This is a genomic window from Frischella japonica (assembly GCF_014489845.1).
In the GTDB taxonomy this organism is placed as follows: domain Bacteria; phylum Pseudomonadota; class Gammaproteobacteria; order Enterobacterales; family Orbaceae; genus Frischella; species Frischella japonica.
On record NZ_JABURY010000017.1, the window covers coordinates 1 to 57,671 of the forward strand.

Sequence of the window (57,671 nt, forward strand, 5' to 3'; positions counted from 1 at the left end):
GCTCCGATTTTAACGGAGATTTTTAATAACTATGTAAATCTTACATCTGAATAAAATATCGTAACATTCTATTATCAACATAAGATGGAGTGATGAATTATTGTTATTTTCTATAAAATTGGACTGGTTTGATGGTAATAATCGTTTGTGATAATAATAATCACGAATTAAATATACCTTAATATTAACACCGTTATGTTATAGTATGCATTTTATTAGATACAGTAATACGATGATGACAAATAACGATTTTTCAAATCTTGAGCTTGATGAGCTTTTAATAAAGAGCCTGAATCAGCAAAATTTCACTACTCCAACCACAATCCAATTACAAACCATCCCGCATGCACTTGATAATCGGGATATCCTAGGCTCTGCGCCAACTGGTACTGGAAAGACCTTAGCCTATTTAATTCCTGCTGTGCAACATTTATTAGATTTTCCACGAAGAAAACCAGGACCACCAAGAATATTAATTCTTACCCCAACGCGTGAGCTAGCCATGCAGGTTGCTGAACAAGCTAAATTACTCACACAATTTACCACTTTAAGTATTGCAACGATTACCGGTGGTGTGGCGTATATGAATCATGCCGAAATTTTCAGTAAAAATCAGGATATTGTTATTGCCACTACCGGACGCCTTCTCCAATACATCAAAGAAGAAAATTTTGATTGTCGAGCTGTAGAAATGTTAATTCTTGATGAAGCTGATCGCATGTTAGACATGGGGTTTGCGCAAGATGTGGAAACGATTTCCGCTGAAACACGTTGGCGCACACAAACCTTATTATTTTCAGCCACACTTGAAGGGCAAGGTTTATATGATTTTGCTAAGCGAATTCTTAATGATCCCGTAGAAATTCATGCTGAACCTTCACGCAAAGAACGTAAAAAAATCTTTCAATACTATTACCGAGCTGATGATCTTAAACATAAGACAGCAATTTTGGTTCATTTACTCAATCAGCCTGAAGTCACTAAAAGTGTTATTTTTGTCCGTAAACGTGAACGGGTGCATGAACTGGTTAGTTGGTTAAATGCAGAGAATATTCGTTGTTGTTATCTTGAAGGGGAAATGGTACAAGCAAAACGTAATGAAGCGATTAAACGTATGATGAACAACACCGTTAATGTTTTGGTAGCTACTGACGTTGCTTCGCGCGGATTAGATTTTGATGATATCACTCACGTGATTAATTTCGATATGCCAAAAACAGCCGATGTTTATTTACATCGTATTGGTCGTACCGCACGAGCAGGTAAAAAAGGAACTGCCATTTCGTTAGTTGAAGCTCACGATTATGAATTAATGAAAAAGATTGAAAGATATACACATGAATCATTAATTTTAAGGGTAATTGATGAATTAAGACCAAAAACCAAACCCCCTAAGATCGCTAGGAAGAAAAAACCGTCAGAAAAGGCTAAAGCTAAGAAAGAAGCACAAAAAAAAGAGGTAAAAAAGAAAAAACAGCGTCATCGTGATACTAAAAACATCGGCAAACCTAAGAAAAAATTATCAATCTAACAAAATTGATAGACTTAACTTATGAAATTGATTGTTTTAACCGTGTTGGCTATCACATTTTGAACGTTATAATGTAGCTACATTATGGATATTGTTACAGCATTTTTGACTTTATCCTTACATAATAAAAAAACTTAGGAGCTCAATATTATGACATTAGTTACTCGCAAAGCCCCCGACTTTACCTCTTCTGCTGTATTAGGTAATGGTGAAATCGTTAATAATTTTAACTTTGCTAATTTCACTAAAGATAAATATGCTGTTGTTTTCTTTTGGCCAATGGATTTCACATTTGTTTGTCCTTCTGAAATTATTGCGTTTGACCACCGCTTAGAAGAATTTAAAAAACGTGGCGTTGAAGTAATTGGTATTTCAATGGATTCTGAATTTGTCCACAATGCATGGCGTAAAACACCACAAAGTGAAGGTGGTATCGGTGAAGTTAAATTCCCAATTATCGCTGATGTTAAACACTCTATCATGCAAGCTTATGGGATAGAACATCCTGAAGCCGGTGTTGCATTACGTGCCTCATTCTTTATCGACAAATCTGGTATTGTACGTCATGAAACCGTTAATGATTTACCAATTGGTCGTAATATTGATGAAATGTTACGTATAGTTGATGCTTTCCAATTCCATGAGGAACATGGCGAAGTATGCCCGGCACAATGGTCTAAAGGTAAGCAAGGTATGAAAGGCAGCCCAGATGGTGTAGCCAGTTACTTAAAACAGCATGCTGGAGAACTTTAATTATTTCACCCTAATTTAAAGTTTTTATTTTTTAGTAAAACCGGAATCTGTATTCCGGTTTTTTTATTTCACTATACCCTCACGTCTCTTATTTTAATAACCTTCTAAGCTTAATGAGATAAAATACTAGTTAGGTAAAATGAGTTATTAAAATTTGTAAAGATTTTAAATAGTGAAGCGATTTTTTTATGTTAGAATAGCCACGTTTCCAATCCATTATAACATTTCGATTTTTAATGATTTTATTATAAATAGTTTACTTATGAGCAATTTATCTCCTACAATTGGGTTTGTCAGTCTTGGCTGCCCTAAAAATCTCGTTGATTCTGAAAGAATTTTAACTGAATTAAGAACACAAGGTTATCAGGTGGTTCCTTCTTATGATAATGCCGACTTAGTGATCGTAAATACATGTGGTTTTATTGATAGTGCTGTTCAAGAATCCTTGGAAGCTATTGGCGAGGCATTAAATGAAAATGGCAAGGTCATCGTGACTGGTTGCCTTGGTGCGAAAGAAGATCAAATAAGAACGGTTCACCCAAAAGTGTTAGAAATTTCTGGACCACATAGTTATGAGTCGGTACTAAATCATGTCAATAAATATGTGCCAAAACCAGAATTTAATCCATACACCAGTTTAATTCCGCAACAAGGTGTAAAACTAACCCCTAAACACTATGCTTATTTAAAGATTTCAGAAGGTTGTAATCATCGTTGTACATTCTGCATAATTCCTTCTTTACGTGGTGATATGGTAAGTCGTAACATCGGTAATGTACTCGATGAAGCAAAGCGTTTGGCGGATAGTGGGGTGCGTGAACTTTTAGTCATTGCTCAAGACACTTCGGCCTATGGCGTAGATACTAAAAATCGGCTAGGATTTTGGAATGGTATGCCAGTGAAAACCGATATCCAACATTTATGTGAACAACTAGCAAAACTGGGAATCTGGGTAAGATTGCATTATGTTTATCCCTATCCAAGTGTCGATAATCTCATTCCATTAATGGCGGAAGGAAAAATCTTACCTTATTTGGATGTCCCCTTACAACACGCGAGTCCAACAGTATTAAAATCTATGAAGCGCCCAGGAACCATTGAAAAAACACTGGAACGAATTCATAAATGGCGTGAAATTTGTCCGGATATCACGTTACGTTCCACCTTTATCGTTGGTTACCCAGGCGAAACAGATCATGATTTTCAACTATTGTTAGACTTTTTGTCTGCCGCACAACTTGATCGGGTCGGATGTTTTACCTATAGTCCTATTGATGGTGCAATGGCAAATCAATTACCAGATCAAATATCTGAAGATATTAAACAAGAACGTTATCATCAGTTTATGCAACTGCAACAAACCATCTCAACGACAAAACTCGCCAATAAGATCGGTAAAATTATGCCGGTTATTATTGATGAAGTCGATGATGAAGGTGCTATTGGACGAACCATGGCAGATGCACCAGAAATTGATGGTGTTGTTTATTTAAATGATGAACAGTCTGTTAAAGTGGGAGATATTGTAAATGTCAAAATTGAACATTCTGACGAATACGATCTATGGGGGACGTTTGTTCCAAACAATTAAGTAACCAACTTATGAAATATTCTTATAAAAACGAGACGAAAACTCTTATTAAATTATCAATTCCAGTCATCTTTGCGCAAATTGCGCAAACTGGAATTACTTTTGTCGATACGATTTTAGCAGGGCATTACACTGACAATAATGGTGATAGTGATGTAGCGTTATCGGGTGTTGCTCTTGGTGTATCAATTTGGTTACCGACCATCTTATTTGGTCAGGGTCTATTATCGGTATTAACACCGATCATTGCCAATTTAAATGGAGCGGGTAAACGTCAACAAATTGCCGATCATACGCGACAAGGTTTAGTTATAGCCACTTTGCTATCAATAATACTAATGACACTTTTATATCACTCAGATAAAATTATCGCATTGCGCAATGGCGCAGATAATGAGATTAATCCCGAAATGATGCATGTGGCAGTTTATTTTCTGCGTTCGATTATGTGGGGTGTACCTGGGTTTCTCTATTTCTTAGTCTATCGTTTTCAATGCGAAGGGCTATCTAATACTAATCCAACCATGTATGTGATGTTTATCGCACTCTTGGCCAATATTCCAATCAATTATGTATTAATTTATGGAAAATTAGGCTTACCTGCATTTGGTGGAATCGGTTGTGGTATTACTGGCGCAATCGTATTTTGGTTAATGTTTATTTTGATTAAGTGTTATACTGCAACGACCCCCACTCAAAAAGATATTCGCCAAACGCCTTTTACACAACTCTTTGAGTTCCAGATCTTAAAACGCATCATCGTATTGGGTATCCCTCTCGCTCTTGCTTATTTTTTCGAGGTCAGCCTATTTGCCATCATCGCACTTATGATCGCACCTTTAGGTAAAGATATCGTCGCAAGTCACCAAATCGTGTTCGCTTTAAGTAGCATGACCTTTACACTTCCATTAGCATTGGGTGTTGCTACCAGTATTCGAGTTGGTTATTTATTAGGGAAACAACAACCATTATTAGCCAAACGGACGGCCTATGTCAGTTTAACGATTGCACTTTTGCTATCATTAACAGTTGCCATTTTGTTAGTGGTGTTTAAACGCTTTTTTATTATCTGTTTTACCAATGATCTGAATATCATTGAATTAAGCCTACCATTAATTATTTTATTGGCTATTTATCAAGTCTTTGATTATCTGCAAGTAACGGCCAGTAACGTTTTACGTGGTTATAAAGACACCAAGAGCATCTTTTATATCACTTTCATATCTTACTGGGGCATTGGTTTACCACTAGGCTACATCTTAGGATTAACCAATTGGATTACCGAACCAATGGGAGCTGCCGGCTTTTGGATGAGTATTATCTTTGGCTTATTATTTGCAGCGGTATTACTAATTGGTCGTATGATAATGATTCAACGACAACCTAGCGACAAAATCTTGATGCAAGCAAATCAATAAAATCTCATTCAGGCTTGTTTGTATTATAAACAAACAAGCTTGTTTGATGATAAAAACAGCAATTTTTAATTTTTTTACTTGCCAGTTGGACTTAATATCGTTAATATTTGCGCCTATAGTTACTGATTAACAAATTATTTATACGCCCGTAGCTCAGTTGGTTAGAGCATCACCTTGACATGGTGGGGGTCAGTGGTTCGAGTCCACCCGGGCGTACCATCCTAAAGCCTTATATCAAAAAATTTTGAATAAAATCTTATATGATCTAGATTTTATATTTTGGCTAGACGGTTACACCATAAAATAACCATTACCGCTATTTAAAGCCTTCCAACCTTATCATTTAGAAAATTATGCTCAATGTTTGTTAACACATCCATTGCGTTAATATTGCTATTTCCTAGTTCTAATGTCCTAAATTTGACACAGGCGCTGCCCAAATCATTTTATTTTATCGATTCTATCGTTAGCTATTTATTAATGTTGTTATCAATGCAAATAGAATTACTTGGTATTGCTGTTTTTGGTCGAGCCTTGGAAAATCACTTCATCAATATTAGAATAAAAAAGACACTGATACAAATAATGACCAATAAAAACCTTTTAAGAGAGTTTTAATTTGCTTTGGTAGTCAATAGTTATTTTATTCTTGTGCAATGCGTTAATATTTTAATTTTTTCATTATCTTCTGACTTATTATACGTTCTCGTAGATTCAATTATTAATTGATACTCATTGTCTGATATATATTCGAGCTTTCTAGATCCGACTATTTTCATATTACCTATAAAAGATTCAAAACGTCCATTCATTTCGTTGAAATCCTGTTTTATTTCACCATCGCCATCAGTATATTCTACAAAAAGATTATCATCTTTTTTTAGATATTTAACGAATAATTCTGCATAACCATCTTGGGGAGCATAATCTTGGAATACACCATTCTTCCATTTGGCAACTTGGTAATTAATATCACATATCCACTCCCCAACAAGCATATCTTCGGTTACTTTCTTCTCCTCACAGCCGGAAAAAACAAACCCAATTAATCCTAGCAATAAAATTCTTCTCATACCATCCCCATAATATTTAGGTAATGTTAAGAAATCTATCCTTTAATATCAATTACAATTTAGATTGAACATCTGAATCATTGAATAAATACTTGAGTTGCACTCCATGTATCATTTTTAACATTATATTTTAAATCAACTGTATATTTATTATTCACCATGACACCAAAGCTATTTTTCGATTCTACATATCCATGAACACTATATTCACATATTTCTAATCCTTCTTTATCAATATCTCCGTAAACATAAACAGCACTATCATCTATGTAAGGAAATACCGCGCTTGACGGATATTTCAATTTTTTCTTTACAAAGTTTTGAGACATTACGAAAGCCCCAACATCAGAATCACACTTATCACCACAGCCAGTTAAAAACAAACCAATCAGTCCAACTAAAAATATTCTTTTCATACCATCTCCTTAAATTTTAAGTAATGATATGAAATTTCAGCCATTAAATCAATTATGCTAATATTAAATTCAATTTGTTTATACTATAATCAAATCACATATAAAAACATTTTAATTCAAGCCTCGAAAGTGAATAATGAAAAAAAACGAACTTATAATTAAAAATACGCCAGACTACTACATTGCTAGAGAAAAAGTTAATGGTGAAATAATATCTAAACCAATCAGAAAAAAATAAGAGAGATCGTTTATGAAGTTATAGAATACGTAAAAGACGATGAAACTCAACAAGCAAGCAAGGTAAAACTAAATGATGCAAATGATGTCGTTTTTGACTTTTTTAAAAACGAATCAGATGATGTTATTGCATATATTCTAGATATGTATACAGAAGAATACACTGCGGTTGTTGAGGATGAGGCGAATAAAATAATTCATAAAACGGAAAAAATATTGGAGCAAGAAGAAGAGCAACAACAATCAGCTATGTTTATTACTTCCATTGCTGCAATGATTTTTCTTGCTGTTATTTTAATTTTAATAGTCAAATAAAAACAACTACTAAATCAATGACGATTTGGTAGTCCTTTCTGGTTGTCGTTTCTTTTTAATTTACAATTTAGATTGAATATTAGTCGAATTTGACATAGCTTGCCAGACATCCCCCTGATGACTACTAATATCATTAGCGATTTCTTGCTTTACTGCTGTTTTGATAATTTTATTTTCGTTGCGCTGTGATACTCTAACTTTCACTTTTCCCGCTACGCCATAATCAAGCAAACATCTGGCTATCATGATAATATTCTGAATTTTTATTAACCCTTTTTTTGTTTTACTTGCAATTAGATGGGTAACATCATTTGAGCAACAACAGGTCAGCACTTTTCTTGCAACTTCAAGTTGAAGTGTTATTTTTTCATTGATGTAATTAATTACGTATTGATTTGGCTCTTTAAAGCGAGTTATTGCGTTATATGCATCATTAGAAAGCAGAACAGCATAGGCGTTAACTATCTCATGTGGTTCACCAAGTTTTGATAAGTTTTCAAATGAAGGAGTGAATACATAATCAATTTTTGTGTGCTCAATGTCCTATTTTTTTATTGAGATAACAATTTTGCCTATATCTAATCTAATCACATTTAACCCTGTTTTTTGTTTGGTTGAGTTGAAGGAACTTCACCAGTAATTTTTATAGATTTAGATGAAGCACCTTAAATTCAAATGAGACCGACACAATATCACGAGCTATTGTGTAGTTGTGTGCGTGTCTAGCATTGCTAGCGATTCGATATTAAGTCTATACTCAAAATTTGACCATAAAAAAACCATGGCAAAGAAACCATGGCATTTAACTAGCTTGAAAATTTTTTACTATGGATTATTTTTACCATACTCTTCTATGATTTCTTTTGCTGTTTTACCGTTTAGTTTTTCTTTCAATATTTGCTGAATTTTGTCTTCATCGTTTCCTACTTGAAAACTAGCCGCAACAACAACTCCTATTATTGCTCTATTGAAATTATCCTTATCTTGTTCCTCTAATGTTGCAGATATTTCTTTCATTGATTCTTGAAATGCTGACTTAGATGAAGCATCAATTTTTGGTAAGCCTTCACCACATCCAACTAAAATAAAACTAACGACTAATACAGTTAATAGCTTCCTAAACATATATAATTTCCTTTTTATAGTAGATTGTTAGTAATTATACATAATTAATCGATTAATAAACAAGGCAAGCTGATGGTTTTTAAACGCAACTTTATGCCACCTATATTCTGCGGCGCAGGTCTATGAATATAGACTATCAAGGGCTCGCTACCCGTTGAATCTGCTATAGAATAACTATTGTATTTTCGCTATTAATGCCAGAAACAGCTATCATTGTTGAGAAAATTAAATAACATTTACCAACTTCCCGAAGCTCCACCGCCACCACTGCGACCGCCTCCGCCACCGCCGAAACCACCACCAAATCCTCCGCCAAATCCTCTACCAGAACGTCCACCACCATAGGGACCACTGCCACCACCGGATCCGCTTATACCAAAAATGCCATAAAATATCGTACTAACAACAAATACTAAAAATAAAATCGGTAATGCTATTGAAAAAGGTAAACCAGAATACAGTGAAAAACCACCGGTTGATATGCCATTTAAAGCACCAACAAAGAGCCCTCGTATCCCTTGCGACTTTTTAAAGAGCCGTGATGGTAATAAACCTCCCATTGTCGCACAGATAAAGAAGGAAATCGCTGCATAACTAAATAGATGTGGAGCAAAATCACTATTTAACACATCTTTTAGTTGTAAATCTTTATTGGTTGCTTGTGGGGTTTGATTATCAATATTGCCGGTTAAGATCTGAATCATATCATTTAAACCATTATTGATACCTTGATAATAATTATTTTGTTTAAATTGGGGTGTAATGGAACGATTAATAATCCATTTGGCTTTTATATCCGGTAAATCGCCTTCTAAACCATAACCAACTTCAATACGTACCCGATGATCATTTTTAGCAATCAGAATTAATATGCCATTATCATGATCTTTTTTACCAATTTTCCAACTATCAAACACGCGAATAGCATAATCTTCAATTGATTCTCCTTCTAAAGTTGGGATCATCAAAACGGCTATTTGCGCGCCATCTTGCTTAGCAGTTTCATATTGAATAATCTGTTGTTCCAGATGATTTAATTGTACTTGAGTTAGCGTACCTGTTGTATCTACAACGCGTTGCGTAAATGCCGGTACGCTAACATCAGCAAACGCTAAATGGTTAAAGTATAGAAAACAAACTAAAATAATTTTGATTAAATGATTCATCATTATTCAAAGCTTACTTGTGGTGCAGAAGAAATTTGTTTTTCATTTTCGACACTAAATTGAGCTTTAGGTGTTAAACCTGAAAACATGGCAATAAATTTACCAGGAAAGCGGCGAATATAGCTATTGTAGGTTTGAATTGTAGCAATATAACGATTACGAGCGACAGTAATACGATTTTCCGTTCCTTCTAGTTGCGCCATAAGATTTTGATATAGACTGCTTGCTTTTAATTCAGGATAATTTTCACTTACTGCAATTAAACGACTTAAAGCAGAACTTAATTGCTGTTGTGCTTGTTGGAATCGGGCTATAGCCTGAGGATCAGATAATTGATCGGTATTGATTTGAACCGATGAAACCTTTGCTCGAGCTTCAGTAACTTGAGTTAGTACCTCTTTTTCATGATTGGTATAACCTTTCACAGTATTTACCAAATTAGGCACTAAATCTGCACGACGTTGATATTGATTAAGAACTTCTGACCAAGCAGCCGAAACTTTTTCATCATTGGTTTGTACTGAGTTATAACTATTGAATAAATATACGGCAAATATAACGACTAACGCAATAATGACCAATATAAATTTAGATTTCATAAATTCCTCTACCCTATTAAATAATGGATTAATATCAGCTGATATAATCAGAATCAAAACCTAAGTATAACTCATTGATTTATAAATATAAAATAAATTTAACGTCTTGTTTTCGGCAATTAAAAATAAATGAAATTTGCCAATTTTGAAATCGTCATTAAAAGAAACATTTTTTGGTTAACTAGATTTACAGAGATTGAAAAATTAACTCAATCTTTTTTAATGACTGGCAGTTATTATTAGCTATTGTGTACAGATCACGCTCTGGATTATCGAGCTATTTGCTGTGTCTTTAAAGCAAAGGTGAAATATGCGGTTATCGATGCTCAGCTGAGCCGAAAGTTTTTAACCGCAAATCTTCGGGATGCTACGTTCTGCGACGCAGTACTGAGCGAGTGGAGCACATGGACTCACCAGCTTGCAGATCGAATATAGGTAGGCGATTAAATATTGTGTTTTAGCCATTAAAGCTCTAACCAACTAAGAATGTTTAAGAAATTATTTTCCTATTACAATTGCGACTCAATCGGTAAATAACTTATTACTGTCGCCAGAGCTCTTTGCCACCACTTACTTTCAGGATCATGTTGCCACTTTATCTCTTCATGGTGATCGCTTTGATCAAGCCAACACAGTTTGTCATCCTGCAATATAACGTGATAGCTATAATCGTTGCTAATTCTTAGATTAAATTCATTTTGTAATGCTTGAATAATCGTTGGTTCTGCAAAGATAATACCCATTTCGGTATTGAGATTTGCCGAACGAGGGTCGAAATTAAATGAGCCAACAAAACCCAACTTATCATCAACCAAAAATGCTTTAGTATGTAAACTGGCCCCACTTGAACCAAGTAATGTATGACCGACCTTGCCAAAAGGCTTTAATTCATATAATTTGATCCCTTTTTCTAACAAGGGTTTACGATAAGTCATATAACCACCATGGGCAAAAATGACATCATTTGCCGCCAACGAATTAGTTAAAATGCGCAATGCAACTCCCTGTTGATGTAAGTGTATAAATTCATGTACACCACTTTTACCAGGAACAAAGTAAGGTGAAATAATATCTAAACGTCGGGTTGATTGCGTGATAATTGGTTGTATACGATTTTTTAACCATTGCGCTTCACCTTTATTAAATGCCTTAATGGCGGGGTCAGAATACACATGAATATCTTTGCTCCAATGGACTTGCCATACCCCTTGATTCCACTCTTTCTTAAAAAGTGATTGAACACTGGGTGTGTCAGCTAATTGATTTAAGTAGGGTTGTGCTAATAAATTTGCTCTTTTGCTTTCAATCGTAAGTCTCAAGTGTTCTAATGATTGTTTATGATTTTTGACCAGCGCCTCAATCGGAATAACGGCATCACTATTCCAAAAATCATCAAATATCGCTTCTGTGTCATGAACGGCTTGACCACCGATTAATAAATCGACATCAAAAAAATTACGATTCTCAGCTGCGCCGAAATATTCATCACCTATATTACGCCCACCAACAATTGCCATTCGCCCATCGGCAATCCAAGCCTTATTATGCATTCGTCTATCTAGACTTAAACCACGCAGTAACATTTCAATGCCACGCATCAGATTATTACCTCGTGCACGAGTTGGATTAAACATGCGAATGTGGATGTTTGGATGTTGATTTAGCGTAGCAAGTAAATCACTATTATCTTTAACATTCATATCATCGAGAATGATACGAACGCGGACCCCACGTTCAGCTGCCTCTAATACTTCTAATCCTAATAATTGTCCAGTCAAATCGTTATGCCACATATAATATTGCAAATCCAAGCTGCGCCCAGCTTCCCGGGCACTTTTTGCCCGAATTGCAAACGCATCTTTATCACTTGGAACTAATAAAAGACTACTTTCATTGGGGTGTAATGCAAATTCAATACCTAGGGCTTTATCAAGGTTTGTTTGCCCGTCTTGTATCGTTAATGCATAGCTCGATTCTCCTTTCACCTGTTTGGCGAAACGACCAAAACTATAGATAGCTAGTATCGAGAATAAAATAAATACCCCCATAACAATAAGCAACATACGTAACCGCCCTTTTTGCTTCATACTAATCTCAACTAAAAATTCATCAACTTGATTTTGAAGTTACTTAATCATTATAAAATTAAGTATAATAATTATTAATAGACAATATCACTAATCGGTAAAATATTTATTAAAGCACTTCGTTTTTATGACATTAAAAATTCTGTGATTAAAATTAGTATAATATTTTTTTAAGTGTTATTAAGTTAATGCAATATTCGATTCCTTAAAGCATGATTGCAATATGCTTAAAAATGAATAGTGAAACGCCTTCTTATAGCTTAATCATAATCGATAATTTAAAAATTAATTAACAATTTTCGATAAAAAGGCTTATAAGTTGATATATTTTAGTGACTATTCACCTTGTTAATTGGTTTTATTTAAATAAAATACTTATCATTAAATTGACATGCAATAAAAGAATATGTTTAAGAACTACCGAATTGATGTAATGGGTAAGAAAAAATTTGGTAACAATAATCGAAATCCTTATCAACGCTATAACATGAAGGTCTGCAAATTTAATCATTTCATATGGGGTTGCGCATCGGTCATCGCTTGTTTGGGATTTATGTTTTCTAGCTATTTTGACTATGAAACCGAAACAATTATTTCTAATAATTGGATGGTGATAACAGGGATGATATCGCTAATTCTTAGTATAATCTTTTGTTGGCTGATAAATTCGAAATCAGCCAGAAAATATCATCAAAAAACAGGCATATTGCAAATTATAAATCATATTGGACAATTTGCTTTTATCCTCTTTTTTATTTTATTTATTTCAATAATGTTATTAAAAATGTTGATTAGCTTCTATCCTGGTGAGACTAAACAATATATTACCAGTCAGTATAAAATTACCACACCGGGTCCATTCAGATTGATGACCAAGACTAAACGGGCAAAAAATGGTATCAAAATTCATGAGCCACACAGCTCGGAGTGGTTTTTCGTTCCTTTTACGAAAGATCCTGATAAACAATATCCTTCTAAAATTTTGGTAAAAATTAAAAGTAATTTATTTGGATCAACGCTGGTTAGTTATCATATGAATGTTGTCTTCATCAATCAATCATAAATCATTAATTTTCTCCTCAGTGGTGAAGCGATTTTTACATAAAATGGGTAACATTTAAGGCATTTTTAATCAGGAGATTATGCAGGGGATTTTCAAGCCAGAAGAGAATATTTAACATATTAGCCATATTAGATTTAAGAGCTAGTGAGTCCACAATGCGCCATACATTAACGCTGCGCAGTAGCATGCAGGAGCTAGATAATTTGATCAAGAAACTGTCAACTTACCAGAACACCATTCGCGGTGTATTGCGCCTGCTTTTAAGGCAACGCCATCACAGAGGAATCGAGAGCGTAATCCTTACCCAAGGGCAACAATGATCAAACGCGATTAAGAAATATAAGAAACTCATTACTTAATATTTAATAGGAAACTCAACCAGATTAACCGCTTTAATCTATCCAACACTATCAATCTGTTCCGTTTGTAACCACGTATATTGACCAATTAACGGCAATCTCAATAGATGGCGACGCAATATATCATGGGCGACTGCGGCTAAAATTGTCTGTTCGGTAGCTAAATGATAACGACGACCGTTATATTTTAATTGATAATAATATTTATGATTAGCAGTCAGTAATTGTAATTTAAAACGACCACTTGCTATATCGTAATCATGCAGCGCTAAAATAACCGCTTGTGGATAAGTTGACTTTAGTTGGTTAACGATTTGACCGATATCCTGATCAATACCTAGCACTTGCGAACAGATTATCGGAGCCTGATTGTTATAAAGTGGATAAGCAATTAATCCAGCAGTCTGCTGTTCAATGATAATGATTGGTTGATGATGTTCACGTAGTAATTGACTTACTAAAGGGGCTAATCCAATCGTTCCCACATAAATTAAATTATCCTTTACTAATGCGTTAAGTTCATACCAAAGTTTATCCATTGCTGGTTGTTGACTCTGTTTTGCGGTCAGTTTTAATTCAATAAAAGGCATTGCCGAACGATAACCAATCGTAATGTCGTCCGGTACAGTTAATGTTGATTCAATTTCATCGGCTAAATCACTTTCGGTACGCCCCATCGTGGTAAGTCGATAACAACATGGTTTATCCAAAATCGGAAATTTGCTTTGTAAATCTGCTATAATTTGCTGGCTAACCATTTGTTTAAATTCTGATGGCACACCAGGTGTAAAATAAATTTGGCAATTATTGATGATCATATGAAAACCACAAGCCGTTCCAACAGGGTTATCAATTATTGTTGCGCTACTTGGTAACATAGCCTGCTTCATATTACTTGACGGCATTGGCTTGCCACGTTGCGCAAAATATTGCTGCATTTTTTCAACCCATTGCGGAAATAACACTAATGATTCATGATTAGCTTGTGCAGCGGCCTGCGCCGTTAAGTCATCGCTGGTTGGTCCAAGTCCACCATTAACAATTAAAATATCATTAACTTGACTACGTTGTTGTAGTGTGGCAATCAATTGTTGGAGATTATCACCCTGTGTATAACGTGAGGTGATAACATACCCCTGCGCAAAAAGATAGTCGGATAACCATGTGGCATTGGTATCAGTAATTTGCCCATAGAGCACTTCATCACCGGTACTTAACATTTCAATATTTAAATTACTCTTCATCTGGATTATCCGATTCCGACATGTGTTCTTTACTTTGGACTACCCGCAACGCAAAATAGAGATCATAAGCAAATTCAATATAATTTTCATCTAAATAAATATTTATTTCTTTAAACCAACGTTTGAGGGTACGCCGCCTACCAGCCAAAATAAGAATCGTATTACGTGATTTAAAAGAATGAACTAACTCATCGATTCCCATTAGTACACTTACATCCTGATAAGTGAAACATGGTATCGCATCGACAATAACATAATTAATCGGATTAGGTGATTCATCAACTAAACTAATCAAACGTTTTTTAAAATAAGCAATATTAAAATAAGTTAGTGGTGAATTAAATCGATACATAATCACATTATCGACTGGTTGCACTTTATTCCCTAATGAGTGAATTCTTCCGTCATCATCGACACCTAGCAATTGATCACTTGGACGAAAAACACGGCGTAAAAATAGAAATAACCCTAATAATACTGATAATGCCATACCGGGAATAATCCCAATCAATAATACGGCAATTAACGTACAAGAACTTAAATAGAATGCTTCGCGATTCTGCTTAAAAAATCGCTTGATGGTTTTAATATCGATTAAAGACCATGAAGAGTAAATCAGAATAATGCCTAATACGGCTGATGGAATATATTGCAATGGTGGTAGCAAAACCATTACCACTAATGCGATCACAGCCGCAGCAATCATTGACACCAACTGGGTTTTACCACCATTGACATCATTTACTGCGGTACGCGACGACGTTCCACTTACCACAAAACCATTGGATAAGCCCGCCACAATATTGGCAATCCCTAGCGCTTTAAATTCGGTATCAGCATTTGTGTCGTAATTATTTTTAGCCGCAAAACTGCGTACAGTGATCATCATACTAATAAAACAAATTACCGCAATATTTAAAGATGGGACGACTAATTCACGCATTAACCCTGCATCAAAATCAGCCCAAGATGAAAAAGGAATCACCTCATTACTTAACTGACCGATAATATGTATACCAAACTGATCAAAACCAATGATCCAAGACAATAGCGTGATAATAATAACGGCAACTAGCGGCGCGGGATAACGCGGTTTGAATTTCTTTAAGCTGATTAAAATTGCTAAGGTCAAAATGGAAACAATTGCTGTAGCAAAGTGAATATCAGTTATTTTAAAAGGTAATGATAGTATGCGTTCAAAAAAAATCGCATTGTCATATTTAAAACCACACACTTTAGCAATTTGATCAATGATAATGGTGAGAGAAATCCCATTTAATAAACCAATTAAAATCGGGCGACTAAGCAGATCAGCTAACGACCCTAATCGTAATTTACCTGCCACAATGCACCAAAGACCAACCATAATGGTTAAAACAATCACTAATTGCCATCTTAAGATTGGATTGTCAGCAGCTAAAGGAATCACCACTGCAGCAACCACAGCACATGTTGCAGTATCTGGTCCAACAATTAATTGTCTGGAAGAACCAAATAAAGCATAAGCGATCAATGGTAAAATAGTAGAATAAAGCCCTGCGATCGCCCCAACACCAGTTAATTCTGCATAGGCAATCGATACAGGTAAGGACACCGCTGCCACAGACAACCCTGCTCTTAAATCATAATTGAAATACTCTTTTTGATAGTTTATCAAAGCGCTCAAACCTGGCATCCATTGGTACAGCTTTTGCAACCATCGATAATTTGCCAATTGTGTCATGTTATGATTTCCTTTCGTTCAATTTTTATTTTCCAGCAATACTCATTTGTTCAATCAAAATTGAACCAGTTTGAATATTGGTACGGGTTTCGATATCATTACCGACAGCGATTATTTGACGATACATATCATTTAAATTACCCGCAATGGTAAACTCATTTATCGGATATTGGATCTGACCATTTTCAACCCAAAAACCAGTTGCGCCACGGGAATAATCGCCCGTAACCTGATTGACGCCTTGTCCCATGAGTGAAGTAATTACAATACCTCTATTCATTATTTTTAATAATTCATTAAAAGAATGTTGATTATTGTCAGTTTGCAAACGCCAATTATGAATACCACTTGCGTGTCCAGTACTTTTTAATGGCTGTTTTTGGGTAGATAATTTACGGGCTGAATAACTACTTAGTAAATAGGTTTGTAACACGCCATCAATGATAATATTTTGGTCATATGTTTTAATCCCATCCCCATCAAACGGTGCCGAACCCACTCCCTTTAATAAATGAGGTAATTCATGTATCGTTAGCCATTGAGGAAAAATTTGCTGACCGATTCGATCCAACAGAAAAGAGGACTTTTTGTAAATTGCCCCACCACTAATTGCTGACGCTAAATGCCCAATTAATCCAGTTGCCACTTCAGGACTAAATAAAATAGGCGTTTGCATGGTAGCAACTTGTCGTGAATCCAAATGAGCAACAGTTCTTTGTGCCGCCTCCATACCGACTAATTTTGCATCTTTAAGTGCCTGAATATCGCGCGAACTGGTATAAGCATAATTTCGTTCCATTTGACCATTTTTTTCACCTATTACACAGCAGGAAAGAGAATGGGAACTGGTGCGGTAGCTCTGTAACATCCCATAGCTGTTGCCATAAGCCCGAATATCATAACGACTACTAAAGTAACCACCATCACTCTCTTTAATATCATTACTATATGTTAATGCGGCTTGCTCTGCCATTGCAGCCTCTTCAAGTGCTCGTTCCACATTGAGATCACTCGGATGAAAAAGATCCAAATCAGGACAATCAAAAGCCATCTGTTCAGGATCACCTAATCCAGAAAAAGGATCGGATGAGGTATATTTCATAATATCAACAGCTATATTAATCGCTTGCTCGATTGATTTCACTGAGAGATCATTAGTCGAGGCGCTGCCTTTTCGATGATTTTGATATACCGTAATACCTAAAGCCCCGTCACTATTAAATTCAATATTTTCCGTTTCACCTTGGCGAGTACTAACATTAATACCTGTTGATTTATTTATAGCAACTTCCACCGCATCCACTTTAGTTTTTGCAATCGCTAGTGCTTGGGCTAATACCGCTTCAATATGTTTTTGTTCTTTATTACTATCTATAATAATTTGTGAGGTATTCATATATCTATCCAATATAATCTGTAACTGAATTTTATGATACGTTTATCAGTCAATAGAGTTATTCATTTATTTAATATCTGTTATTGTGCTAATGATACGTTATAATAACGCAGATTGATAATATTCAACGTGATATTTTTAATAAAATTTTATTTAAATTGCGAGTATAAATCTACTATATATCGCATTAACTTAACGACTGAATTTAAAGAAATTGTATGACACCATTTAAACAAGAAGACGCCTTATTACAAAATATTGATGATAACGATGAAGAGATCATCTATGTTAGTAAAAGTGAAATTAAACGTGATGCCGAAGCCCTAAAAAAACTAGGTGTTGAACTGACTCAACTAAGTAAAAACGAATTAGCGAAAATCCCGCTCGACGAAGATATGATTTATGCCATTGAATTGGCACAAAAAATTAAAAAAGAAGGTTATCGTCGCCAAATCCAGTATATTGGTAAATTGCTACGTAATCGTAATATCGAGCCGATCAGCCAAGCATTGGACAAATTAAAAAATCGCCATAATCAGCAAAATGCCCTTTTCCATAAACTTGAACAATTACGAGATGATTTAATCGAAAGTGGTAACGCTGAGCCAATTATGGCATTATACCCTTTAGCTGACCGCCAACAATTACGTCAATTAGCAAGAACCGCTAAGAAAGAACGCGACGACAACAAACCACCAAAATCAGCGCGCCAAATTTTTCAATATTTAAAAACACTTACAGAGAATGAATAAGACAAATTTGTTTTAAATAATAGTAAGCATTACGGCTTCAAACAATAGTAAAATTCATTTTTACCAACATCAAAATAACCCAAAGACATTTAAAAAAGCCTTTGGGTTTAATAATCTGCTAGGCAGGGTAAAGACTAACATGTCTGGCTAACTGCCTATACGGCAGTGAACTCGACTGATAAATTTTCGAAATCATCATCAGATTTCTAAACTGCCTATACGGCAGTGAACAAACTGGAATGTATTACGTATTGGTGATGCCGTTTCTAAACTGCCTATACGGCAGTGAACAACAGATTAACTTAAAATATTCTAATTTAAGTTTTCTAAACTGCCTATACGGCAGTGAACAATGCCCCCGTTCAAACCCTCCAGTACTAGCTTTTCTAAACTGTCTATACGGCAGTGAACAACACGCCATATCGTGGCTTTAGCGGTATACGTTTCTAAACTGCCTATACGGCAGTGAACGGGAGATAAATCGATAATATCCTCGGATCAATTTTCTAAACTGCCTATACGGCAGTGAACAAATTTTCAAATGAGGATATGTATTCGAATCATTTCTAAACTGCCTATACGGCAGTGAACGTAAGCTGTTCTGAGGATTCATTACTTCCGCTTTTCTAAACTGCCTATACGGCAGTGAACTATATATTTTTTCTGTTAACAGAAATTCAGTGTTTCTAAACTGCCTATACGGCAGTGAACTTAGCCCGCCAGCTTTTTAAGGTAGTATCAAATTTCTAAACTGCCTATACGGCAGTGAACAAACGTTCGGATATCGATTTATTACATCGTTATTTCTAAACTGCCTATACGGCAGTGAACCTGCGGAAACAGATGCTACAACTTCGGCTAAATTTCTAAACTGCCTATACGGCAGTGAACATTACGCTATTTATTAAAAAATATCAATTTTGTTTCTAAACTGCCTATACGGCAGTGAACCTTATTCTAAGTACAGTTTAGTCAATTCGGCTTTTCTAAACTGCCTATACGGCAGTGAACCAAAGGAAGAAGCCCAGCTTCTTCAGGCTCAATTTCTAAACTGCCTATACGGCAGTGAACTGTATTCACAATCTCCTTGTTTACCTTGAATGTTTCTAAACTGCCTATACGGCAGTGAACTTTAATAGCTGTTAATTGCACATTAGGCATTATTTCTAAACTGCCTATACGGCAGTGAACCATCAGAGACAACAGAACCGACCGCAGCTAAATTTCTAAACTGCCTATACGGCAGTGAACTGGAAATACTGCAAAATGAGCTTCTTTATAAGTTTCTAAACTGCCTATACGGCAGTGAACGAAATAAAATGCCCGAACACTTGGACACATTTTTTCTAAACTGCCTATACGGCAGTGAACTAGAACCAAACATACTATAAACCTTATTAACAAAAAGGCAAACTTGAAGTTGGAAGTAAAAAACCCTTTTTTTTAGAGCCTTTTTAACTTGTTGAATATATTTATATTTTAAATTAGCTAAAAAAAAAGGGTCTGGCAATTGCATTTTGTGGTGATTTATTTAATAAGCTTGGATGTCAGATATTGCTTACCGTAATATCAAAACCCGATACAACCTCAATTGTTTAAGAAACGCGTTTGTTATCTTTTTATTAACTCGCCGTTATAGTTAGCGTTTATTTACAGATTATTCTCTCAACTAGCAAGCTATCTTTTTTGACTTTAAAGCAATGGCAAAATTGCTATTATCAATGCTTAGACGATCCTAAGGTTTTAAAGCAATCCAACAAGTTCTCGGAATACCGCGTTGTGTTGCGCACGATAAAAAATCCTGATTTATTAATATTTATTCGATTCTGGCTAAGGATTTGCATAACATTTTTCAGGGAATGATATTAAGTATGTTTTTGTTAGAGTAACCGGTAAACTTGTTCTCGGTTCTCCCAATATTGTTTGGATTTGCACATTATTAGCGGTTATATCTAAATGTAATGGGAGTGCTAAATTCATTTGACAGATATTAAGATCCAGTTGTTTTTCTGTTAGAACGTGTCCGTTATTATCAGCCCAATGATAGGATAAATCAGAATAAATAATTATGTTATCATTAAAAGCATCCCCCCTAGCATCACTAATATGAGAGGTTACTGAGCTATTGAAATATTCTTTCACCAGAAATGAATTAAGCGATAAATCATCCTGAAAATATTGATAGTTTTCACTGCTAATATTACCAAATATCTCTGAATAATCTTTATTACCAATAGCAAAACCTAATCTTTTTTTGGCTTGCTCATAATCAACCTCTGTATTAGTTCCTTGAAGTATCCTAGCTGAAGTTTTAGAGAGATGGGCAAAGGCTATATTCATAATACAACATTGAAATATGATTAAACTTACTAAAATATACTGATATCTGAACCCAGATTTAAGGCTGCATATTATCATATTTTTATCCTTTTCTGCAGGCTAGCGCTATAACTAGTTATATTTTAAAGAAATATGTTTATTAGCTTAAATTCCAGACTGTGGTTCTCAGTTATTTTTATTATTTTAGATCAATCATAAGAAGAATTTTGTTTAATACGAGAAAATTATAGAATAATCCAATTCACTTTTAAAACTCTTTTTCTATCTTTTTGTAAATTTGAAAGTTATCCTAAAATAAAGATATTTTAATTGAGTTAAAAGGTCTGTTAAGACAGTTTTATCTCAGAAATTATCGATTGAACATCCTTTTCATTTCCCCTATCTGATTTAAGCTATTTTACTTTGCCCAAACCATTAAATTCCCAATTTTGACCACTCATAATCAGAATAAAACCTATTATTTAAATTCTCATATATTTCATTTTGTAATTTCGTTAATGTAGCGTCGGTTAATTTTAACAATTTAATTTGTACATTTAACGAAGGAATATTGTATGAATAATAAATATCTGAAACATCTTCCTTGGGTAATTGTTGCCCTTGTTGGAGCATGTTGCTTGGCCGTTGTCGCATTGCGCCGAGGTGAAACCATTAGCGCATTGTGGATTATTGCTGCAGCTGTATCGGTTTATTTAATCGCATATCGTTATTATAGCCTTTATATCACCAATAAAGTTATGGGATTAGATGCCACTCGAGCAACTCCTGCCGTCGTTAATAATGATGGTTTAAATTTCGTACCGACTAATAAGTATGTGTTATTTGGTCACCATTTTGCAGCCATCGCTGGTGCCGGTCCATTAGTAGGGCCTGTTTTAGCTGCACAAGTCGGTTATTTACCTGGCACCCTTTGGCTATTAGCCGGTGTGGTACTCGCTGGTGCAGTACAAGACTTTATGGTTTTATTCCTTTCTTCTCGCCGTAATGGATCATCATTGGGTGAAATGATTAAGCAAGAAATGGGGAAAATTCCTGGTACGATTGCTCTATTTGGCTGCTTCGTGATTATGCTGATTATTTTAGCAGTTTTAGCTTTAATTGTGGTTAAAGCACTTGCGGAAAGTCCATGGGGGGTATTTACTGTTTGTTCTACTGTACCTATCGCCTTATTTATGGGCATTTATATGCGCTATATCCGTCCAGGTAAAGTATTAGAAGTCTCAATTATTGGTATTGTTTTACTCGTTTTATCTATTTGGTTCGGAGGCGTGATTGCCCATGATCCATACTGGGGTCCTGCATTAACTTTTAAAGCAACGACTATTACGTTTGTATTAATTGGCTATGCCTTTATCTCTGCATTATTACCTGTTTGGTTGATTCTTGCACCACGAGATTATTTAGCAACTTTCTTAAAAATAGGTGTTATTGTCGGTCTTGCTGTTGGCATTATAATTCTTAATCCAGAATTAAAAATGCCAGCTATTACGCAATATATTGATGGATCCGGTCCAGTATGGAAGGGTGCATTAATGCCATTTTTATTTATCACCATTGCTTGTGGAGCAGTTTCTGGTTTCCATGCTTTGATTGCTTCAGGTACGACACCTAAATTATTAGCTAATGAACAAGATGCTCGTTTTATCGGTTATGGTGCGATGTTAATGGAATCATTTGTAGCAATTATGGCACTCGTTGCTGCATCAATCATTGAACCTGGATTATATTTTGCGATGAATACTCCGCCTTCTGGTTTAGGAATTACTATGCCAGATCTGCACAAATTAAGTGATCCACAAGTCGCTCCAGTTATTCTCGCACAATTAAAAGATGTGAGTGTTCATGCTGCTGCGACCGTGAGTTCTTGGGGATTCACAATTTCACCTGAGCAGATTTTGCAAACTGCTAAAGATATTGGCGAACCATCTGTATTAAATCGTGCTGGCGGCGCACCAACACTTGCTGTTGGAATTGCACATGTGTTCCATCAGGTGCTTCCGGGTGCCAATATGGGCTTTTGGTATCATTTTGGTATTTTATTTGAAGCATTATTTATTTTAACCGCGCTGGATGCTGGCACTCGCTCTGGTCGCTTTATGTTACAAGATTTACTTGGTAATTTTGTACCATTCTTGAAAAAAACCGATTCAATTATTGCTGGTGTGATTGGTACAGCCGGATGTGTTGGATTATGGGGTTATCTGCTTTATCAAGGCGTGGTAGATCCTCTTGGTGGCGTGAAAAGTTTATGGCCATTATTCGGAATTTCAAATCAAATGTTAGCAGCCGTTGCTTTAGTATTAGGTACTGTCGTACTAATCAAAATGAAACGTGCACAATATATTTGGGTTACCGTTATCCCTGCTATTTGGTTATTAATTTGTACCACTTGGGCACTTGGTCTAAAACTATTTAGCGATAATCCTCAATTAGAAGGCTTCCTATATTTAGCGAAAGAATATAATCGCCGTATTGCTGAAAATCCAAGCTTAACTGAAAAACAAATTAATAATATGCACCAAATCGTCATCAATAACTATACAAATGCTGGTTTAAGTATTTTATTCTTAGTTGTTGTTTATAGTATTATTTTTTATGGTATTCGAACTGCGATTAAAGTACGCAACAACAAAGAAAGAAGTGATAAAGAGACACCTTATGTTGCTGTACCAGAAGGTGGGGTTTCTACATCAATGTCGCATTAAAGGCCTATTAAAAACTTGGTGATATGAATTAATATTGTTTTAAAAAATGAATTCAATCAGGTTAGCGTAATTTAAAAAAGGGTTCAATAGAGCCCTTTTTTATTAAGAGATGATTAAAAAATCACCTTTCCTTGTGCTATTTCTAAACTGCCTACTCGGCAGTAAACAGCAGTTGAAAATGATAAAAAAGTTGGTGACTTTTCTAAACTGCCTACTCGGCAGTAAACATCAGATTATTAATGTCAATATGAAAAATATATTTCTAAACTGCCTACTCGGCAGTAAACTTTTTGATTTAAAACCCTTGATTAATTTTGTTTTTCTAAACTGCCTACTCGGCAGTAAACAAGGATGCGATTGATAAAAAGAAATCTTCTGATTTCTAAACTGCCTACTCGGCAGTAAACACAATATGTAGTAAATAACAATATTCCTCCGGTTTCTAAACTGCCTACTCGGCAGTAAACGATGTTGGCTTTTGCTTTACGTGCTGATGGATTTTCTAAACTGCCTACTCGGCAGTAAACAGCTGTGGCGTAAAAAAACTAATCAACCTGCGTTTCTAAACTGCCTACTCGGCAGTAAACTTTTGCAGCTAATAATCCCATTTCCTTCAAGCTTTCTAAACTGCCTACTCGGCAGTAAACTGACAATGAGCAAGCTAACTAAGGAAGCAAAATTTCTAAACTGCCTACTCGGCAGTAAACTAGAACACTACATACTATAAACCCTGTTTAGCAAAAGACAAACTGGAGTTTAGGCGTTTAAAACCCTTTTTTTTAACGGCTTTTTAACTTGTTGATTATATTTATTTTTTAATTTTGGTAAAAAAAAGGGGTTAGTAATTGTATGGTTGGCGGTATTTAACTATGAACAGCTAAGAAAATTTTTCACACAGGAATTTAATCATAAAAATGGTAGATATTGGCATAAAATTGTCATTACCATATAATATTTCATTTTATTATCGATAACGATAATTTATGAATTGCGCTTAGTTAATCCATCAAAATCACCATGATTAAAAGCTATTATAATTTAGCTATACACGATAACAAACCATTGTATAATACATCGAATTCTACGTTTTAATTAATCGCAGTAAAGGCAATTCAAAGATAATAAATGATTAGGAATGTGCTGTGTTATCTATTTACCAATTAAAGCCAAAGTTTCAAGCATTACTCCGTCCACTTACGACTAGTCTTTATCATGCCAAAATTACTGCTAATCAAGTTACGGTAGCTGGTTGTTTGGGATCAATTATTGTCGCATTAATTGTTGGTATGTTAGCAGCTTATCAGTGGATTTTTTGTCTTATCCCCATCTGGATGTTTATTCGAATGGCACTTAATGCCATTGATGGGATGTTAGCTCGTGAGTTTCAGCAAAAATCTGATCTTGGTGCTTATTTAAATGAAATTGGTGATGTAATTTCTGACATTGCATTAATGTTAGTTTTTATACAACTCGATGATGTCAATCATTACTTAGTTATAATGGTCGTTTTACTTGCATTTTTGAGCGAATATAGTGGCGTATTAGGCATCATGATTGGTGCATCAAGACGTTATGATGGTCCTATGGGAAAAAGCGATCGTGCTTTTGTCTTCGGTGCGATCTGTTTTGGGATTGCTATTCACCTTTTACCATTGGATTGGATCAATTCACTACTATGGATTATTAATATTCTACTTATTTATACGGTGATTAATCGAATCCGAAACGGCTTACGGCAAGCTAAAAAATAACAAGGAAAGAACATGCGCGAACAACAACAAAAAACCTTTATCAGTCATGATGGTTGTCGATTATTTTATCGATATTGGCCGGCAGTTGATAGCGATAATCATCCTTCCCGAGCTGTGGTATTATTTCACCGAGGACATGAACACTCGGGCCGCGTTGCACATCTTGCTGATGAACTAAATTTGCCCAATTATCAAATTTTTGCATGGGATGCTAGAGGCAATGGTCAATCTGAAGGTGAACGCGGTGATGCGCCTAATTTAGCAACCTTAATTAAAGATGCCAATTGTTTTATTGAACATATCAAGCAAGATTTTCATCTTGAAAATGAAGATATCGCAATTATAGCGCAAAGTGTTGGAGCAGTGATTGCTTCGGCATGGGTACATGATTATGTACCCAATATTCGAGCCTTAGTGTTGGGTTCACCAGCATTTCGTGTCAAACTTTATGTACCGCTAGCCATACCCGGCCTAAAGTTGCTCTATAACTTAAAAGGTAATTTTTTTGTTAATAGTTATGTAAAACCAAATCTACTGACTCATGATTCCGAACGAGCAGAATCATTTATTCAAGATCCGTTAATCACCAAGCCAATATCGGTTCGATTATTGTTGGATTTATATGCAGTGTCTGATCGCATTGTTAAAGATGCAAACGCAATTACTGTACCAACACAATTACTCTTATCTGGTTCTGATTACGTGGTAAGGCGAAAACCACAAAAGCAGTTTTATGAAAATTTGGGTACTCAGCAAAAAGAATTTCATGTATTACCGGGATTTTATCATGATACGTTTGGCGAAAAAGATCGTCTCATTGCGATCGAACGAGCTAGACGATTTATTCTCGGGTGCTTTGCAAATGCGCCTTATGTTCCATCGCAAGTAAATGCTGACTTAATCGGTTTTACCAAACAAGAAGCCGATATTCTAACTACACCAGTATCAGGTTGGTTTAAACCCTATTACTGGCGATTTATAAGAGCTACTTTAAAATATGCTAGCCAGAGTTCTGATGGTATTAAACTCGGGTTTGATACCGGATTTGATTCAGGAAGTACCCTAGATTATGTATATCGTAATCAACCATCTGGAAAGACTAAACTGGGGCAGTTCTTTGATTATATGTATCTGCAATCAATCGGTTGGCGCGGTATTCGTCAACGTAAAATTCACCTTGAAACACTATTAACACAAGCGATCAATCAATTACAGCAACAAAACAAAGCGGTAAATATAGTTGATATTGCAGCTGGACATGGTCGTTACATCCTTGAAACAATTAATCAATTAGCTAATAAACCGAATTCCGTATTATTGCGTGATTATAGTGATATCAATATTCGAGATGGACAGGCATTAATTGATCTTCTTGGTTTAACTAAACTTGTCCGTTTTGAAAAAGGTGATGCCTTTAATCGACAGCAGTTAGCGCGATTATCTCCGAACCCTACGCTAGCTGTCGTTTCAGGGTTATATGAGCTATTTAGTGAGAATGCATTATTACGTGAATCTTTATCAGGGTTATCTGATGCCATGCCTGAAGGCGGATATCTCATCTATACTAATCAACCATGGCATCCACAGTTAGAATTCATTGCGCGCGCATTAATCTCACATCGTGACGGTCAACCATGGATAATGCGTCGGCGAACCCAACTGGAAATCGATCAATTAGTGGCAGCGGCTGGATTTAAAAAAATTAGTATGTACATCGACCAATGGGGGATTTTCACGGTATCACTGGCTCAGCGGATTAACTAGTTGCTAAAACTATGCGAACGCTCAAATTTAAAAGATACCTCTTTTATAAATGTATCTGCTTAGGGGGATTGTCGGTATTCTTCTTTGCTAGTTATAACCTGGCTAATTGGTTTACCGCAAATCGATTAAATGTGGGGAGTTTCGTTTTCAGTTGGGAATCATCAATTCCTTTATGGCCTTGGACAATTATACCCTATTGGTCAATTGATTTAATGTATGGGCTGGCAATTCTGTTAGTTAATACTAAGCAATCATTAAAGACCCTTTGTCTACGGCTATTGTCTGCCCAAATAATTTGTGTGCTATGCTTTTTCATTTTTCCACTTAAATTCAGTTTTACACGACCACCACTTGATGGTTTTCTAGGCTTATGGTTTGATGTTTTAATGGGATTTGATAAACCTTTTAATCAAGCCCCTTCATTACATATTACTTTATTGGTGATTTTATGGCAGTTTTATACAAATTACCTTCGCTGCACGGTTGTACGCTATCTGTTAAATAGCTGGTGTTTTTTAATTGCTGTATCAGTATTAACAACATGGCAACATCATTTTTTTGATATCCCGACGGGACTTTGGGTGGGCTGTTTTTGTATTTGGCTATGGCCTGAACACGATTCATCACCATTAAAAAATAACCCATTCCCCAAGCATTATACTTGGGCAGGGATCTATTTTATCTTATTCTTATTATCATTAAGTTTAGCCATTTATTATAATAGCTGGGGACTTTGGTTGTTATGGTTGGCTGGAGCCTTTTACTTGGTATCACTTAATTATCTGCAAGTTGGCGCAATCGGTTTTCAAAAACAAGCAAACGGCCATTTTCATCTACCGATAACTATTTTATACCTCCCTTATTTTATGATAATGTGGTTAAATTCACGAATATGGACATTAAAAAATAATCCATTTGATTTAATTACTGATAACGTTTATCTCGGTAGAATCCCCGATAAAAAAACCTTACAAGCCAAAGCTTTTGCTTCAATTGTTGATTTATGTGCTGAACTGCCAATAACACAATTTAACGGTCAATATCGGTTAATCCCAGTACTGGATATGACACCGTTATCCATTGAACAATGCCAACAGGCAGCTCAAACAATAGAGCAGTATCACAATCAAGGAAGTGTATTAATCTGTTGTGCACTGGGTTATTCACGCAGTGCTACTGCTGTGGTTGCATGGTTGTTATTGACCGCACGGGCAACAACCGTTAAAGATGCGATTAACCAAGTAAAAGCATGTCGCAATACCGTAGTCATTTCTACTCAACAACAGCAAATTTTAGCTGATTGGCTTAATCAAATACTTCAAGGGAATCGATATGTTTAATTCAGAGGATACACAATTAACTGAAAATACCAGCCAAACCGCATTGGTTACTTTTAGTAGTTTACTGATAATAAGTCGGCAATTGGATATTATGTCACTAATGTTCACGATGATTGGATTATCGTTTGCCTTAATAGCAAGTTTGTCGGCAAGTTCTGCCATGTTAATCGTTGGTTATGTTGCTTGTTTTTTAATTGGATTGTTTAGTAAATATTACGCTTTACGAATCGCATTTGATAAAAAACTATTTGACTACTTAGCCACCAAGTTCGATCAACTCCCCAATACGCTAAAAGAGTTAGATGATACCTTAATACAATTAAAATTAATCAAATCCAAAATACAACCATCACGATCAATAACCGACCGTCAAATGGGTACTTTAATATTATTAAAAAAACAAATCATCACCTTGGTGATACAAACGATATTACTTAGTTGTATATCAATCATTGGTATAATACCTTTAAGCTAATTTATGTGATTAAAATCAACCTATATGTCATAAATATAAAAATTAGACTTTTAGATTATTTAGATAACATTGACGAAAACCACCTTTCAGCAATTTATTTACTGCCTATGCGGCAGTGAACAGGGTTGGCAATGGCATGAAAACAATCGCTGATTTCTAAACTGCCTATGCGGCAGTGAACTACAAGCACTGAGTTCAGTACTCAACAACAATTTTCTAAACTGCCTATGCGGCAGTGAACCAATATTTAACGGTATTGATTATCCTTACCTTTTTCTAAACTGCCTATGCGGCAGTGAACTCCGAGTGCGGCTCGTATCATTATCCGGAAGTTTTCTAAACTGCCTATGCGGCAGTGAACCACAGATTGAAAGTTATATCCCCGACCCTAAATTTCTAAACTGCCTATGCGGCAGTGAACAGTGAAATTAAAAGACAGGCACTTGCAGATCCTTTCTAAACTGCCTATGCGGCAGTGAACCGGGCGTTGGTGCTTTAGCGGCAATTTATGCATTTCTAAACTGCCTATGCGGCAGTGAACTCCTGTTATTCTTGAACCCATTTTTTACTCCTTTTCTAAACTGCCTATGCGGCAGTGAACTGTCTAAAGCTTTCTTTTTTTCTTCATCTTCTTTTCTAAACTGCCTATGCGGCAGTGAACATTTATTGTTAATAGAAATCTCAATAATCAATTTTCTAAACTGCCTATGCGGCAGTGAACGATGCTCGTTTCAGTCGTAAAGTAGGGATTGATTTCTAAACTGCCTATGCGGCAGTGAACTGGAGCTGTCTTTTTGCTCCCCCGTTGCGTTTTTTCTAAACTGCCTATGCGGCAGTGAACCACATCGAAAGTTTAAAATGTGAAATTAAAAATTTCTAAACTGCCTATGCGGCAGTGAACATTTAACTGATATGCGCGATCCATCACGTCGTTTTCTAAACTGCCTATGCGGCAGTGAACGATTGAAGGGTGGGGGATAAATCCTACTTCTTTTTCTAAACTGCCTATGCGGCAGTGAACGGCAAGTAGATGATTTTGGTAATGAGATCGCATTTCTAAACTGCCTATGCGGCAGTGAACTCAGGACCAATCTCAATGGCGCTTTAAACTCTTTTCTAAACTGCCTATGCGGCAGTGAACAAGAACGCTATATACTATAAACCTAGGTAACATAAGGGCAAAGTGAAATTTTGGGTTTTAAACCCCTTTTTTTAAGTGGTTTTGTAACTCATTGATTATGCTAATTTTTAAAATTAGTTAAAAAAAAGGGTTTAGGGATATCTTTAAATTTAGTTAATGTACATAGATTATTCACTAACTTGTGGTGCTTGTTTTTTTCGCTTTTTAAATTATGGTGAATTTTATTGCTACTGATGATTAGAGTCTCTGAAGGTTTATAACAAAATCACCTGGCATCCGGATTCTACTGCGCAGGGGTGAAAATTTAGTAAAAATAATATGCTAAAGCATAGTTTAACAATATTGCTTGGTTTGGCATGTTTAGTGACTAATTGGTATTAATCTAAAACTTATCAATAGAAATATTTTTTATATCAAAAATTTAAAATATGATTTTCACCTTTGTCCCACACAAGTACTACAGAGTAAATCTATTTTAAAAGAATATTCGGTATGAATATCGAATAAGCCGTGATCGTATAGATGTTCCGCGGCGGTTCTTCAAGAAAATGGATGAACAAAGAAAATTATCTAGTGACCCGTACTTCCTGTGATTATGTGGGTGTTGTTAGCAGAATTGCACATAAAATATCCCTAACTCGGACATTAGTATAATACTAAGCGAAACATAGACTATTATTAACATTCGTAATAATCAAAATTGTTAAAATACCAAAGTCAGTCACTCAGTGATCACTTTATAACAAGCATAAATAAGGCATTTCGAGGGCTCACCAGCCCTCGAATTTTTGAAGCAAATCAAAATCATTTATAAATAAAATACGACTTTAATACCAATTATTTAATAAAAAACAATCAAATCATGATATAAAGAAACTTAGTTTTTGAAAGAGTGAATGGGTGCGGGAATACGCCCACCTCGTTGAATAAATTCACTAGAACTAAATCGATTAACTGGCATAATCGGTGCGTGCCCTAGTAAACCACCAAATTCAATATTATCGCCGACTGTCATCCCCATAGCTGGAATAATTCGCACCGCAGTAGTTTTATGATTAATTACGCCAATCGCTGCTTCGTCAGCAATCATAGCAGCAATCGTTTCTGCTGGAGTATCGCCAGGTATAGCGATCATATCCAATCCAACTGAACAAACACAAGTCATTGCTTCGAGTTTTTCTAAATTTAATGAGCCATTATTCACGGCATCAATCATACCGGCATCTTCCGAAACAGGAATAAATGCCCCACTTAACCCACCGACATGACCACAAGCCATTACACCACCTTTTTTCACCGCATCATTCAGCATAGCTAAAGCTGCGGTAGTACCATGTGTACCCACGACTTCAAGCCCCATTTCTTCTAAAATATGGGCAACAGAATCACCAATTGCTGGTGTTGGCGCTAAAGAAAGATCAACTATGCCAAACTGTACGCCTAAACGCTCTGACGCTTCTTTACCCACTAACTGTCCCATACGCGTGATTTTAAATGCAGTTTTCTTGATGGTTTCAGCAACCACATCAAAAGGTTGACCTTTTACCTTTTCTAACGCACGTTTGACTACACCTGGACCACTAACACCGACATTAATTACACAATCGGCTTCACCAACACCATGGAAAGCACCAGCCATAAATGGATTATCTTCTACTGCATTTGCAAATACGACTAATTTAGCACAGGCCATGCTGTTGTCGTTAGCTGTTAATTCTGCTGCTTGCTTGATCACTTCACCCATTTTTCTTACCGCATCCATATTGATACCAGTTTGTGTTGAACCAACATTAACGGATGAACATACACGCTCTGTTTGTGCCAATGCGCGGGGAATGGAGTCGATGAGTATCTGGTCACCTTTATGAAAACCTTTTTGTACCAATGCTGAAAACCCACCAATAAAATTGACACCAACAGCTTTGGCGGCAGCATCAAGCGTTTTAGCAAATTCGACATAGTCTTTGTCGTCAGTTGCTCCAGCGATTAATGAGATTGGCGTAACTGAAATCCGTTTATTAATAATCGGAATGCCAAATTCCGAGGAAATCGCTTCACCCACACTGACTAAATTGCCAGCTAAACGCGTGATTTTATCGTAAATTTTTTGACGAGCTTTAACGCCATCACTATCAATGCAATCTAACAATGAAATACCCATTGTAATCGTTCTTATATCTAATTTTTCTTCTTCGATCATTTTGATCGTTTCAAGAATTTGTTTGGTTTCCATGAATCATTACCTTTAGTGTGTTTATAAGCGGTGCATCGCATCAAAAATTTCTTCACGCTGTAGATTTACTTTCACTTTTAATTGTTCACCGGTTGCAGTTAATGTTTGTTTAACTTCATCAAATGGCTGTTTAATTTTGTTTAAATCCAGTAGCATAATCATGGTAAAATAGTCGCCCATAATGGTTTGTGAAACATCTAAGATGTTAATGTTTAGTTCATAAAGTTTTTGACTGATACCGGCGATAATCCCCGTTTGGTCTTTTCCTATCACTGTCAAAATCGTTTTCATTTGGACTCTCCGTGTAAAATTTAAACAACTTAGTTTATTTTTTTAAGCGAGTTATAATAACATCTTCAAAAATTATCTAAATAGTAGTAGATTGCTTATTAATAAAAATTATAACGATATCCCCCCACATAAAGGTCAATAATTATGGTGACATTTGAAAAATCAAATAAATTAGAGCATGTTTGTTATGATATACGCGGCCCAATTCTGGAGTATGCCAAAAAACTGGAAGAAGAAGGTCAAAAGATCCTAAAATTAAATATTGGTAATCCAGCGGTATTTGGTTTTGATGCACCAGATGAATTACTGGTAGATGTGATCCGTAATTTACCAACTTCACAGGGTTACAGTGATTCAAAAGGGTTGTATTCTGCCCGTAAAGCGGTTATGCAAAGTTATCAAGCACGTGGTATCTACAGTATTGACGTTGAAGATATCTATATTGGCAATGGCGTATCCGAGTTAATTGTCCAGTCGATGCAAGCTCTTCTTAATTCTGGTGACGAAATTCTGGTACCAATGCCTGATTATCCGCTTTGGACTGCTGCTATCAGTTTATCTGGCGGAAAAGCGGTGCATTATGTTTGTGATGAAGAACAAGATTGGCAACCCGATTTAGACGATATCAAAAAGAAAATTACCCCAAACACTAAAGGCATTGTAATAATTAATCCTAATAACCCAACTGGCGCGGTATACAGTAAAGAAATTTTATTAGAAATTGCAGAAATTGCTCGTCAGAATAATCTGATCATTTTTGCTGATGAGATTTACGATAAAATACTTTATGATGATGCCGTTCATCATTCGATTGCAGCACTAGCACCTGATCTCTTTGTTGTGACCATGAGCGGTTTATCCAAAACTTATCGTGCAGCAGGATTTAGACAAGGTTGGATGGCATTAAGTGGACCGAAAAAACATGTTAAAGGTTATATTGAAGGACTTAATATGTTGGCGTCTATGCGATTATGTGCCAATGTACCTCTACAACATGCGATTCAAGCCGCTTTAGGGGGCTACCAAAGTATTAATGAGTTTATTAAACCTGGCGGGCGGTTATATGACCAATGTAAAATGGCTTGGGAACTGCTTAATGACATTCCTGGTGTCAGCTGCCGACGTCCTAAAGGAGCATTATACCTGTTTCCAAAATTGGATATGAAAAAATTTAATTTACATAATGATCAGAAATTAGTATTAGATTTTTTATTACAGGAAAAAGTGCTGTTAGTTCAAGGTAGTGGTTTTAATTGGCATAAACCTGATCATGTTCGAATTGTAGCTTTACCTTATATTGGTGAATTGGATGATGCTATTCACCGTTTTGCACGTTTTCTAGCTAATTATCGCCAATAGCTAATGAACAAAATGAACAATAAGACTAAACATTGCCTATGCGGCAGTGAACAAAAAATGGATCTTTTTGGACCCATCCCCTTGTTTTCTAAACTGCCTATATAGCAGTGAACGAATCATTGAACAAAATTCTGAAAAAACCTGATTTTTAAACCGCCTACCCGGCGGTTTTTAATTAATATGACCAAAACACTTTAGCAAACCATTACGGCGATTTTAATAATGTTTGTTGCAGTTCAGCGGCATTAGAGTATTTCGTTAAATCGGTTAACTGATTAAGGGTTTTATCGGATTGATTACCGATAACTTGCGAAGCAAATAATAAACCATCATGCTGCATAACAGATTGCTTAAAGAATGTAATCACATCTTCTTTTGATAACTTTTTGAGTTGCTCAATACGTTTTTGTATTCTATCAAACGCAAAGTTTGACTGTTCATAATCACCTAAATAATCATCGAATTCGCTATCTAAAGTTTCAGCCGGCATTGATAACTGCTTTAATGCGGATTGTTTATAATTATCGAATTCCGCATCAGTTAGTGCATTAAGTTTATTTAAAATGATTGGATAAAACGCTTGATAACGTTGATTTATATAAACAGGATCATATTGATTACTTTGGATTAAAAAACCTATACCGTGACTGTTACCAATAGTGATAGGTAATGAAAATACAGCATAACCCAACTGTTCTGTACTTCGTAGTTGATCGTAAAACCATGGTGAAATAATTTGTGATAATAAATCACTAATATTACGACCGGTTATTTTGTCATATCCTTTTGGTACAAATCCCATTAGTAGAGCATTATCGGAACTTTTTGAATATTGGGTAATTAAAGCATCACTTGAATGATTAATTTGTAAAATTTGTTCTGGATGATACTCCACAGCAGGATTTAAGCTGCTTTTAACATTACGATATAACGCTTGCACTTTATCATAAGGTAAATTTCCTAAAGTAAGCATATAAGGCACTGAATCCGTTAACAACTGTTCACGAAAATGCCGTAAATCAGCTGCACTAATCGTATCGATTGCCATACGTTTAGTATTACGATCAAAATAAAGTCCTTCGGCGATTGCAGATAAAGGCTGTATCGCCAAACGATAGCTATTGGCGTGATCAGCAGCATCTAATTTTTGTGTATACCATGATTTGGCTAAAACCAGATCTTCATCGGTGATATCAAATTTGCGATATGTTGTTAACGTCGCATCCACCATGTCTAATAGATGCTGATTAAAACCACTTGCCATTATCATCATGCCTGAATCAATTTTTGTGAAAACCGACATTCCAGCAATTTGAGCTTGAAACTGCAATGGAGCTAATTGACGATTAGCTAAATAATTTAGTAGAAAAAACATAACCTGATTCTTAGCGTTATCGAGCGCAAAATTGTTACGTAATGATAAAGCAATAACCCCTTTGGGTTGATCAGCAAAATAACGACTAGCGAAATGAAAAAGATTCCCTTTTGGATCAAAAGCTTGATTTGGCTGTTGATCAACATCAGTTGCTGCTTGAGAAATTAAAAATTGATCGGGTATGTAGGGATTCAATAACGGCAATGAGAATTTTAATTGTTTAGCTTGTGTCATAATATTATGTTTTTGTGTTGCCGTAATATTTTCAATCCGGTAAGGAGCATCAACAAAATACGCCTTTTTGTCAGTGTTTTGATTTGGCGCAATAAGCCAAATTCGGGCGCGATCTAAGGTCAATGATTTAAGCCTTGCTTTAATCGCGTTTGGATTATAGTTATCAGCAACATAGTCGGCATCTAAGATATGCTGGGTAGGATAAAGCAACATTTGGTCAGCCAAATACTCAACATAAGACATATCATGGGTAATATCGGGATAATTAAATTCAAGTTTTAATACTTTTTGGATTTCACGATAATATTTTTCATCAACGCCTTGTTTCGACAATAATTCTAAATATCCAAATATACTGGCTAATACTTTGTCTTTTTCAGCTAGTCCTTGATCCGTTAAATTAACATAAATACCAAATACACCGCTCGTACCATAGCGTAATGGCGCACTAACTGCACTAATCGAGTCAATTAATCCTTGTTTTTGTAATTGATCAAATAATGTATTTGAACTGCGATTGCCAAGCAAATAAGCAATATATTCATCGGTTTTGGACGCGAATTGCTTAATATTATTTTCAATAGGAAACTGAATATATAATACCTTTTTGGGTTGTGCAGGTTCCATATAGATGATTTTACCAAGATTATCATTAGTCATTGCCGGTTGGGTAATGTTTTGTTGCTTAATTTGACCCGCGGCAATATGACCGAAAGTGGTGGCAGCTAAATTTGCTAAATCGGTCCATGCTTGATTGCTATACAATATACCAACCATGTTATTGGCTAGATAATAATCTTGATGAAATTTAACTAATGCCTGATGTAAATTACTATCAGGTTTATCACTTAATGTTTCTAAATTCCCACCAGAAAACATCGCAGCCGGATGATTTTGATTAATCGTTTCTGAATCAACTTGACCAATTCGAAAGCCATCATTCGAGCGAGCCATGGTTAATTCAGCATTGACCGCATTGCGTTCTTTGTCAGCATATTTTGGATCGAGTAAGGGTTGCGCAATTGCATCGGCTAAACGATCTAAAGCGCCGCTAAAAGCATCGTTTTCGACTTCAAAATAAAAAGCGGTGCGATTTAATTCTGTGCTGGCATTATAACTACCAGCATGAGAACTCAGATACTCGGCAAAATCAGATGGCTTAGGGTATTTTTTGGATCCCATTAATAGCATATGCTCTGTATAATGCGCTAGCCCTTGTTGTGATTTAGGATCAAATAATGAACCAACTGGTATTGCCAGTGCTGCAGATGATTGAACCGCTTTTGGATCAGAAATGACCAACACTTTCATGCCATTGGTTAATTCGATAACACGATATTCACGATTATCGTGCTCACTTTGATTAACGGTAATTTTAGAAACAACATACAGCGGTTCAATTGATAATGCTTCGGCGGAAGAAAAAGCCAAAAGCAAACTAATTAAACATAGCAGTAAACATTGATAACGTTTTTTCATTGAAAACTATCCCAGGAAATTATACATAATTTGAAAATATATTGGTGCGACAAAACAAAGCGAGTCAATCCGATCCATCATACCACCATGACCATCAATAATGTTACCAAAATCCTTAATACCCCGATCACGCTTTATTGCCGACATACATAGACCACCACAGAACCCGAGTAATGTCATAAGGATTGAGATAAATCCCGCTTGCCAAAAATTAAATGGGGTAATCCACCATAATGACATCCCGATACAACTTGCCGATAATATCCCACCGACAAAACCTTCCATTGTTTTATTTGGGCTAAGTTTGGGAACAATAGCATGCTTACCCAATAACTTGCCAAAAATATATTGTAAGACATCTGATATTTCAACGACAATCACTAAAAAGATAATCAACTTGAAATTTTTTGCCTGATCGCCATCATTATTTAGTAACAATAATGCTGGAATATAACTAATACAGTAAACCGCAATCATCATACTCCATTGAATTTTGGCTACTCGACCTAAAAAATCAACGGTATCACCATTTATTGCAACGCGCGTTGCAATAAATAAAAAAACGAAAACTGGAATGAATATCACGAAAATTTGGTAACACTTCAAACCAATTAGCAGATATTGCAATGGTAAAAAAATAAAAAAACACCAGAATAACGCTTGATGATCGGCTAATTGGGTAGGCGTTATCGTAATGCATTCTCTTAGTGCACAAAAAGATATAAACACAAATAAAACCAGAGTCCCCACTGTTCCAATTAATATTGCAATTAATAAAACAATGCTCATAACCCACCAAGCATTAATACGCTGATTCAAATTTTCAATGGTTTTACGATTATGAGTATTGAGTTTAAATTTTTTTAGTAACAGACCCGTTAAACTAGCTACAAAAAGCAACGAGAAAATACATCCTAGAATTAATTGCATATTGGTATCGTTCAATATCATTAAATTAGATCCTTCAATGCTTGTTTTGCTCTTAATAAAAAGTCTGCCTTAGATTCATTCTCGTGTAAGGGTGATATCGCTGAACCAAAAATCGCCGAGCAAATTATGGGCACAACTAATTTACTGCCTTTAGGTAAAACGCGATTGAGATTATTCAAATAAACAGGTACGAAGTGAATATGTGGAAATTGTTTGGCTAAGTGATATAAACCACTTTTAAAATCGACAATTTGTTCGCCATTTCCCCTTGTTCCTTCAGGAAATAAGATTAAAGATTGCTGTTTTTCTAACGTGGCAATTAAAGGCTGTAATGGATTTTCATGGGTATTGGTATGACGATTAATTAGTACTGAATTAAAAACCTCAATCGCAATAAATTTCTTAAGCGAATTTTTCTCCCAATAATCCTTTGCTACAACAGGATGAACTAATTTACGTAATTTTTTAGGAAAACTTGACCAGATTACCAAACCATCCAAATGACTGGTATGATTAGCGTAATATATTGTCACTGCATCACATGGTGGGCTATACCAACGCGCTTGAACACCGGTTACTAATTTACACACTATCAATAAAATGGTACGGCAACATTTAGCAAAGAGTTTCTTTATCATAATAATTATCGTCTCACTGATTTTATGAATGGAGATGATTTTTTAATTATTGATCGCTATCATAATCAGATTGGCATAAAATAACATAAAAAGATAAATAGCTATATCAAATCTTAAGACGCTAAAATATCAGAATGATAGCTTAATCCCTTCTATAATACTGACAATTTTAAAAATTACTTAAAGAACACCATAAATTTTTTATTTGTGAATTAAGATTTTAAACTAGATAGCAACCAAAATAACCAGAAATCTGAGCATATTGCAATTTAAAATTGTTATTCCCCAAATTATTTATATTAAAAAAGATTGGATAAATAATTCTTTTAATGACTCGAAATCACAAGAAATTAAATAACCAATCTGTCGTTTAGGGATAATGGTAATACATTAAATTTAAGCTATTAAAACGGTAATTAATGTTCCCGCGTTTTTCTAAATACGATATCCGGATAGCGTTCTTGAGTTAAATTTAAATTAACCATGCTTGGGGCGATATAACTTAAATTATCTCCACCATCGAGAGCCAGGTTGACTTCACACTTACGTTTAAATTCTTCCAATTTTTTAACATCTCCGCACTCAACCCAACGAGCGGTCGTAACATTAACCGGCTCATAAATCGCTTCAACATTGTATTCTGATTTTAAACGTGCAACGACTACATCAAATTGTAGTACCCCAACGGCACCAACGATAAGATCATTGTTAATTAATGGACGAAAAACCTGTACGGCACCTTCTTCAGATAACTGAACCAATCCTTTTAATAACTGTTTTTGCTTAAGCGGATCCTTAAGGCGAATGCGCCGGAATAATTCCGGTGCAAAGTTAGGAATACCGGTAAATTTGAACTCTTCACCTTGACTGAAGGTGTCACCAATTTGAATGGTGCCATGATTATGTAAACCGATAATATCACCGGCATACGCTTCTTCAACCTGTTCACGATCACCAGCCATAAATGTTAAGGCATCAGAAATATTGACATCCTTACCTAACCGAACATGACGTAATTTCATGCCTTTTTCATATTTACCAGAAACAATACGTAAAAAAGCTACTCTGTCACGATGCTTCGGATCCATATTGGCTTGAATTTTGAAAACAAAACCACTAAATTTTTCTTCTTGAGCGGTAACTTCGCGTTTGTCGGTTTGGCGCGGTTGTGGTGCTGGCGCCCAAGCGGTTAATCCATCTAACATATGATCAACCCCAAAATTACCTAACGCAGTACCAAAAAATACCGGGGTTAAGTCACCCGCTAAAAATGCCTCTAAATCAAATTCATTGGATGCACCTTGAACTAATTCTAACTCTTCACGCAATTGAGATGCTAAATCTTCACCTACTGCTTGATCAAGTTCAGGATTATTTAATCCTTTAACAATACGAACTTCTTGAATGGTATGCCCTTTACCCGTTTGGTAAAGATAAGTTTCATCTTTGGCTAAATGATAAACGCCTTTAAAAAGTTTACCACAACCAATTGGCCATGTAATCGGCGCACACATGATATTAAGTTCATTTTCAACTTCATCTAATAACTCCATCGGATCGCGAATATCACGGTCGAGTTTATTCATAAAGGTTAAAATCGGCGTATTACGTAGACGAGTTACTTCCATAAGTTTGCGTGTTCGATCCTCGACCCCTTTAGCTGCATCGATTACCATTAAACAGCTATCTACGGCAGTTAATGTCCGGTAGGTATCTTCCGAAAAGTCTTCATGTCCTGGGGTATCTAATAAGTTGACTAAACAATCAGCATAAGGAAATTGCATGACCGAGGTCGTAATAGAAATACCACGCTGTTTCTCCATTTCCATCCAGTCAGATTTTGCATGCTGTGCGTTTGCACCACGGCCTTTTACCGTGCCGGCGGTTTGAATCGCGTGTCCAAATAATAATACTTTTTCGGTGATGGTGGTTTTACCCGCATCCGGGTGAGAAATAATGGCAAAAGTACGGCGATTTGCCACTTCATCTAAATAAGCTTGATCGGTCATGATTCTTTAACTATTAAATTATAAACGAAAACAATGCCGAGGATTTTAGCAGATATCCCATTAAATAGATATCTGCCTACCCCAAATCAGTTACAAATATCGTAGGAAATAAACCTAACTCAATTGCACAAAACTAAGCGCTTTTTCTACCACTTCAAGACCTGCGCCTTTCTTATGTGCATTTTCACTAAGATAGCGGCGCCACTGTTTAGCACCTTTTTTACCATTAAAGATACCTAACGTATGACGCATGATATGATTGAGTTGAGTTCCCTTAGTTAACTCATTTTCGATGTAAGGAAAAAGCAGTTCAATCGCGACAATCGGATTAATAACCGGGCGATCTACAGCAAAAATTTGTTGATCGATTTCACTTAATAACATTGGATTTTGATAAGCTTCACGCCCTACCATAACCCCATCAACATGTTGTAAATGGGTTTTAATTTGTTCTATTGTGGAAATGCCACCGTTTATCGCAATCGTTAATTCTGGATAATCCTGTTTAAGTTGATAAACTCGAACATAATCTAACGGCGGTACTTCGCGATTTTCTTTAGGGCTTAAACCAGATAACCAAGCCTTGCGTGCATGGACTATAAAAGTTTGCGTATAGGGCATAATTGTTTCAATAAATTGACATAAAAACGAATAACTATCTTGCTCGTCAATCCCAATTCGATGCTTAACCGTAACAGGAATAGAAACGACATCTTGCATTGCTTTAACACAATCGGCGACTAATTGGGCATTAGCCATTAAACAAGCACCAAACATGCCATTTTGTACACGATCCGAAGGGCACCCCACATTAAGATTAATTTCATTGTAACCTAATTTTTCGGCTAATCGTGCACATTGCGCTAATGCCATAGGATCACTACCACCTAATTGTAAGCTAATGGGTTGTTCTTGCTGATTAAAGCTTAAATAATCGCCTTTACCAAACAAAATGGCGCCGGTTGTCACCATTTCAGTATAGAGTAATGATTGCTGAGTTAAAATGCGGTGAAAATAACGACAATGCCGATCAGTCCAATCAAGCATAGGCGCAACGGAAAATTTATTTAAGGTTGAATTCATTGATTTATCGATGTTTAACAAGAGTTATTGCCATTTATCTGTATTGACTATTTTAATTGAATTACAATGGTTTTTGTTATTGCGCTAAAAAATAAATTGCAAAATGAAAAGAAATATTCTTTAAAAATTATAGAATAAACCCGCTGATTAAGCGGGTTAAGTGAATTTATTTAGTTAACTAAAACAACAAATATTTATTCCATATCATCAAGGCTTACATTATCACTAGCGGCGCGTTTTATATCTGCTACTTTACCTGAGTCATCAAAAATAATCGTATAAGTGATTTGTTTAGGATAACCGTGTTGCGGATTTTGACGAAAAACATAATACCAGATATCATCACCAAATAAAGATGTTAGCATTGGTGAGCCCATGATAAACACTACTTGCTCTTTAGTTTGCCCCACTTTTAATTTATCAACAGATTCCTGTGTAATGTAGTTTCCCTGATTAATATCAGGACGGTAAACCCAACGATCAACAAATGAGCATCCAGCCAATAACAATGACGAAAAAATTGCAACAATAATAAAACGTAACAATGACATGTAACAATATCCATTCTAAAAATTGTGGCGTATATTATCGCTGATATTTTATCTAAACGCTACTGCTTATTATAAACGATGCATTTTAAACTCTATTTTTGCCCCCAGAATGGGGCAATACAAGAAACTTTAACGTTTAGGATTACGACAATCAAAACATCACTTTTAATAATAATTAGTATATAATACGCCATCATTTTTTAGCCAGAACTTGTATTATGACGGACAATCCATTATTACCCTTAAGAGATAAAATTACTGCGCTTGATAAACAATTATTAACGTTAATTGCACAACGACGTGAATTATCTAATCAAGTGGTGAATACTAAAATCAACGCCAATATTCCGGTGCGAGATCTAGAGCGAGAAAGGATATTGGTCAAAACATTAATCGAAACTGGCAAACAATTTGCGCTTGATGAATTGTTTATCAAACGACTCTACCAAGTGATTATTGAAGATTCTGTTTTATTACAACAACGTTTGTTACAACAACATCTTAATCATGATGTGATAAAATCAGCAAAAATTGCATTTTTAGGGCCAAAAGGATCCTATTCACATTCCGCAATGCGCCGTTACGCGGCAAATCATTTTGATCAGATAGAAGAATCGAGTTGTTCTAGCTTTAAAGATATTTTCGAAAAAGTGGAAAAAGCTGACGTTGATTTTGGTGTTGTACCAATAGAAAATAGCAGTTCAGGTTCAATTAACGAAGTCTATGATCTGTTACAAAAAACCAATCTTCATATTATTGGTGAAATTTCACTACCCATTGACCACTGTATTTTAGCCAATAAGCAAGCCACATTAGATGAAATTGATACGGTATATAGTCATCCACAACCTTTTCAACAATGTACAAATTTTTTAGAAAAATACACACATTGGAAAATTATATATTGTGACAGCACCTCTTCTGCTATGGAAACTGTTGCTAAACAAAATAAAACTAACGTCGCAGCGATTGGTAATAAAGATGGCGGCGAATTATATGGTCTGCAAGTATTAGAACATAATTTTGCTAATCAAAAAGAGAATATCACACGTTTTATAATATTAGCGCGTCAAGCGATTAATGTATCAGATCAAATCTCCGCTAAAACCACTATATTAATGAAAACTGGCCAACAAGCAGGGGCCTTAGTAGATGCATTATTGGTTCTGCGTAATCATAATATAGCGATGACTAAACTAGAGTCGCGCCCGATCCATGGTAATCCATGGGAAGAGATGTTTTACATAGATTTACAAGGTAATCTCGATAGTATTGTAATGCAACAGGCATTAAAAGAACTCTCAACTATTACACTGTTTTTGAAAGTACTTGGCTGCTACCCGAGTGATAATGTTGCACAGTAAAAAAATTTTAACACTATGATAGATTTTGCAAAATGTATTTTGACATGGTACGACCAGTATGGACGTAAAACATTGCCATGGCAAATTCAAAAATCAGCTTATCATGTCTGGCTGTCTGAAGTGATGTTACAGCAAACTCAGGTGGTTACAGTTATCCCTTATTTTAAGCGTTTTGTGCAACAATTTCCGACCATTACTGCATTGGCAAAAGCTCCGATAGATGATGTTTTGCATTTATGGACCGGGCTTGGTTATTATGCTAGAGCCCGTAATTTACATAAGGCGGCCCAGATTATAACCGAACAATTTAATGGTATTTTTCCAACCGATTTTAATGACGTGATTAATCTGCCCGGTATCGGTCGCTCAACAGCTGGCGCTATTTTATCCTTATCACAAAAGCAACATTATGCAATTTTAGATGGCAACGTTAAACGTGTACTAACCCGTTTTTATGCTATTGATGGTTGGCCAGGTAATAAACAGATTGAAAATCAATTATGGCAACTTGCTGAAAACGTTACACCTTTTGTCGATGTTGATAAATTTAATCAAGCTATGATGGATATCGGAGCCATTATTTGCACTCGTAGCAAACCCAAATGTTCACTGTGCCCTGTCCATATGGATTGTAGTGCTTATCAGCATGATAATTGGCAAAATTATCCGACCAAAAAACCCAAGCAAAGCATTCCGACAAAAACAGCCTATTTTTTGATATTAGATGATAACCAAATGATTTGGTTGGAAAAACGTCCTCCGATAGGTATCTGGGGTGGGCTTTATTGTTTTCCGCAATTTGAAAATTATCAGGCAATTGAAAACTGGCTTAAACAACGCAAACTGACGACAGATAAGTTACAACAATTGATTAGTTTTAAACATACTTTTAGCCATTTCCATTTAGAAATAGTACCAATTTATACCCAATTGAAAAAAAATTGTGCTTGTCTTGATGAAGCTAATGGTTGTTGGTTTAATTTAAAGCAACCAGCAAAAATCGGATTGGCCACGCCTGTTCACAATTTATTACAGCAATTAACTCGACAATCACACACCACTTTTTAGCTAAACATTTTTCAGTTATAATTTTAACAAAATCTTTAAAGTTTATGATTTTTAAAGAAAAAAACATTCAAGGAAAAGATTATGAGTCGCATGATTTACTGTCAATATTTAAAAAAAGAAGCGCCTGGTTTAGATTTCCAACTATACCCTGGAGAGCTTGGTAAACGGATTTTCAATGAAATTTCTCAAGAAGCATGGCAGGAATGGATTAAAAAACAAACTATGCTAATTAATGAATTAAAATTAAATATGATGAATCCTGAACATCGTAAACAAATTGAAAATGAGATGGTAAAATTTTTATTTCAAGGGCAAAATATCACCATTTCTGGCTATAAGCCTCAGATTTAATTGGATATTTAAGGAATGACACAGTTTAGACATTTGAAATATTGTAATATCAAAATTGTTAGTTTATTGGCAATATCTGCTTTATTAGTAGCCTGTCCGAGCTCAAATAATGGCTACAAAACAGAATATCATAAAAACACAAATGCCTTAAACATATTAATTAATCAATATGCTAATAATATTGAGCAAATTTGGGGACCACATGAAGTTTTAATAGCTGGTCCGAAAGATTTTGTTGAATATAGCAATGATTTATTGACTCGTGTGCATATTAATTTCGTGTCAGGCCAACTAGCTATTGAAACGTTATCGGAAGATCCGAAAAATCAATTAAAAGCAGCGATCGTAACAACATTATTAATGACTGAACCGGAAGATATATCTAAGCAGTCAAACGCTCCAATTGATAATAGTAAAGAACCTTTCTTATATAAACAGATATTAGATGAAACAGGTCAACCAATACGTTGGGATTGGCGTGCCGCACATTATGCTGATTATTTAGTAGACAACCAATTACATACCCGCAAATCGGGTAAAAAACAGATCAGTTATGTTAATATTAATTTGGTACCTGATCATGTTAATGAACGTGCGCATAAATTTATACCATTGGTTCGTCAATCAGCTCGTGAATATCATGTTGATGAAAGATTAATGTTAGCTATTATACAGGTTGAATCTAATTTTAACCCATTTGCGGTAAGCCGTAGTGATGCGTTAGGTTTAATGCAACTCCAACAGCATACTGCTGGTCGTGATCTTTTTAATCGTTGGGGTAAAAAAGGCGAACCAACAAAATCTTATTTACTTGATCCAAAAAATAATATTAACATGGGTGGCGCTTATTTAGCATTAATTCGAGATTCCTATCTAGCAGGTATAAAAGATCCGGTCTCAATGCGCTATGCAATGATTAGTGCTTATAATGGTGGTGCTGGCAGTGTATTAAAAACATTTTCTAAAGATCGTACCAAAGCAATTGAGGTAATTAATAAGATGACCGCTGATCAGGTTTATCAAAAATTAACCACTTCTCATGCATCACAAGAATCGAGAAATTATTTAATTAAGGTAAACCAAATTCTAAAAAAATAATATGGTAAGACACAATAACGGACCAATAATAACACTTGAAAAAAGGACTGTCAGTTTTATGATCGGTCTGTATTGTCAAAAAAAACATAGCATGCCTAACGGTGTTTTATGTGATGAATGTGCAGACCTTAAACATTACGCTTTACAACGTTTAACTACTTGTCGTTATGGCGAACAAAAATCCACATGTGAAAGGTGCTTGAAACATTGTTATCGCAAAGATTATCAGCAAAAAATTAAACAAGTTATGCGTTTTTCAGGACCAAGGATGTTACTATATCATCCTTTTTTGGCTATCAATCATTTATATAAAAATATCAAACAGCGTAATTAAACATAATATGACAAATTTACCAATTCCTGATAATTATCAGCAACTCTTTGATAAAAAAATTACTCAGACCAAGGCATTATTTGAACAATTTACTATACCTGAATTTACCGCCTATCCGTCACCTACTAGCCATTTTCGTATGCGAGCAGAATTTCGGATGTGGCATGCCGGTGACGAGTTGTACCATATCATGTTTGATCAAAAGAATAAAAAAAGAGTGCGCGTTGATGATTTTCCAATAGCGACTCATTTGATTAATCAGGCAATGCAAAGCATTTTGCCATTATTAAAATTCAATCTACCGTTACGTGATAAATTGTTTCAAATTGATTATCTATCGACCTTAAGTGGCGAGCTATTAATTTCGCTGGTTTATCACAAAAAACTCGATGAAGTCTGGTTAAGTCAAGCAAAACAGTTAAGACAAAAATTGCTTGACCAAGGATTTAAGGTACATCTGATTGGTCGGGCGGCTAATCAAAAAATAAGCTTAGATCACGATTACGTTGATGAACAATTAACAATATTAGGGCGCCGTTATATTTATCGTCAAGTTGAAAACAGTTTTACGCAACCCAATGCAACTATTAATATTGCAATGTTAACTTGGGCTATTAATGTAACGAAAGGATTATCGGGTGATTTACTAGAGTTATATTGTGGAAATGGAAATTTCTCAATTGCCTTAGCGCAGAATTTTAATCAGGTATTAGCGACCGAAATAGCCAAAGCTTCAGTCAAAGCCGCTCAATATAATATTGCAATTAATCAGATCGAAAATGTAAAAATTCTTCGCCTGTCAGCCGAAGAATTAACCCAAGCGATTAATAATGAAAGAGAATTTAAACGGTTAAAAGAAATTTGTTTAACAGATTATCATTGTCATACCGTTTTAGTCGATCCACCTCGAAATGGGCTAGATAGCAAAACCTTGACCATGATTTCACAATATCAGAATATTATTTATATTTCTTGTAATCCGCTAACATTAAAAGAAAATCTGATCGAATTAACCCAATCACACATTATAAAGAAAATGGCTTTTTTTGATCAATTTCCTTATACCCATCATTTAGAATGTGCTGTCATGCTGAGTAAAATAGGTTGATAAAAATATTTATTTATATCATTATGTTACAAAATTAATGCAGTTTTAGAAGTAGCAAATAAATGTTAACTTTATAAGATAGTATGACTTTTTTATAAAATAGCTAGTTATTACGTATAATGTTTATTTGCAATAATCAGCAATTTATTTAATAATTTATTGGTTTTTTTCCAATTTTATTGACAGATTAATAATCTATCCCATTTTTTTAAATCGTTAAAAATAGAGTAATGTGGAATGGTTTAATCACACATTTTATTTTAAGCAAAAAAAAACCCCTAATTAGGATTAGGGGTGCATAATTGCAAGGAATGGATGAAAGGAAATAAAACAATGAAACAACAACTACCAAATAGCCTTAGGCTTCATTGTTTTTATACTATAACCTGCAAACACCGTCATCAACATTACTAAGAAATGACATTTTTATCATCAAAATTTCATTATTTAATGTTGCTTGTTTATTTATTATATAGCTTAAATGACTGAGGCTAATTTCATTAAAGGAAAATTTAATCAAAATGAAACTATTAGTTGTTGAAGATGAAACAAAAACGGGCGAATATCTACGGCAAGGCTTAGTTGAATCTGGTTTTATTGTCGATCTTACGAATAATGGTTTAGATGGTTATCACAGAGCCATGACCGAAGAATATGACCTCATTATTTTAGATGTCATGTTGCCTGACATTAGTGGATGGAAAATCATTCAGTCATTACGAGATGCCGGCAAAGAGACGCAGATCATATTTTTGACAGCTATGGGTAGTGTTGAAGATAAAGTTAAAGGTCTTAATCTTGGTGCTGATGATTATCTGGTTAAACCGTTCTCTTTCGCCGAACTATTAGCAAGAATCAAATCCCTTCTTAGGCGTAATGTCCCACAAGTTAGTTTACATCAATTGACCATTGCTGATTTAGTCATGGATTTACCTAAACGCACTGTAACTCGTGCAGGTAAACGTATCGAATTAACCAACAAAGAATTTTTACTACTGGAATATTTCTTACGTTATCAGGGTGAAGTTTTACCTCGTTCATTAATTGCTTCGCAAGTATGGGATATGAACTTTGATAGTGATACAAATGTTATAGATGTTGCGGTAAGACGTTTGCGCAATAAAATAGATGCGCCTTTTGAACCAAAATTAATTCATACAATTCGTGGAATGGGATATAAACTGGATGTTTTTAACGAAAACGAAATATAAAAAACTAATACATTTCTTCACAATGATACGCATGCCGCTCATTGTTTGTTTTTTTACTTGTATACTCCTTTATGGCTTAAGTCATTTTATTGAACGTTCTTTTGAAAAATATTCTGTTGCGCAAAACATAGCGGAATTACATTCGGTTATTGAATCAATTGAACGTGAAATATCTTATTATGATCCGCAAGAAGATCGCGAAAATCTTATTCAAAATATTTTGTTAATTCTTGCTAGCCATAATCGCTTATTGGTTTGTATTGTTGATGAACAAAACAACATTTTATATAAAACTCGAGGACCAAATTTATTACTAACGCGCAATAAATTAAATTATCACTCAATAATAAGTAAACAAAAAACAGCAATTTGGAACTATAACCATCATTCATATCGTGTTGCTGCTTCGGATTTTCTTACCTTAAAAGGTAAAAAATATACGACATTTATTGCTATCGAACGCGATTATCAAATTGAGTTTATTAATCGTCTACATGATGGTCTAATATTACTAATATTTATTGCTTGCCTTCTCACCCTTTTTGGTACTTTATTAACAATTTATATTACCCAAAAACCAATTAATCGATTAATCAAAATCATTGAATCAGTTAACAGCAAAAGTTTGAATTATCGTATTCCGATCAATACTGTCCCTGTTAAGTACATAAGTTTAATCAAAGCATTTAATAATATGTTGAGTCGAATGGAATTTGTCTTTCAACGTCAAAGTAATTTCACCGCTGATATTGCCCATGAAATGCGTACTCCTATTACAAATTTAACCACACAAACTCAAATCGCCCTTAATAATGCTAGAACAACCAGTGAATATAAAGAGGTACTGTATTCACATTTGGAGGAGTTTGAACGTTTATCGCAAACCATTACTGATATGCTTTTTTTGGCACATGCGGATAATAAACTACTCAAACCCGAACTAAGTGACATTGATATAGTGAAAATGTTTACTGCCATGTTTGATTATTTTGAGTTTATTGCTGAAGAGAAAAATATCAAATTGGAATTAAAAGGGCATTGCCATTTAATGCAAGGCGATAAGTTAATGATTAATAGAGCTATTGGTAACTTACTGTCCAATGCGATTGAACATACCCCAATTGACGGAACTATCACAGTCAATGTCAATCAAATTAATCAAAAAACCATAAAAATTGTGATTGCAAATCCAGGAAAAGAAATAAATAAAAAGCATCTACCACATTTATTCGATCGCTTTTATCGTATTGATGAATCAAGGCATCGTAATGGTCAAGGCGCAGGAATTGGTCTGGCGATTGTTAAATCAATTGTTGAAGCACATAACGGTACTATTACTGTCGAATCAGATAAAGCATCAACTCGATTTACGATGATTTTTCCTATATCACAAATCAAAATAAGTAAATTTTATCAGACAAAAAAGTAAAAAATATTATTCATCATGGAAGTTGTTGTATAATGCTGTGCCATTAAATAGGTGATTCACTCGATTCAACACTTTGCAAAAGTAACAATATTGAAATTAAATTTTCGACAATCAGTGCTAATAATTTAATTGAAAAATTAATTGTAAAATATTTTTTTTTACAATAAATTATTAGCGCTGCAAAAATAATGTTAACATATTGATATTTTTTAAAATAGTGAACTAAACTATACATAAAATTAACTTAGGAATAATTTAGTGAAGTATTTTCGTTGGTTTCTTAAACTTCTTATCATTGGTATTTTATCGGGCGCTGTTATTATTTTTGCCGGATATTTCTACTATTCCAAAAATTTACCGGATGTGACTCGTTTAAAAGATGTACGATTACAAACACCGATGCAAGTTTTAAGCAGCGAGGGAGAACTTATTGCAACCTTTGGTGAGTACCGTCGGCTTCCACTTAAATATGAAGATATCCCCCCTGTTGTTATCAATGCCATTATTGCAACTGAAGATTCACGTTTTTATGAACACTTTGGTATTGATCCCATCGGCATTTTGCGCGCAATGTATATTGGTTTAAAAAATCATAAGTTTTCCCAGGGTGGCAGTACCATTACACAGCAAGTTGCCAAGAACTTTTTCTTAACCCCTGAACGAAGTGTTGGCCGCAAAATTAGAGAAATAATTTTAGCTATTCGTATGGAAAAAGAGTTGTCGAAAGAAGAAATCATCGCATTATATTTAAACATGATTAATTTCGGCTCTCGAGCATATGGTATTGGCTCGGCAGCATACACTTTTTATGGTAAACAAGCGAAAGATCTTACCTTAAGCGAAGCTGCTTTATTAGCTGGTTTACCTAACGCACCTTCTGCTTATAATCCAATCTCTTATCCTGAAAAAGCCTTATCTCGTCGTAATTGGGTATTACATCGAATGTTAAATCAACAATTTATTACCCAAGAACAATATGATGAGGCTATCAGTGAGCCACTTAATGTCGGTTATTATGTGCCGAAAATAGCTTTTTCCGCACCTTATGTTGCCGAAATGGCCAGACAGTTTATGTATGATAAATTTGGGGATAGTGCTTACACTGATGGTTATAAAGTTTACACCACTATTTCGAAAAATAATCAAATAGCCGCGAATAATGCAATGCATGAGCAAATTATCAATTATGATATGCGGCATGGCTATCGTGGACCAGAAAAAACATTATGGCAACCAGCAGAAAAAGCTTGGAATAACACGGAAATCGCAGCTGCTTTAACCAATTATTCATGCTATCAGGAAATTTGCCCAGCAGTGGTGACTGAATCAAATACCGAACAGGCTAAAGCTATCTTGAATGATGGTAAGACCGTTACCATCAATTTTGACGGTGTGAAATGGGCTAGACCTTTTATTAGCGACAATCAACAAGGTGCCTTACCCACTACCGTATCGTCTGTGATTAAAACTGGTCAACTAATCTGGGTTAAACAGCAAAATGATATTTGGATGCTATCACAAATTCCGGTTATCAATGGAGCAATAGTATCAATAGATCCTGAAAATGGTGCAATTAAAGCGTTGATCGGTGGCTTTGATTATAATATCAGCAAGTTCAATCGCGCAACACAAGCTATTCGGCAAATTGGTTCCACCATTAAACCGTTTATTTATTCAGCTGCATTAGATAAAGGTTTAACACTGGCAACCGTTATCAATGATGCACCAATCATGCGTAGTAATGCAGGAAGCGAAGTATGGCGACCAAAAAACTCACCGGCAATCTATGCTGGTCCACTACGTCTAAGAATTGGGCTAAGTATGTCAAAAAATGTCATGATGGTGAGAACACTCCGTGCGATCGGCGTCGATTATGCAGCAAAGTATCTGGAACGGTTCGGTTTTCCGCATGATAACATATCGCGTAATGAGTCATTAGCTCTAGGTTCTGCCTCATTCACGCCTTTACAAGTTGCTCGTGCATACTCGGTTATCGCCAATGGTGGCTATTTAATTACGCCTTATTTAATTAATAAAATTGAATATAGTGAAGGGGATTTGATTTATCAGCATCAACCTGAGATTGCATGTAAAGATTGTTTGATTGAATCATCTTACAAAAATGAAAATGCTGAAACAGCAAATTTAGACAATGTTGAAAAAGTTGCACAATCAAACGAACAAGAAGAGCCAGAGCAAGAAAAATTACGAGCAGAAGACAATATGTTATTACCAAGGGCTGATATTCCATTTAGACAACTCATTAATCCAGATGGAACCGTTAATGTTGATAAAACAACCATATCTAAGCAAGATGAGCCTACTTATGCGCCTCATGTTATTAGTAATGAAGTTGCTTTCTTAATTAAAGATGCACTTAAATCAACGGTTTGGGGAGATCGAGATAATCAGTGGCGCGGTACAGCTTCACGTTCTCGTTCACTAGGACGACATGACATTGGTGGTAAAACCGGCACAACCAATTTATCGAAAGATGTTTGGTTTGCAGGGTTTGCTCCCCATTTAATGACCACTGTTTGGTTAGGTTTTGATGATCACCGTCGCGAACTTGGTCGAGCAAGACAAAATATTTACAATGATAAAGCACCAACTACTGGAGAAGCAGGCGGTAATCTTGCTAATCCAATCTGGAATAATTATATGCAACAAATTTTAAAAGATGTTCCAGAAGAATCTGAAATTAAACCGGCTTCAATTATTAGTGTTTTAATTGATAAAAAAACAGGTTTACTTGCACCACAACCAAATAGTCATTCTATACCAGAATATTTTATTGAAGGCACCGAACCAACTAAGTATGCAACTAAAGAAGTGGGAACCAAAGTCACTGATGAACAAGGTGTTACTTCGGAATTATTTTAATTTAATATTGAACATGAGAATTATTAATGAATGGATTCATTAGAGTCATCGGTGGTAAATGGCGAGGACGTAAACTACCCGTTTTGGATAGTAATGGTTTACGTCCTACAACTGATCGCGTTAAAGAAACATTGTTTAACTGGTTAATGCCAGTCTTACAAAATGCAAGGTGTTTAGATTGCTATAGTGGCAGTGGTTCTTTAGGGTTTGAAACACTATCGCGTGGAGCTCAACATACGGTATTGTTGGAAAAAAATCCTACTGTAACTAATCAATTGAAAAAAAATAGTCAATTATTAAAAACCGATAATATCGAAATTCATCTTACTGATACGTTAAATTGGTTAAACAGACCAGCAATACAGAAGTTTGATTTGGTGTTTATCGATCCCCCTTTTCATCATAATTTAGCTGAAGCAACAGTAGCATTATTGGAAAATAATGGTTGGTTAAAAGCAGGTGCTTATATTTATATTGAAACTGAATTACAAAATAATAAATTATTTCAGCATATTCCATCCAACTGGCACTTACATCGTGAAAAAATTGCCGGACAAGTTTATTCTCGTTTATTTATAAGAGCGGACGCATAATGTTTATTTATATTGGTAAAACAGTTTATCTGTGTATTTGGTTATTTTTATTATTTAACTTCATCCATCCTTACCCTGCTCCTGCTGACATGTTAGCTTATATAGCTTTTGTCACGTTTTTTATATTGCATGGATTACAGGCTTGGTTACTTAATTCAACGTTGTCACGTCAAGAGAAACAACAACACCATTTCCGAGTACTTAAACTTTTTATCTTTGGCTTTATTGAAGCAATGAGTTGGAAAAAAAACAAGCATAAATAAAAAAATGCTTGCAAACGAATTATTTTTTTGTATAATGTAGCCCGTTCCAGTTTAGAACAAGCCGCATGCGGGAATAGCTCAGTTGGTAGAGCGCAACCTTGCCAAGGTTGAGGTCGCGAGTTCGAACCTCGTTTCCCGCTCCAATATTACGTTTAAACACTTCTCTATATGTCTTTAATTAATTGATGAATCGAGCATTTTACGTTTTATCTGTCTTTAGAGATTTTTTATTAATATCGAACATCTAAGGCAAAATGAATACAAAATAAGGCACGCAATTTTTATACTTTATTTTGTTATCTTCCTGCACAGTACATACCTATTCTTACATTTCTTCGATTTAACTATCTCGTATTGTCGTTCCGACTATTCAGAATAATGGAGGTTGACCTTTCCCCCCAAATAAATACCAGAACTTAAATGAGATTTCCATTAGAATTAAGCAAACAAGGCGATCTCATTATGAAAAAATGATTCACTGAAGAACAAATCATTAAAGCAATTAAGCGCTATGAAGCAGGAGTCAAGGTTGATGACTTATGTCGAGAGTTAGGCATTTCAGCGGGTACATTTTATCATTGGCGTAGTAAATATGCCGGGCTTGAAGTGAATAAAGCTAAGCGATTGAAAGAGCTTAAATTAGAAAATAATAAATTAAAAAAGCTCCTTGCTGAAAGAATGCTAGCAGTAGAAGCGATGAAAGATGTGTTACCAAAAAAGTGGTGATTGTTGCAAAACGGCGACGGATTACAACACATCTAATTGATAAATTTAAATTAACCGAGTGTAGAGCGTGTTATTTGTCTAATTTGAATCGCAGTGTCTATCACTTTAAGCCCAAAGCAAAGTCAGATGAAGGACTAAGAGCTCGTTTAAAAGAGCTGGCTAGTCAGCATCCAAAGTATGGTTATTTAATGTTAAGCAGCTTATTAAAATCAGAGGGCCTAGTCAAAAATAAAAAGCAAACTTATCGGTTATATTGTGAAGAAAAACTGCCAGTTAGAACCAAAAAGAACGGTAAAATTCATCGTCAAAGAGTGCCATTATTATTACCATCAAATGTAAATGAACGATGGTCGATGGATTTTGTATCTGTTCAGCTTGCTAGCCATCGCTGATTCAGGGTATTGAATGTGGTAGATGATTTTTCGCGGGAGTTAATAGGTCAACTAATTTCAATCAACGGTCAGCAAGTGGCAAGATTTCTAAACCAGTTAATAGAAATAAGGAATAAACCTCAATATATTACTTGCGATAATGGCAGTAAGTTTACAAGCAAAGCTCTGTTTTTTTGGGCTAAAGAAACAGACAAAACGTTAAATTTTATTCGACCAGGAAAACCGACGCAAAATGCCTTTGTTGAAAGTTTAAATGGTAAATTCAGAAATGAATGCCTAAATCAGCATTGGTTTAGGAGCCTAGCTGAAGCACGTTATGAAATTGAGAAATGGCGCAAACATTACAACTATGTTCGACCTCATAGTGCATTATACTATTTGTCACCTATTGAATATGCCAAACAAGTGGCTTAGCATGAATAATCTCATTTAAGCATTGGTACTGTTATTGGGGAATGGTCAGAATAAAGAATTATATTATAAGATTACTAATTTTTTTCGAAGGAAGAAAATAAAATATTTAGAGATAATCCTTGCCAGATAAAGAAATAGATGATGCATAGGAAGAGCTTCATGTCAAATTCAGTCAGTATTATATAGATTTTTTAAAGAAATTTGGTGGGAGCTATGTTGGTGTACCATCAGATGGATTTAATAATTTTGAGATGTTATCTAACCAAACAGTAGTAGATATTACTAAAGAATTCAGAGAAAGCTATAGGATAGGGTCATAATTCATGAAAAAAATATTATTAATTTCAGCTTACTTAATTAGTATTTCTTGCTACGGACAAGAAAAGTTAGAATGTCATGAAAAAATAAATAAACAATTATTTACAGAATCAAGAGATACTGTCATGGAAAAATTTAATATAGAGGAATTTAATAAACACCAAAAAAATGGCAGTTGGACATTTAAAAAAAATAATGAAAAATATTTTTTAACAAAACTACAAGATGAATATTGGGTGGAAATCTCAACAAAACATAATCCTTTTATTCTAAAATGTAATTATTATTCAAATGGAAATATAAAATTAAAAGGTTTAATATTTCATGGCAACGCTTTTACTAAAGGGGTTGTAGTTGATTATGATAAAGAAGGAAATATTATTAAACAAACAGATTATGATGCTCCCTATAAAAGTTTTCCGTGGGAAAAAGTAAAACTTTGGTTAGAAAATAGAAAGGTCGATTTGTTGGATCCTTTTACTCGAGTATGGAGAGAAAATGAAAACAATCGGCCAATTTGGTATTTGAGCTGGGATACAAAAGAACAGGACAAATATGGAAATAAAATTATTCAAGATGTAGAATTAGATGGAGAAAAAGGCAAAGTGCTTAAAGAAACTACCCATACATTTGAAGAATAAATTCCTGAATAATATAAAGATAAATCAGTTAGAGGGAAAAATAATCATAAAGAAATATCCGAAGTTAACAAAACCTATAAAGGATAAGACTGAATTCGGAAAGAAAGGAAGAATTAGAAGAAAAGCTATACGAAGGATATTCTCGAAAGCATAATCTTTCACCGGCAAAAAATGATAAAAAAGACGACCCCATCCTAGATTTTGCGTATTTGCCAGTTAGAGGTGACGAGTCATTCTGTCACCAAATTCGATAATAATATCCGTAAAAACAAATATGAACTATTCAGAATTTAAAGAAAACCTAAAAAAAATAACTAAAGCAACTTTTTTAAAGTGTGCTAAAAACTTAAAACCAGAAGAAATCTGCGGATTTGGTATATATACCGATGAGTCGGTTATGAGCATGTCAATTTGTTGTAACACCATAACCCATTTAAAAGATTTACAGCAAGAGGAAAAGGGCAATGATGAATACTTCAAATGGAGTATTAATGAATGGCAATATGAAATGATAAATGAAATACACGTTGCAAAAATAAATGAAGAACTATTAAATGAACATAGAAAAATATCTGATAAGCAAAGATTATTTGAAAAACATAAAGATAAAATCTTAAACATTGCAGTAGAAGTTTTGCAGGAACTAAAACAGGAATCACTATTTAAAAATTTAAACAGAGAATTTGTATTAATGTTTGGTATTAGTGATTTTGATGACAAAGAAATTGAAAAAGCTATTGCGCAAAGACTAAATGATGCAACTCAATTTATGCAATTTAAAAATTGGCTAGATTCAGAAGAATAGAAGCAAATAATATGGCTTAGAAAAAATAATAAGCAAAAAAGTTATTCAGTTCTAAAAATATAAATAAAAAAACAAAGAAATTTATTAAGCAACTCACGGGCAAATACGCCTGCTCAACAGTTATCAC

At 35.0% G+C, this 57,671-nt stretch carries 45 protein-coding genes, 2 tRNA genes, 1 pseudogene and 3 CRISPR repeat arrays; of the genes and pseudogenes, 29 read left to right on the plus strand and 19 right to left on the minus strand.

Annotated features, from left to right (window positions below; translation table 11 throughout):
- The first annotated feature begins 235 nt into the window (after positions 1 to 235).
- From srmB to FcAc13_RS08380, 5 genes are all read left to right on the plus strand, one after another.
- Entirely contained in the window at positions 236 to 1,531 is a 1,296-nt protein-coding gene (gene srmB / locus FcAc13_RS08360; RefSeq protein WP_187755811.1) for an ATP-dependent RNA helicase SrmB, read from the plus strand.
- Between the two features lie 150 nt (positions 1,532 to 1,681).
- Positions 1,682 to 2,284 (plus strand): peroxiredoxin C, encoded by a 603-nt coding sequence (locus tag FcAc13_RS08365; protein WP_187755769.1) that lies wholly within the window; start codon positions 1,682 to 1,684, stop codon positions 2,282 to 2,284.
- A 262-nt stretch (positions 2,285 to 2,546) separates the two neighbouring features.
- Positions 2,547 to 3,875 carry a 30S ribosomal protein S12 methylthiotransferase RimO gene (gene rimO / locus FcAc13_RS08370; RefSeq protein ID WP_187755770.1) on the plus strand — a complete coding sequence of 443 codons (1,329 nt, stop codon included), beginning with the start codon at positions 2,547 to 2,549 and terminating at the stop codon, positions 3,873 to 3,875.
- An 11-nt stretch (positions 3,876 to 3,886) separates the two neighbouring features.
- Positions 3,887 to 5,293 (plus strand): MATE family efflux transporter, encoded by a 1,407-nt coding sequence (locus tag FcAc13_RS08375; RefSeq protein WP_187755771.1) that lies wholly within the window; start codon positions 3,887 to 3,889, stop codon positions 5,291 to 5,293.
- Between the two features lie 142 nt (positions 5,294 to 5,435).
- Positions 5,436 to 5,512 (plus strand) — tRNA-Val (locus tag FcAc13_RS08380).
- Positions 5,513 to 5,931: 419 nt separating this feature from the next.
- On the opposite strand, the gene FcAc13_RS08385 is transcribed toward FcAc13_RS08380, so the two are convergent.
- Positions 5,932 to 6,366, minus strand: a complete 435-nt coding sequence (locus FcAc13_RS08385; protein ID WP_187755772.1) for a hypothetical protein — start codon at positions 6,364 to 6,366, stop codon at positions 5,932 to 5,934.
- Between the two features lie 77 nt (positions 6,367 to 6,443).
- The gene (locus FcAc13_RS08390) at positions 6,444 to 6,782 is read right to left on the minus strand and encodes a hypothetical protein (protein ID WP_187755773.1); all 339 of its coding nucleotides are present in this window, start codon (positions 6,780 to 6,782) and stop codon (positions 6,444 to 6,446) included.
- 381 nt (positions 6,783 to 7,163) lie between these two features.
- Between FcAc13_RS08390 and FcAc13_RS08395 the strand changes: the two genes are divergently transcribed.
- Positions 7,164 to 7,334: a hypothetical protein gene (locus tag FcAc13_RS08395; protein ID WP_187755774.1), complete on the plus strand. Its 171-nt coding sequence runs from the start codon at positions 7,164 to 7,166 to the stop codon at positions 7,332 to 7,334.
- A gap of 60 nt (positions 7,335 to 7,394) precedes the next feature.
- Here the strand turns inward: FcAc13_RS08395 and FcAc13_RS12140 are convergent, their stop codons facing one another.
- From FcAc13_RS12140 to FcAc13_RS08420, 5 genes are all read right to left on the minus strand, one after another.
- Positions 7,395 to 7,874, minus strand: a complete 480-nt coding sequence (locus FcAc13_RS12140; protein WP_343066781.1) for a DUF6246 family protein — start codon at positions 7,872 to 7,874, stop codon at positions 7,395 to 7,397.
- A gap of 285 nt (positions 7,875 to 8,159) precedes the next feature.
- Complete coding sequence (locus FcAc13_RS08405; RefSeq protein WP_187755776.1) at positions 8,160 to 8,459, minus strand: DUF6694 family lipoprotein; 300 nt, start codon at positions 8,457 to 8,459, stop codon at positions 8,160 to 8,162.
- A 236-nt stretch (positions 8,460 to 8,695) separates the two neighbouring features.
- Positions 8,696 to 9,628 carry a TPM domain-containing protein gene (locus tag FcAc13_RS08410; protein WP_187755777.1) on the minus strand — a complete coding sequence of 311 codons (933 nt, stop codon included), beginning with the start codon at positions 9,626 to 9,628 and terminating at the stop codon, positions 8,696 to 8,698.
- Positions 9,628 to 10,224 carry a LemA family protein gene (locus FcAc13_RS08415; RefSeq protein ID WP_187755778.1) on the minus strand — a complete coding sequence of 199 codons (597 nt, stop codon included), beginning with the start codon at positions 10,222 to 10,224 and terminating at the stop codon, positions 9,628 to 9,630. Before FcAc13_RS08415 ends, FcAc13_RS08410 begins: the two co-directional genes overlap by 1 nt.
- A gap of 509 nt (positions 10,225 to 10,733) precedes the next feature.
- Positions 10,734 to 12,311, minus strand: coding sequence for a phospholipase D family protein (locus FcAc13_RS08420; protein ID WP_223064567.1), 1,578 nt, complete (start codon positions 12,309 to 12,311; stop codon positions 10,734 to 10,736).
- 406 nt (positions 12,312 to 12,717) lie between these two features.
- Between FcAc13_RS08420 and FcAc13_RS08425 the strand changes: the two genes are divergently transcribed.
- Positions 12,718 to 13,374 carry a hypothetical protein gene (locus tag FcAc13_RS08425; RefSeq protein WP_187755779.1) on the plus strand — a complete coding sequence of 219 codons (657 nt, stop codon included), beginning with the start codon at positions 12,718 to 12,720 and terminating at the stop codon, positions 13,372 to 13,374.
- A gap of 397 nt (positions 13,375 to 13,771) precedes the next feature.
- On the opposite strand, the gene FcAc13_RS08430 is transcribed toward FcAc13_RS08425, so the two are convergent.
- From FcAc13_RS08430 to pmbA, 3 genes are read right to left on the minus strand one after another with little or no spacing between them, the layout of a single operon-like run.
- A complete protein-coding gene (locus FcAc13_RS08430; protein WP_187755780.1) occupies positions 13,772 to 14,977 on the minus strand; it encodes a CinA family nicotinamide mononucleotide deamidase-related protein in 1,206 nt (401 codons plus the stop codon).
- The gene (locus FcAc13_RS08435) at positions 14,967 to 16,700 is read right to left on the minus strand and encodes a SulP family inorganic anion transporter (protein WP_223064568.1); all 1,734 of its coding nucleotides are present in this window, start codon (positions 16,698 to 16,700) and stop codon (positions 14,967 to 14,969) included. The genes FcAc13_RS08430 and FcAc13_RS08435 overlap by 11 nt, the downstream gene beginning before the upstream one ends.
- Positions 16,701 to 16,725: 25 nt before the next feature.
- A complete protein-coding gene (gene pmbA / locus FcAc13_RS08440; protein WP_187755781.1) occupies positions 16,726 to 18,096 on the minus strand; it encodes a metalloprotease PmbA in 1,371 nt (456 codons plus the stop codon).
- 218 nt (positions 18,097 to 18,314) lie between these two features.
- Between pmbA and yjgA the strand changes: the two genes are divergently transcribed.
- On the plus strand, positions 18,315 to 18,848 hold the full coding sequence (gene yjgA, locus FcAc13_RS08445) for a ribosome biogenesis factor YjgA (RefSeq protein ID WP_187755782.1): 534 nt from the start codon (positions 18,315 to 18,317) through the stop codon (positions 18,846 to 18,848).
- Between the two features lie 143 nt (positions 18,849 to 18,991).
- Positions 18,992 to 20,219: direct repeats of the CRISPR family, unit length 28 nt; unit sequence TTTCTAAACTGCCTATACGGCAGTGAAC.
- Between the two features lie 459 nt (positions 20,220 to 20,678).
- On the opposite strand, the gene FcAc13_RS08450 is transcribed toward yjgA, so the two are convergent.
- Positions 20,679 to 21,188 (minus strand): hypothetical protein, encoded by a 510-nt coding sequence (locus FcAc13_RS08450; RefSeq protein WP_187755783.1) that lies wholly within the window; start codon positions 21,186 to 21,188, stop codon positions 20,679 to 20,681.
- A 554-nt stretch (positions 21,189 to 21,742) separates the two neighbouring features.
- Between FcAc13_RS08450 and FcAc13_RS08455 the strand changes: the two genes are divergently transcribed.
- The 5 genes from FcAc13_RS08455 (at position 21,743) to FcAc13_RS08475 (ending at position 29,223) form a co-directional block, all read left to right on the plus strand.
- Positions 21,743 to 23,893, plus strand: coding sequence for a carbon starvation CstA family protein (locus FcAc13_RS08455; protein WP_187755784.1), 2,151 nt, complete (start codon positions 21,743 to 21,745; stop codon positions 23,891 to 23,893).
- A gap of 139 nt (positions 23,894 to 24,032) precedes the next feature.
- A CRISPR array of direct repeats spans positions 24,033 to 24,600; the repeat unit is 28 nt; unit sequence TTTCTAAACTGCCTACTCGGCAGTAAAC.
- Positions 24,601 to 25,035: 435 nt separating this feature from the next.
- A complete protein-coding gene (locus tag FcAc13_RS08460) occupies positions 25,036 to 25,644 on the plus strand; it encodes a CDP-alcohol phosphatidyltransferase family protein (protein ID WP_187755785.1) in 609 nt (202 codons plus the stop codon).
- Positions 25,645 to 25,656: 12 nt separating this feature from the next.
- Positions 25,657 to 27,408 (plus strand): bifunctional alpha/beta hydrolase/class I SAM-dependent methyltransferase, encoded by a 1,752-nt coding sequence (locus tag FcAc13_RS08465; protein ID WP_187755786.1) that lies wholly within the window; start codon positions 25,657 to 25,659, stop codon positions 27,406 to 27,408.
- Between the two features lie 11 nt (positions 27,409 to 27,419).
- Complete coding sequence (locus tag FcAc13_RS08470; protein ID WP_187755787.1) at positions 27,420 to 28,748, plus strand: phosphatase PAP2/dual specificity phosphatase family protein; 1,329 nt, start codon at positions 27,420 to 27,422, stop codon at positions 28,746 to 28,748.
- Positions 28,741 to 29,223 carry a hypothetical protein gene (locus FcAc13_RS08475; protein ID WP_187755788.1) on the plus strand — a complete coding sequence of 161 codons (483 nt, stop codon included), beginning with the start codon at positions 28,741 to 28,743 and terminating at the stop codon, positions 29,221 to 29,223. The genes FcAc13_RS08470 and FcAc13_RS08475 overlap by 8 nt, the downstream gene beginning before the upstream one ends.
- A 93-nt stretch (positions 29,224 to 29,316) precedes the next feature.
- Positions 29,317 to 30,364: direct repeats of the CRISPR family, unit length 28 nt; unit sequence TTTCTAAACTGCCTATGCGGCAGTGAAC.
- A gap of 877 nt (positions 30,365 to 31,241) precedes the next feature.
- Here the strand turns inward: FcAc13_RS08475 and FcAc13_RS08480 are convergent.
- Both FcAc13_RS08480 and FcAc13_RS08485 read right to left on the minus strand, forming a co-directional pair.
- The gene (locus tag FcAc13_RS08480) at positions 31,242 to 32,597 is read right to left on the minus strand and encodes a PFL family protein (protein ID WP_187755789.1); all 1,356 of its coding nucleotides are present in this window, start codon (positions 32,595 to 32,597) and stop codon (positions 31,242 to 31,244) included.
- A 21-nt stretch (positions 32,598 to 32,618) separates the two neighbouring features.
- Positions 32,619 to 32,888: an ACT domain-containing protein gene (locus FcAc13_RS08485; protein WP_187755790.1), complete on the minus strand. Its 270-nt coding sequence runs from the start codon at positions 32,886 to 32,888 to the stop codon at positions 32,619 to 32,621.
- 144 nt (positions 32,889 to 33,032) lie between these two features.
- On the opposite strand from FcAc13_RS08485, the gene FcAc13_RS08490 reads away from it, so the two are divergent.
- Positions 33,033 to 34,247, plus strand: coding sequence for a pyridoxal phosphate-dependent aminotransferase (locus FcAc13_RS08490; RefSeq protein ID WP_187755791.1), 1,215 nt, complete (start codon positions 33,033 to 33,035; stop codon positions 34,245 to 34,247).
- A 205-nt stretch (positions 34,248 to 34,452) separates the two neighbouring features.
- Here FcAc13_RS08490 and ptrA read toward each other — a convergent pair whose 3' ends face one another.
- The 6 genes from ptrA to bamE all read right to left on the minus strand — a co-directional run bounded on the left by ptrA (position 34,453) and on the right by bamE (position 42,546).
- A complete protein-coding gene (ptrA, locus tag FcAc13_RS08495; RefSeq protein WP_187755792.1) occupies positions 34,453 to 37,335 on the minus strand; it encodes a pitrilysin in 2,883 nt (960 codons plus the stop codon).
- A 6-nt stretch (positions 37,336 to 37,341) separates the two neighbouring features.
- Positions 37,342 to 38,286 carry a phosphatidate cytidylyltransferase gene (locus FcAc13_RS08500; protein ID WP_187755793.1) on the minus strand — a complete coding sequence of 315 codons (945 nt, stop codon included), beginning with the start codon at positions 38,284 to 38,286 and terminating at the stop codon, positions 37,342 to 37,344.
- Positions 38,286 to 38,903, minus strand: coding sequence for a lysophospholipid acyltransferase family protein (locus tag FcAc13_RS08505; protein ID WP_187755794.1), 618 nt, complete (start codon positions 38,901 to 38,903; stop codon positions 38,286 to 38,288). Before FcAc13_RS08505 ends, FcAc13_RS08500 begins: the two co-directional genes overlap by 1 nt.
- 416 nt (positions 38,904 to 39,319) lie before the next feature.
- Complete coding sequence (gene prfC / locus FcAc13_RS08510; RefSeq protein WP_187755795.1) at positions 39,320 to 40,912, minus strand: peptide chain release factor 3; 1,593 nt, start codon at positions 40,910 to 40,912, stop codon at positions 39,320 to 39,322.
- A 114-nt stretch (positions 40,913 to 41,026) separates the two neighbouring features.
- A complete protein-coding gene (gene dusA, locus FcAc13_RS08515; protein ID WP_187755796.1) occupies positions 41,027 to 41,995 on the minus strand; it encodes a tRNA dihydrouridine(20/20a) synthase DusA in 969 nt (322 codons plus the stop codon).
- Between the two features lie 194 nt (positions 41,996 to 42,189).
- On the minus strand, positions 42,190 to 42,546 hold the full coding sequence (gene bamE / locus FcAc13_RS08520) for an outer membrane protein assembly factor BamE (RefSeq protein WP_187755797.1): 357 nt from the start codon (positions 42,544 to 42,546) through the stop codon (positions 42,190 to 42,192).
- 215 nt (positions 42,547 to 42,761) lie between these two features.
- On the opposite strand from bamE, the gene pheA reads away from it, so the two are divergent.
- From pheA to FcAc13_RS08595, 15 genes and pseudogenes are all read left to right on the plus strand, one after another.
- Positions 42,762 to 43,910: a bifunctional chorismate mutase/prephenate dehydratase gene (gene pheA / locus FcAc13_RS08525; protein ID WP_187755814.1), complete on the plus strand. Its 1,149-nt coding sequence runs from the start codon at positions 42,762 to 42,764 to the stop codon at positions 43,908 to 43,910.
- Between the two features lie 15 nt (positions 43,911 to 43,925).
- Positions 43,926 to 44,978 (plus strand): A/G-specific adenine glycosylase, encoded by a 1,053-nt coding sequence (gene mutY, locus FcAc13_RS08530; protein WP_187755798.1) that lies wholly within the window; start codon positions 43,926 to 43,928, stop codon positions 44,976 to 44,978.
- 81 nt (positions 44,979 to 45,059) lie between these two features.
- Positions 45,060 to 45,329, plus strand: coding sequence for an oxidative damage protection protein (locus FcAc13_RS08535; protein WP_187755799.1), 270 nt, complete (start codon positions 45,060 to 45,062; stop codon positions 45,327 to 45,329).
- 15 nt (positions 45,330 to 45,344) lie between these two features.
- Positions 45,345 to 46,427 (plus strand): membrane-bound lytic murein transglycosylase MltC, encoded by a 1,083-nt coding sequence (mltC, locus tag FcAc13_RS08540; RefSeq protein WP_187755800.1) that lies wholly within the window; start codon positions 45,345 to 45,347, stop codon positions 46,425 to 46,427.
- Between the two features lies 1 nt (position 46,428).
- On the plus strand, positions 46,429 to 46,761 hold the full coding sequence (locus tag FcAc13_RS08545) for a nitrous oxide-stimulated promoter family protein (RefSeq protein WP_187755801.1): 333 nt from the start codon (positions 46,429 to 46,431) through the stop codon (positions 46,759 to 46,761).
- Between the two features lie 7 nt (positions 46,762 to 46,768).
- Positions 46,769 to 47,869 carry a tRNA (uridine(54)-C5)-methyltransferase TrmA gene (gene trmA, locus FcAc13_RS08550; RefSeq protein WP_187755802.1) on the plus strand — a complete coding sequence of 367 codons (1,101 nt, stop codon included), beginning with the start codon at positions 46,769 to 46,771 and terminating at the stop codon, positions 47,867 to 47,869.
- Positions 47,870 to 48,390: 521 nt separating this feature from the next.
- The gene (locus FcAc13_RS08555) at positions 48,391 to 49,080 is read left to right on the plus strand and encodes a heavy metal response regulator transcription factor (protein ID WP_187755803.1); all 690 of its coding nucleotides are present in this window, start codon (positions 48,391 to 48,393) and stop codon (positions 49,078 to 49,080) included.
- Positions 49,081 to 49,111: 31 nt separating this feature from the next.
- Positions 49,112 to 50,509: a heavy metal sensor histidine kinase gene (locus FcAc13_RS08560; protein WP_187755804.1), complete on the plus strand. Its 1,398-nt coding sequence runs from the start codon at positions 49,112 to 49,114 to the stop codon at positions 50,507 to 50,509.
- 258 nt (positions 50,510 to 50,767) lie between these two features.
- Positions 50,768 to 53,392 carry a transglycosylase domain-containing protein gene (locus tag FcAc13_RS08565; RefSeq protein WP_187755805.1) on the plus strand — a complete coding sequence of 875 codons (2,625 nt, stop codon included), beginning with the start codon at positions 50,768 to 50,770 and terminating at the stop codon, positions 53,390 to 53,392.
- Positions 53,393 to 53,418: 26 nt separating this feature from the next.
- Positions 53,419 to 53,985, plus strand: coding sequence for a 16S rRNA (guanine(966)-N(2))-methyltransferase RsmD (rsmD, locus tag FcAc13_RS08570; RefSeq protein WP_187755806.1), 567 nt, complete (start codon positions 53,419 to 53,421; stop codon positions 53,983 to 53,985).
- Positions 53,985 to 54,248 (plus strand): DUF1145 domain-containing protein, encoded by a 264-nt coding sequence (locus FcAc13_RS08575; RefSeq protein WP_187755807.1) that lies wholly within the window; start codon positions 53,985 to 53,987, stop codon positions 54,246 to 54,248. Before rsmD ends, FcAc13_RS08575 begins: the two co-directional genes overlap by 1 nt.
- 67 nt (positions 54,249 to 54,315) lie before the next feature.
- A tRNA-Gly gene (locus tag FcAc13_RS08580) sits at positions 54,316 to 54,391 on the plus strand.
- Positions 54,392 to 54,737: 346 nt separating this feature from the next.
- Positions 54,738 to 55,780, plus strand: a pseudogene (locus FcAc13_RS08585) (IS3 family transposase).
- Positions 55,781 to 56,103: 323 nt separating this feature from the next.
- The gene (locus FcAc13_RS08590) at positions 56,104 to 56,739 is read left to right on the plus strand and encodes a hypothetical protein (RefSeq protein ID WP_187755808.1); all 636 of its coding nucleotides are present in this window, start codon (positions 56,104 to 56,106) and stop codon (positions 56,737 to 56,739) included.
- Positions 56,740 to 57,013: 274 nt separating this feature from the next.
- Positions 57,014 to 57,544, plus strand: a complete 531-nt coding sequence (locus FcAc13_RS08595; protein WP_187755809.1) for a DUF4303 domain-containing protein — start codon at positions 57,014 to 57,016, stop codon at positions 57,542 to 57,544.
- Positions 57,545 to 57,671: the final 127 nt, after the last annotated feature.

Excerpts from the sequence above, each read along its gene's own strand:
- FcAc13_RS08405 (WP_187755776.1), bottom strand. The coding sequence starts at position 8,459 with ATGTTTAGGAAGCTATTAACTGTATTAGTCGTTAGTTTTATTTTAGTT.
- mltC (WP_187755800.1), top strand. The coding sequence starts at position 45,345 with ATGACACAGTTTAGACATTTGAAATATTGTAATATCAAAATTGTTAGT.
- FcAc13_RS08545 (WP_187755801.1), top strand. The coding sequence starts at position 46,429 with ATGGTAAGACACAATAACGGACCAATAATAACACTTGAAAAAAGGACT.
- FcAc13_RS08390 (WP_187755773.1), bottom strand. The coding sequence starts at position 6,782 with ATGAAAAGAATATTTTTAGTTGGACTGATTGGTTTGTTTTTAACTGGC.
- FcAc13_RS08475 (WP_187755788.1), top strand. The coding sequence starts at position 28,741 with ATGTTTAATTCAGAGGATACACAATTAACTGAAAATACCAGCCAAACC.
- FcAc13_RS08505 (WP_187755794.1), bottom strand. The coding sequence starts at position 38,903 with ATGATAAAGAAACTCTTTGCTAAATGTTGCCGTACCATTTTATTGATA.
- FcAc13_RS08450 (WP_187755783.1), bottom strand. The coding sequence starts at position 21,188 with ATGAATATAGCCTTTGCCCATCTCTCTAAAACTTCAGCTAGGATACTT.
- FcAc13_RS08435 (WP_223064568.1), bottom strand. The coding sequence starts at position 16,700 with ATGACACAATTGGCAAATTATCGATGGTTGCAAAAGCTGTACCAATGG.
- FcAc13_RS08385 (WP_187755772.1), bottom strand. The coding sequence starts at position 6,366 with ATGAGAAGAATTTTATTGCTAGGATTAATTGGGTTTGTTTTTTCCGGC.
- FcAc13_RS08455 (WP_187755784.1), top strand. The coding sequence starts at position 21,743 with ATGAATAATAAATATCTGAAACATCTTCCTTGGGTAATTGTTGCCCTT.
- FcAc13_RS08365 (WP_187755769.1), top strand. The coding sequence starts at position 1,682 with ATGACATTAGTTACTCGCAAAGCCCCCGACTTTACCTCTTCTGCTGTA.
- FcAc13_RS08500 (WP_187755793.1), bottom strand. The coding sequence starts at position 38,286 with ATGATATTGAACGATACCAATATGCAATTAATTCTAGGATGTATTTTC.
- FcAc13_RS08465 (WP_187755786.1), top strand. The coding sequence starts at position 25,657 with ATGCGCGAACAACAACAAAAAACCTTTATCAGTCATGATGGTTGTCGA.
- FcAc13_RS08560 (WP_187755804.1), top strand. The coding sequence starts at position 49,112 with ATGCCGCTCATTGTTTGTTTTTTTACTTGTATACTCCTTTATGGCTTA.
- FcAc13_RS08480 (WP_187755789.1), bottom strand. The coding sequence starts at position 32,597 with ATGGAAACCAAACAAATTCTTGAAACGATCAAAATGATCGAAGAAGAA.
- rimO (WP_187755770.1), top strand. The coding sequence starts at position 2,547 with ATGAGCAATTTATCTCCTACAATTGGGTTTGTCAGTCTTGGCTGCCCT.
- FcAc13_RS08535 (WP_187755799.1), top strand. The coding sequence starts at position 45,060 with ATGAGTCGCATGATTTACTGTCAATATTTAAAAAAAGAAGCGCCTGGT.
- FcAc13_RS08375 (WP_187755771.1), top strand. The coding sequence starts at position 3,887 with ATGAAATATTCTTATAAAAACGAGACGAAAACTCTTATTAAATTATCA.
- srmB (WP_187755811.1), top strand. The coding sequence starts at position 236 with ATGACAAATAACGATTTTTCAAATCTTGAGCTTGATGAGCTTTTAATA.
- FcAc13_RS08490 (WP_187755791.1), top strand. The coding sequence starts at position 33,033 with ATGGTGACATTTGAAAAATCAAATAAATTAGAGCATGTTTGTTATGAT.
- FcAc13_RS08470 (WP_187755787.1), top strand. The coding sequence starts at position 27,420 with ATGCGAACGCTCAAATTTAAAAGATACCTCTTTTATAAATGTATCTGC.
- yjgA (WP_187755782.1), top strand. The coding sequence starts at position 18,315 with ATGACACCATTTAAACAAGAAGACGCCTTATTACAAAATATTGATGAT.
- FcAc13_RS08555 (WP_187755803.1), top strand. The coding sequence starts at position 48,391 with ATGAAACTATTAGTTGTTGAAGATGAAACAAAAACGGGCGAATATCTA.
- prfC (WP_187755795.1), bottom strand. The coding sequence starts at position 40,912 with ATGACCGATCAAGCTTATTTAGATGAAGTGGCAAATCGCCGTACTTTT.
- FcAc13_RS08415 (WP_187755778.1), bottom strand. The coding sequence starts at position 10,224 with ATGAAATCTAAATTTATATTGGTCATTATTGCGTTAGTCGTTATATTT.
- bamE (WP_187755797.1), bottom strand. The coding sequence starts at position 42,546 with ATGTCATTGTTACGTTTTATTATTGTTGCAATTTTTTCGTCATTGTTA.
- FcAc13_RS08420 (WP_223064567.1), bottom strand. The coding sequence starts at position 12,311 with ATGAAGCAAAAAGGGCGGTTACGTATGTTGCTTATTGTTATGGGGGTA.
- trmA (WP_187755802.1), top strand. The coding sequence starts at position 46,769 with ATGACAAATTTACCAATTCCTGATAATTATCAGCAACTCTTTGATAAA.
- FcAc13_RS08595 (WP_187755809.1), top strand. The coding sequence starts at position 57,014 with ATGAACTATTCAGAATTTAAAGAAAACCTAAAAAAAATAACTAAAGCA.
- dusA (WP_187755796.1), bottom strand. The coding sequence starts at position 41,995 with ATGAATTCAACCTTAAATAAATTTTCCGTTGCGCCTATGCTTGATTGG.
- FcAc13_RS08485 (WP_187755790.1), bottom strand. The coding sequence starts at position 32,888 with ATGAAAACGATTTTGACAGTGATAGGAAAAGACCAAACGGGGATTATC.
- FcAc13_RS08430 (WP_187755780.1), bottom strand. The coding sequence starts at position 14,977 with ATGAAGAGTAATTTAAATATTGAAATGTTAAGTACCGGTGATGAAGTG.
- pmbA (WP_187755781.1), bottom strand. The coding sequence starts at position 18,096 with ATGAATACCTCACAAATTATTATAGATAGTAATAAAGAACAAAAACAT.
- mutY (WP_187755798.1), top strand. The coding sequence starts at position 43,926 with ATGATAGATTTTGCAAAATGTATTTTGACATGGTACGACCAGTATGGA.
- ptrA (WP_187755792.1), bottom strand. The coding sequence starts at position 37,335 with ATGAAAAAACGTTATCAATGTTTACTGCTATGTTTAATTAGTTTGCTT.
- rsmD (WP_187755806.1), top strand. The coding sequence starts at position 53,419 with ATGAATGGATTCATTAGAGTCATCGGTGGTAAATGGCGAGGACGTAAA.
- FcAc13_RS08575 (WP_187755807.1), top strand. The coding sequence starts at position 53,985 with ATGTTTATTTATATTGGTAAAACAGTTTATCTGTGTATTTGGTTATTT.
- FcAc13_RS08395 (WP_187755774.1), top strand. The coding sequence starts at position 7,164 with ATGTATACAGAAGAATACACTGCGGTTGTTGAGGATGAGGCGAATAAA.
- FcAc13_RS08410 (WP_187755777.1), bottom strand. The coding sequence starts at position 9,628 with ATGATGAATCATTTAATCAAAATTATTTTAGTTTGTTTTCTATACTTT.
- FcAc13_RS08590 (WP_187755808.1), top strand. The coding sequence starts at position 56,104 with ATGAAAAAAATATTATTAATTTCAGCTTACTTAATTAGTATTTCTTGC.
- FcAc13_RS08425 (WP_187755779.1), top strand. The coding sequence starts at position 12,718 with ATGTTTAAGAACTACCGAATTGATGTAATGGGTAAGAAAAAATTTGGT.